The following is a 56,422-nucleotide window of genomic DNA, read 5'->3' on the forward strand; positions in this document are numbered from 1 at the left end:
CAAGCCAGGCAAGGCGCGGAAATCAGCCAGGACCTCGAGCGCATGGCGGAGTACCTGCACAGCCTGGCTGAAAGGTTCAACCGCTGAAATCACGGGGCCCGCAAAGCGGGCCCCGGTTATGTGGCAAACTGTCCCCGCCAAGGAGACCGCCATGCCCAGACCCCGCTGCGAGCGCTGCCAGCGCCCGCTCGACCATTGCCTATGCCCATTGATTCCCGCGCTCGATAGCCGTACCCGTGTGGTCCTGCTGCAGCACCCCAGTGAAACTGCCCACGCCCTGAACACGGCGCGTCTGGCTGCCCTTGGCCTGAACAATGCCGAGCTGCGGATTGGGGAGGTATTCGATGACCTGCATGACCTGCTCGCCACCCCCGGATACCACCCGGTGCTGCTGTTCCCGGGCGATGACGCGCAGGAGCTGACAGCGTATGGCGAGGTGGGCGACAAACCTTTGTTGCTGATCGTACCCGACGGCACCTGGCGCAAGGCGCGCAAGCTGCTGTACCTGAACCCGTTGCTGGGGGGGCTGCCACGGGTGACGCTGGGGCAGGTGGCGGCTTCGCGCTATCGGTTGCGCAAAGCGCCGGAGGCGGGTGCAGTGTCGACGATCGAGGCGGTGGTCGGGGCGTTGAACACGTTGGAGCAACCGGCCTGCTTTGACGCACTGCTGGCGCCGTTCGAGGCGTTGATCGAGGGGCAGATCAGGGCCATGGGGGTAGAGACGTTTCAGCGTAATCATGGCCGCGAGTGAGGGTTGGGGCTGCTTTGCAGCCCATTCGCAGCACAAAGCGGCCCCGCTATCTCAAACCCGCTCAACGCATCTCAGGCAGACGCGCCTCTGTGCGTACTTCGGTAGTCGCCAGCGCCTCTGGCGGCAGCGAAATATGCTGTTTGCTCAGCAATTCACCCATGGTCGCCAGTACGCGGTAGCGTGAGAACTCTTCGGTATAACGCACCTCGGTGTAGCGGCGGTCGGCGTTGTACAGCTCGTTTTCACTGTCGAGTACGTCCAGCAGGGTGCGCTGGCCCAGGCCGAACTGGTCCTGGTAGGCCGCACGCACACGCTTGGTGGTCTCGGCGTATTCACGCGCAGTTGGCAGCTGCTTGCTGGCGTTGTTCATGGCGTTCCACGCCAGGCTCAGGTTCTCGGTCAACTCCCGCAGGGCGTTGTTGCGAATGTCCAGTGCCTGGTTGATCTTGTGCGCGTCGGACTGCAGGCGAGCCTTGTCGCTGCCGCCGCGGAACAGGTTGTAGTTCATCTCCACGCCAGCTTGCCAGTCGTTGTTGTTATGGCCTTTTTCGCCGCCGGTGTTGTTGTTGGCACCAGTTGCCAGAATGGCGTCGAAGCGTGGGTAGAAGGTCGACTTGCCCACTTCGTACTGCTTCTCGGCGGCGTTGACGTCAGCCTGGGCAGACTTGATATACGGGTTGTTCTGACGCATGCCATCGCGGGCTTCTTCGAGGGTGCCTGGCACCTCGCCCTTGATTGTCTGCGGGCTTTCCAGCTCGTCCGGGGCACGGCCGATCACACTGAAGAAGTTGGCCTCGGCATCGGCCAGGTCGACTTCCGCGGTGTCCAGGTTGTTTTCTGCCAGGGCGCGACGGGCGCGGGACTGGTCGAGGTCGGCGGTGCTGCCGACGCCGCGCTCGTTGCGCAGGCCAATCTGGTCGTTGACGCGCAGGTGAGCTTGCAGGTTGTTCTTGGCCAAGGTCACCAGTTCACGGCGTTTTAGCACTTCCAGGTAGACCTCGACTGCACGCAGGGCGACATCCTGGGCAACGGCCTGGGTGTAATAGGCGCGGGAAGTAGAGACCGCCTCGGTGCGGCCCACTTCATTCGCGGTGTTGAAGCCGTCGAAGATCATCTGCCGCAGGCGCAGCTCGGACTGGGTGTAGTTGAGGGTTTCCTTGTTGTGATTACCCGCTGCACGGGTAGTGGCGTTGTCCGAGCGCTGGCGGCCGTAACCGGCAACCAGGTCCACGGAAGGGTAGTAGCCACCACGCGCGAACTTCACGTCTTCATCGGCCGACAGCTTGCTGTTACGGTTGGAGCTGACTTGTGGGTGGTAGTCCACGGCGCTTTGGACAGCCTCGGTAATCGACATCGCCTGTACGTTGGCACTCGCCAGGGCCAACAGTAAAGCACTGGTGATGGGGTTCAAAACGCGCATGGTACATCTCCCTGATCCTGGAATTGATCCTGCTGCTCGCCAAAAAAATGACGATAAACTTATCGCATATAGTGTTGCAGGTTTTTAACAACACAGCTAAGTACATTCAACGCGATAGATAAGAAGATTTATTCATATCAAATTGACATATAAGACTTTTATTGTCTAATAATTTTGCTTTAAGGGGCAGGGAATGACGGTGCTGAATGCTATGAAAGCCAATGAGCACAAGGGTTGTGCGCGGTTCCAGAACTAATTCAGATAAAGAGGGCGCCCATTAGGCGAAAGCGATATTTGGCGACAAAATATTGTCACTTTGGCCTGTGCAGCGTTTTCAGGCTGAGAATGTACAGGGTGACCAGTACGGCACTGGTCAGCATGAAGGTACGTGCCCAGAATAGCGGGACCAGGTAGCACGACAGGCCAATGCTGGCCCACATCAGGCCGATGGCGTAGACCTTGCCCTTGAGGGGGATGCCTTCACCACTGAGGTAGTCACGGATCCATGGCCCCAGCTTGGGATGATGGACCAGCCAATGGTGAAAGCGCGGCGAGCTGCGGGCAAAGCAGGCCGCCGCCAAAAGCAGGAAGGGGGTGGTGGGCAATACCGGCAGGAATATCCCCAGCACCCCCAGCGCGACGCTGAGCCAGCCGGTAGCCAGCAGCAGGTAGCGCACAGGTTGCTCAGTGGTGGCGTGGCTTGAGCAGCGCTGGTTTTTCGTCAGGGGCGTGCAGCAGCAGGAATAGAGCGCTCAGTGCTTCGGGGATCTGCACGATCATGTCATCCTGCAGGTTGGCGTTGCTGGCGATGTCGGCGAACTCTGGTTGCTCGTCGAACAAGCCCGAACCCACCATGATCGGCAGCAGCATCTCGCTGACTTCTTCTTCGGCGTTTTCGAACCACGCCTCTTCCCGCAGGAACACGCCTTCCATGAAGCCGATGCACCAGCCGCGCAGGTCTGAATCGTCCGGCTCATCGGTCAGGTCGAGGTCGCATGGCAGGTCGAATTCTTCGTCGCTGGCCAACTGGCGGGCAATGTGCGCCTTGAGCGCTACCAGGGTGGCCTCGATCTCGGTGCGCTGGGCTTCGCTGGCGTAGTGCGGCTCTTCGGCGAACAGGGCGTCGATCCACTCGCGCTCGGGCACGTCCTCGGCGTTGATCGAAAGTGCGGTGAGGTAGCCGTGTGCGGCGACATAGTCCAGCGCTTCTTCGTGCAGCTCGTCGGCGTCGAGGAAGGCTTGCAGGCGGGTCAGTTGCTCGGCGAAGGACATTACAGGGCTACCTTGGGGAATAAACGATAACGAATTCTAGCACCTTGCAGCGGCAGCGGGGCAAAGGGAACGTCTATCGCCATGGTGCCTGTGCATCGCTGTGCTGCGGTATACTCCGCGATTTTTCATCCAGGGGCAGGTTTTGCCGGCTGCCTGGCAAAAACCGCTTACGCATTTGGCGTGTGCGGGGCGGGTTTTTCGTCCAGCCTTTATCCAGGATGGTACGGCGATTTGGAGTTGCACATGCTCGAACAGGCTCAGCGCGTTCTCAAGGACATCTTCGGCTACGACAGTTTCCGTGGGCGCCAGGCAGCGATCATCGAATGCGTGGCCAATGGCGGCGATGCCTTGGTGCTGATGCCCACCGGTGGCGGCAAATCGCTGTGTTTCCAGGTGCCGGGGCTGCTGCGCCCGGGCCTGACGGTGGTGGTATCGCCACTGATCGCGCTGATGGACGACCAGGTCGCCACCCTTGACGAGCTGGGTGTGTCTGCGGCCGCCCTGAACTCTACCCTGACGGCGGAGCAGCAGCGTGAACTGGCCGGGCGCCTGCGCCGTGGTGAAGTCAAGATGCTGTATCTGGCACCGGAACGCTTGGTGCAGCCGCGCATGCTCGACTTCCTGCGCGATCTGGACATCTCGCTGTTCGCCATTGACGAGGCCCACTGCGTATCGCAATGGGGTCACGATTTCCGCCCAGAGTACCTGCAGCTGGGCCAGCTGGCCGAGCTGTTCCCGCATGTTCCGCGCATTGCGCTTACCGCTACCGCCGACATGCGGACCCGCGAGGAGATTGTCCAGCGCCTGCACCTGCAAGGCGCCGAGCGCTTCCTGTCGAGTTTCGACCGGCCCAACATCTTCTACCGCATCGTGCCCAAGGAGGCACCGCGCAAGCAACTGATGGCCTTTCTCGGCGAGCGCCGTGGCAACGCTGGCATCGTCTACTGCCTGTCGCGCAAGAAGGTCGACGAAACCGCCGCCTTCCTCTGTAGTCAGGGTTTCCCAGCGCTGCCTTACCACGCCGGCCTGGCCGCCGAGACGCGGGCGGCCAACCAGCATCGCTTCCTGAACGAGGAAGGGCTGATCATGGTTGCTACCATTGCTTTCGGCATGGGTATCGACAAGCCCAACGTGCGCTTCGTTGCCCACCTCGACCTGCCCAAATCGCTTGAGGCCTACTACCAGGAAACCGGCCGTGCCGGCCGTGACGGCCTGCCCTCCGATGCCTGGATGGCCTACGGGCTGCAGGACATGGTGATGCTCAAGCAGATGCTGCAGAACTCCGAAGGCGACGAGCGCCACAAACGTATAGAGCAGCACAAGCTGGATGCCATGCTGGCGCTGTGCGAAGAAACCCGCTGCCGCCGCCAGTCGCTGCTGGCCTACTTCGACGAGACCCTCGAACAACCGTGCGGGCATTGCGACAACTGTGTCGACAACATCCAGACCTGGGACGCTACCGAGCCGGCCCGCCAGGCGCTGTCGGCGGTGTTCCGCACCGGCCAGCGTTATGGTGTTGGCCACCTGGTCGATGTGCTGTTAGGCAAGGACACCGAGAAGGTGCGCAATTTCGGCCACGAGAAGTTGTCGGTATTTGGTGTTGGCAAAGGTCTGGCCGAGGTCGAGTGGCGCTCGCTGTTCCGGCAGCTGGTGGCGCGCGGGCTGGTCGATATCGACCTCGAAGGCTACGGCGGCCTGCGCCTGTCCGACAGCTGCCGGCCGCTGCTGCGCGGCGAGGTGACCTTGCAACTGCGCCGTGATCTCAAACCCCAGACCACAGCCAAAACCTCGTCGTCCGGTGGCGGCAGCCCGGCCAGCCAGCTGGTGCGTGCCGAAGAGCGCGATCTGTGGGAAGCGCTGCGTACCCTGCGTCGCAAGCTGGCCGAAGAACACAGTGTGCCACCCTACGTCATCTTCCCCGACTCGACACTGCTGGAGATGCTGCGCAGCCAGCCGGTCAGCCTCAGCGACATGGCCCAGGTCAGCGGTGTGGGGGCGCGCAAGCTGGAGCGCTACGGCCAGGCGTTCCTCGAAGTGCTGAACAACAGTGGTGGCACCGACGAGGCACCGAAAGTGGTGCTCGACCTGCGCCACGAACTGGTCAGCCTGGCCCGTGCCGGCATGACCCCGGCGCAGATCGCCGGGCAGCTCAACTGCAGCGAGAAGAACGTGTATAGCCTGCTGGCCGAGGCGCTGGGGCGCCAGGAGCTGAGTCTTGATCAGGCCATCGACCTGCCGGAAGACCTGATGCTGGAGGTGCAGGACGCCTTTCTTGATGGTGAGGGTGAACTGCCACCGGTGTCGGCCATAGCCCCCCAGTTCGGGGCGCGGGTACCGGAGGGCGTACTCTATTGCGTGCGGGCAGCACTGGCGGCGGAATTCGAATTGTAAACACCGGCAGGATCGAAGGCGGAAGCGCCATCTGCTGACCTTTGTCATGCTTTTTGACGATTATCGAACGCGTAGACCAGGCCGAGCCTTGCCTCATGGGGCAGGGCATGGTTAGCTGCCTAATAATTAGATCTACTCAATGAGTTCCTTATGCCCCTGAACGACAACCAACACCGCTTTGGCATGCAACTGGCCCAGATGTCCCGAGGTTGGCGTGCCGAGCTGGACCGCCGCCTGGCCGGGCTCAACCTGTCCCAGGCGCGCTGGCTGGTGTTGCTGCACCTGGCCCGCTTCGAAGAAGCCCCGACCCAGCGTGAGCTGGCCCAGAGCGTAGGCGTCGAAGGCCCGACCCTGGCGCGTCTGCTTGACAGCCTGGAAGCGCAAGGACTGGTGCGGCGGCAGGCGGTACTGGAGGATCGGCGGGCGAAGAAGATTGTGCTGTGCCCGCCGGCCAAGCCGTTGATCGATCAGATCGAGACCATTGCCAACCAGCTGCGGGTAGAGCTGTTTACCGGCGTGGACGAGGCCGACTTGCAGACCTGTATGCGCGTGCATGCCAAGATCCTGGCCAACCTCGAAAAGTCCTGAGCTCACCCATCCATTCAGGTGCAGTGCAAACCCAAGCCTCAGAAGGTGTGCCCAAGGTTCAGGTACACCGCTTGTTCATGTGCAGTGTTGGCGCCATAGCTGAAATTCAGCGGCCCTAAAGGCGTCTCCAGCCCCAGGAAGATGCTCGCCGCATTGATGTACCCACTGTCGAACTCGTTGTCGTTGTTCCATGCCCGCCCACGCTCCAGCGAACCGCCAATGTATAACGGGAAGTCCAGCGGCACATAGGCCCGCGGCGTCAGCCGGCGGTAATAGACCATGCGCAACAGGCTTACGTTCTGCCCCGATACCGAGTCCTGGCGGAAGCCTGACAGCTGTCGCGCCCCGCCTATCACAAAGCTCGACGTCACCACTTCGGTATCGTCCAGCGTGCGCCCGTAGCCCCCACCCAGCACGAACGTGTTCGGCCCGATGCTGATGGCCTTGTCCAGGTTAAACAGCCACTGCCGGTAATCCTGGTCGGAGTCCAGCGACTTGTCGTATTTGCGCAAGGTCAGGCCGATGTCCTCGCCATGGTGCGGGAAATACACGTTATCGAGGGTGTCGAACGAGTACTTCAGTTCGTAGAAACCTTCGTTGAAACTGACTTTGGGCAAGTCCTGGTCGCCGATGCGCACTTCGGCTTCGCCCCATGCCTTGCCCGCGCCCAGGCGCACTTCACCGCTGTTGCCGATCTGCCGGCCTACATTCAGGCCAAAGCCGTAGCGCTCCAGGCGATACTCGGCGACGGGGTCGTTGTCCAGGGTCGCTTCGATGTTCTGCGAGCCCAGGTCCAGGTACGGCGCGATGAAGTAGCGTGAGCCCACATCCAGGGGTTGGTAGAACTCACTGTACAGCTCTTGCTTATCGCCGATCTGGCCGCGGGTCAGCCATTCGGCGCCAAGGCTGTTGATGCCGTTGACCCGGTAGCTGGCGCCCAGGTTGAAAGCGCTGTCGCCACGCAGGTCATCGGACAGGTTCAGGCCCAGGCGCAGGTAGTCGGTGCCGCCGCGTCGTCCGCGGGCGTTGATCACCAGGGTGTTGTCGTTGCCCTTGTGCACCACGCGGTACTGCACCCTGTCGAAGTAGTCCAGGCCATACAGCGTACCCATGTCGGTCTGCAGGCGGTCCAGTTCCAGCGGTGCGTCGATCGGCTGGCGGATGTACGAGCGGATCACATCATCACTGACCTTGGAGTCGTTTTCGATCCGGATTGCGGTAATTACCGGCGTGCGCTGGCGCGGCGAGCGGGCCACGGCCAGGCTGGCGTCGCCCTCGAGCTGGCGCAGGGCGGCCAGGCGTGGGTCAAGCAGGCGAGTGGCGCGGTAACCGGCGTCGATCATGTCGCGGGCACGGCCGAAATCTGTCACGCCGAAGGCAGTCAGCGATGGCTGGATGAGAATGTCGTCGCGGTGCAGGCTGGCCAGTTGTTCTTCGGAGTTGCGGCGGGTCATCAAAGTGATCGACTGATTCAGCACGTCGACCACCGTCAGTAATTGTTTGCGATCGCGCAGCGGGGTGCCGATGTCGACCACGATGGCCAGGTCCACGCCCATTTCGCGGGCCACATCCACCGGAATGTTGTCGACCATACCGCCGTCCACCAGCAGGCGGCCGTCCAGTTCGACCGGGGCGAACACGGCGGGGATCGACATGCTGGCGCGGATTACCTGGGGCAGGTGACCACGGCGGAATACGACTTTTTCGCCACTGGCGATGTCGGTGGCCACGGCGCGGAAGGGAATGGGCAGCTTGTCGAAGTCGCGGGTGTCGGCGGTATGCGCCAGTTTGCTTTCCAGCAGCAGTGACAGGTTCTGGCCCTGGATCACACCCAGCGGCAGGCCCAGGCTGCCGTCGTCGCGAAAGCTGAGCTTCTGCTTGACCAGAAAGTCGCGGTCATCCTGCTTGCGCCGGAACGGCACATCCTCGCGCGGCGGTGCATCGGAGAGCGCCTGTTGCCAGTCAAGGGTGGTAGCGAGTTTTTCCAGCTCTTCGACACTGTAGCCCGAGGCGTACAGGCCGCCGACCACCGCGCCCATGCTGGTGCCGGCGATGGCGTCGATGCGCACACCCTGTTCCTCCAGCGCCTTGAGTACGCCGATGTGGGCCAGGCCACGGGCTGCACCGCCAGATAACACCAGGCCGACCTTGGGCCTGGCGGGTTCCGCAGCGATTGCCGTAAGCGAGGTAAGGGCGAGCAGAAAACAGAACAGCAAACGGCGCATCGTGAGTCTCAAACCGTGGGCGAAAGACCGCTAGTATAAGCGGCCCCTCACCTGGAGATGTTTCACCATGGCTGACAACAAGCCGGAAATCGTAATCACCTATTGCACCCAGTGCCAGTGGCTGTTGCGCGCTGCCTGGCTGGCCCAGGAACTGCTCAGCACCTTTGCCGACGACCTTGGCCGGGTAGCGCTGGAGCCGGGTACGGGGGGTATCTTCCGCATCACCTGCAATGGTGTGCAGATCTGGGAGCGCAAGGCCGACGGTGGTTTCCCCGAAGCGAAGGTGCTGAAGCAGCGGGTGCGCGACCTGGTCGACCCGCAGCGTGACCTTGGTCACAACGACCGCTGATCAGGCGCCCTCGGTGAGTGGTCGCTGCCTGGGCGGTTGCTCGGCCGCCAGACGGCTGGACAGCACGATGGCGAAGATGATCAGCGCGCCGCCCAGCAGCATGCGCACGGTGGGGGTTTCGGCGAAAACTGCCCAGGCCACGGCAATGCCGTAGACCGGCTCCATGCCGAACACGACGGCGGCGGTGCGCGCCTTGATCACCGCCAGGCTGGCAACGAACAGGCTGTGCGCCACTCCCGTGCAGAAGATGCCGAGCAGGGCGATCCACAGCCAGTCCAGGGTCGCAACGCTGGCCAGGCCGGGGGCGGCGAACGGCAGCAGGCACAGGCCTACCACCAGGTTCTGCCACAGGGCTGCCTGTACCGCAGGCAAACGGCCGGAGCCAGCCCGGTTGGTCAGTGACAGCAGCGAGAACAGCAGGCCCGAGAGCAGCGCCCAGAGCAGGCCGCCGGTGGCTTCGCTGGCCAGGTCGAATGCCGGCGTGACCAGTATCAGGCCGATGCTGACCAGCACGACCAATACGGCTTCGTTACGGCGGATACGCTCGCGGAACAGCAGGCTTTCGAGGATCACCGTAAAGGCCGGGAAGCTGGCGAAGCCGAGGGTGGCGATGGCTACGCCGCCCACTTTGACGGCGATGAAGAAGCTGACCCAGTGGCCGGCCAGCAGCACGCCGCCGAGCAGCAGGCGGCGCGCGTCCTGGCTGCTCAGGCGTTGCCAGCCCGGGCCTGCCAGGCTGACGAACAGGGCCAGGGCGAGTACGGCGAAGGCAGCCCGACCGAAGACGATGATCGCCGGGCTGGCGCTGGCGGCCAGTTTGCCGAAAACGCCGGTAAGGCCGAAGAACAGCGCGCCAATGTGCAGGGCGCCGAGGGCGGTGCGGTGGTTCATGGTGGTCCTTGATGAAGATCTCTACAGGCAGTGCCGGCCCTTTCGCGGGTAAACCCGCTCCTACAGGTTGTGCACAACCTTCAGGGCCGCGCAAATCCTGTAGGAGCGGGTTAACCGCGAAAGGGCCGGTAAAGGCAAAGTGTAAAGCCTCAGGCAAACACATTCTGTCGCAAGACTGTTGTCAGTTATCGCCAGACTCTCGCCGCAAAGCCAAAGGTGTACACCCGAACGCCCGCAGCATCGCCGCTGAAAAGGCACTTTGCGAGCTATACCCGACCTGCGCCGCTATCTCGCCCATCGGCAGCACGGTCTGCACGATTAGCCGCCGCGCCTTGAGCAAACGCCGCTGGCGAATGTAGTCCATCGGAGTCATCCCGCACTCAGTGGTAAAGCGCGCATGCAGCCGGGCACTGGACAGCCCGGCGATGCGCGCCAGGTCGGCAACCTGCAGCGGGTAGGCAGCATGCTGTTCGATATGCACATCGAAGGACGCATAGGGCAGGCGCTGGCTGGCGTGCACGCTGGCTGCCGCCGTGACGTTGAGGCTGGCCAGCAGCAGTGCCGCGCCTTGCCTGGCGATCAATGGGTCGTGTACAGGGCTGCTCGCCAGCCAGTCCACCAGTTGCTGCTGGCGTTCATCCAGGCCCAGGGCGATGGGGCGGTCGAGCAGGCGGCGGCTGGCATCGGCATGCTCACCCAAGTGCTCGTGCAGCCAAGGCTCCCCAGGCACATCAAGCACCAGGCAATCACTGCCGGCATCGCTGGCGCACGTGTGATGAGCACCCGCCGGGACCACCACCAGCCCCTGCCGATCGATCCCGGCACCATGCCCCTGGACCTCGAACTCCAGGCGGCCGCGCAGGCCGAACACCAATTGCGGGTGTTCGTGGCTGTGGGCGATCAGGCTGTCGCGGTAATGGCGCAGCGAGAGGATCGGGCCGGCGGTCATGGGGGCTTCCTCGCAGGGCGGGCGCCCATTGTGCCTCAATCCCTGCACGCCATCACTCGTCACTGTTTTGCCATGGCGCTGTCATGTACGCCTGCCAGTCTCCAGCAAACTGCGCCGGAGCCTGCCCATGACCCATGCCGAACTGTCCCGCCCCTCGCGCAAGCAACGCGTGCGTACCCTGTGGATCTCCGACGTGCACCTGGGTACCCGCGACTGCCAGGCCGAACACCTGTCGCAATTCCTCAAGGGCTACCAGGCTGACCGCGTCTACCTGGTGGGCGATATCATCGATGGCTGGAAACTGCGCGGCGGGATCTACTGGCCGCAAGCTCACACCAACGTGATCCGCCGGCTACTGACCATGAGCAAGCGCGGCACCGAGGTGATCTACGTCACCGGCAATCATGATGAATTCCTGCGCCGCTACTCAAAGCTGATTCTGGGCAACATTCAGCTGGTAGACGAGGCCGAGCACCTGACAGCCGATGGCCGCCGTCTGCTGGTGGTCCATGGCGATCAGTTCGATGTGATTACCCGTTACCACCGCTGGCTGGCGTTTCTGGGTGACCGCGCCTACGAATTCACCTTGGTGCTCAACCGCTGGCTCAACCACTGGCGTGCGCGGTATGGCTATGGTTACTGGTCGCTGTCTGCGTACCTCAAGCACAAGGTGAAAGGGGCGGTGAACTTCATCAGTGACTTCGAGAATGCCATTGCCCACGAGTGCACCCGTCGTGGTTTTCATGGGGTAGTGTGCGGGCATATTCATCATGCCGAGATCCGCAAGGTGGGTGAAGTGGACTACCTCAATTGCGGGGACTGGGTGGAGTCGTGCACGGCCCTGATCGAGCATTGGGATGGCAGCGTCGAACTGTATCGGCTGGCGGAAGCGCAGGCCGTGGCGGCGTTGCGCGAGCCGGCTTAGGGGCCTCAGATGCTTACAGCCTGAGCTTGCCCAGCAGGATATCCCGGAACATCACGAAATCCCCGGCCAGGCTGTACAGCGGATAGGTAAAGGTCGCTGGCCGATTCTTCTCGAAAAAGAAGTGCCCGACCCAGGCAAAGCCATAGCCGAACACCGGCACGGCCAGCAGCAGCAACCATTTACCACTGCCAATGGTGTAGGCCAGCAGCGCTATCACCAGGCTGGTGCCGACGAAGTGCAGGCGGCGGCAGGTGGGGTTGCTGTGCTCCCCCAGATAGTACGGATAGAACTCGGCAAAACTGCGAAACTGCGCTGTGCTGTTCATGGCAGTGCTCCGGAATTAATACTTCTGGACAAGATACACGGCGTGGAGCCTGATTCGAGTCTAGAGTGACTGACGGGGCCTACCAGTGACAATAGGCGCCAAATGAGTATCCTTGGGGTTCACCGCTGGAGCGGTTGGTAAAAGAAGCCTGTCATGAGCGAAAGAACAACGTCAGCCAGTTGGGCATCAGGGATCGTGAAGGCACTTGAACTGGAAGGGCTGGATTGCAGAGCCATGTTCAAGCAGTTGGGGCTGGACTTTGCCGCCCTCGATGACCCTGATGCACGTTTCCCTCAAGATTCCATGACCCGCCTCTGGCAACTGGCGGTGGAGCTGTCGGGCAATGAGGCCATCGGCCTGAACATGGCACGGGTGGTCCGCCCGGCGTCGTTTCATGTGGTGGGCTATGCGTTGATGTCCAGCCGCACCCTGGCCGAGGGCTTCGAGCGTCTGGTGCGTTACCAGCGCATCATCGCCGAAAGCTCCGATCTCAGTTTCGTCCTCGGCGCCGAGGGCTATTCGCTGATTCTGACCGTGCACGGCGACCACCTGCCGCCGACCCGGCACAGCGCCGAAGCGTCGCTGGCCTGTGCGCTGGCGCTGTGCAAATGGCTCAGTGGCCGGCCGGTCCAGCCGCGGCGGGTACTGGTGCAGGGGCCGCAGCCGAAGAATGTCGAGCCTTACAAGGTGGCGTTCCATTCACCGCTGGTGTTCGGCGCCCCACATGATGCGCTGGTGTTCGAGCGGGCCGACATGGAAGCGCCGCTGCCGACCGCCAACGAGGCCATGGCGGTGCTGCACGACCGGTTTGCCGGGGAGTACCTGGCACGCTTCTCCGAAAGCCGGGTCAGCCACCGCGTGCGCCAGGTGTTGTGCCGCATCCTGCCGCAGGGTGAGCCCAAGCGCGAAACCCTGGCCCAGGCCCTGCACCTGTCGCAGCGCACCTTGCAACGGCGGCTGCAGGAGGAAGGCACCAGCTTCCAGACCTTGCTTGACGACACCCGCCGTGAACTGGCCGAACAATACCTGGCCCAGCCGGGCATGACCTTGCTGGAAACCGCCTATCTGCTGGGCTTTGCCGACCCCAGCAACTTCTATCGTGCGTTCCGCCGCTGGTTCGATGCCACGCCCAGCGAGTACCGCGCCCGTCTGGGCGCGGAGGGCGAAGTGCTCAGTGACGCCAGAACGCCGGCATGCACAACACCAGCACCGTGATGATTTCCAGGCGACCCAGCAGCATGCCGGTCGCCAGAATCCATTTGGCTGCGTCAGGCAGCGTGGCGTAGTTGCCCGACGGGCCGATCACTTCACCCAGGCCCGGGCCTACACCCGAAACCGTGCCAGCCGCACCGGTCAGCGCGGTCATCCAGTCCACGCCCAGCAGCGACAGCAGCAGCGCCATGACACAGATGGTGATGGCGAAGAAGAACGAGAACGTCAGGATCGAACGCACGATGTCTTCGTCGAGGCGATGGCCGTTGTATTTCTGCTTGATCACCGCGCGCGGGTGAATCAGCTGGTTGAGGCTGGCCTTGAGCAGGATGTAGGCCACCTGGAAGCGGAAAATCTTGATACCGCCTGCGGTCGAGCCGGAACAGCCGCCAACGAAGCCCAGGTAGAAGAAAAGCATCAGCGAGAAGTTGCCCCACAGGCTGTAGTCACCCAGAGAGAAGCCGGTGGTGGTGACCACCGAGGTCACGTTCAGCGCTACGTGGCGCAAGGCATCGAGCCAGTGCAGGTCGGTGCTGTACCAATACCAGGTCCCCAACACCAGCCAGGTGGCGACCAGCATGCCCAGCAAGCCTTGCACCTGCTGGTCGCGGATCAGCGCCTTGCGGTTGCCGCGCAGGGTGGCTACGTAAAGGGTGAACGGCAGGCTGCCCATGATCATCACCACCACTGCAACCCAGTGCACGGCCGGGATATCCCATTTCGCCAATGACTGGTCGGAGGTGGAGAAACCGCCGGTAGAGATTGCCGACATGGCGTGGTTTATTGCATCGAACGGGCTCATGCCCGCCCACCAGAAGGCCAGCGCGCCCAGTATCGAGAAGCCGACGTAAACCCCGACGATCGACTTGGCGACCATGTGCGAGCGCGGCATGACCTTTTCCGAGCGGTCGGACGATTCGGTCTGGAACAGGCGCATGCCGCCGATGCGCAGCAGCGGAAGGATCGCCACCGCCATGGCGATGAAGCCGATACCGCCGAGCCAGTGCAGCATCGAGCGCCACATGAGGATGCCCGGCGACATGTTGTCGAGCCCGCTGAGCACGGTGGCGCCGGTCGCGGTGATGCCTGACATGCTTTCGAAGAAGGCGTCGGTGTAGCTGATGTGCTGGGTCAGCAGGAACGGTAGCGCGGCGAACACGCACACCACCAGCCAGCTGCTGACGGTCAGCAGGTACATGTCGCGCGGGCGCAGGTGCACATGCTCGGGGCGCCCCTGCACCACCAGGGCCAGGCCGGCGATGAAGGTGATCAGGCTCGACCAGAGAAACGACGGCATGTCGCCGGTGCGCTCGAAGATCACCAGGGTCGCCATGGGCACGGCCATGCTCACGGCCAGCGTAATCAGGAAGATGCCGATGATGAAACCAATGATCCTTAAGGTCGGCAACGCCATGTGATCTGCTCAGACTCGAAACGGAAGGGCGCCATTCTACCTATGGGTCTGGTGATGTAAACGCTAGAATGGCCGCACATTCAACTGCCAGGAGGGTAGCCGATGGAGGCTCTCGACGCATTGCTCAACCGTGTTTCCGTGCCACGCCTGACCGACCCAGCGCCCAATGCCGCCCAGCGCGAGGCGCTGTTCCAGGCTGCCCTGCGCGCCCCGGACCACGGCCAGCTGCGGCCGTGGCGTTTTCTTACCATCGAAGGCCAGGGTCGCGAGAAGCTGGGCGAGTTGTTCGCCGAAGCCTTGCAGCACAAGGGCGATGCCAGCCAGGCAGCCTTGGACAAGGCCCGTGCCATGCCGCTGCGGGCGCCATTGTTGATCGTGGTGGTGGCCAGGTTGCAGGACCACTTCAAGGTGCCCAAGTCCGAGCAACGCCTGGCGGCGGGCTGTGCGGCGCACGGTATTCTGATTGCTGCGCACGCGCAGGGGATCGGCGCGGTGTGGCGTACCGGTGACATGGCTTTCGACGCCCATGTGCACAAGGGGTTGGGGTTGGCCGAGAACGAGGAGCTGATTGGCTACCTGTATGTCGGCACGCCGCTGACCGAGCCGCGTACGGCGCCGGTGCTGGCAACTGCCGATTTCGTCAGTGGCTGGGGTGAGTAGGGCTGCCTTGGGCTGATTCATGTATCAAGGCTTCTGGCCTCTTCGCAGGTATACCCGCTCCTGCAACAGCATCCACATCCCCTGTAGGAGCGGGTTTACCCGCGAAGAGGCCAGGCGCCGTTACACCCATCAACTGCCTGCCGCTTCAGCCAAGGGCAACTCCAGCCTGGCCACAAACCCACCCTGTGGATGATTCTCCAGCACCAGGCTACCGCCGTGGCGCTCCGCTGCCTTGCGCGCAATCGCCAGCCCCAGGCCATGCCCCGGCGCTGCCTGCCCCGGCGCGCGGAAGAACGGCTCGCCCAGTTGCGTCAGGTGCTCCGCTGCCGCCCCAGGCCCATGGTCACGTACGCTGATCACGATGCGGTCCTGCTCGCGTGCGGCGCTGACCTCGATCGGCTGGCCGACCGGGTTGAAGCGCAGGGCATTGCGCAGCAGGTTGTCCACGGCCCGCTCTATCAGCGTTGGCCAACCCTGCAAGCTCAACCCCGGCTGCGCCTCCAGGCGCACGTCCTGCTCCGGCGCGCTCAGCAGGGCGTCCTTGCGCACGCTGCCGAGCAAGGCATTGATGTCGACCGGTTCGGCATGAGCCTGTTCGGCATCCACTCGGGCCAGGGCGAGGATTTCGCTGATCAGGTCTTCGAGGCGGTCGCACTCGCGGGTCAGGCGTGGCCACAGCGCTTGTCGCTGCTCAGGCTCGGCGCGTTCGGCCAGGGCCAGGGCGATACGCAGCCTGGCCAGCGGCGAGCGCAGTTCGTGGGACACATCGCGTAGCAGTTGGCGCTGGCTGCCAATGGTGCTTTGCAGGCGTGCGCCCATCTTGTTGAAGTCCTTGGCCAGCACGCCAAACTCGTCGCGCCGCGCAGCCAGCCGTGCCAGGCTGTTCTGCTGATAGGTGGTCTGGCCCAGGTCGTGTACGGCGCTGCGCAGGCGGCTTAACGGACGGGTTATGGACAGCGTCACCAGCAGGCTGAACAGGGTCAGCACGACCAAGGCAATGCCCAGTGCGCTGAGAGGCCACAGCAGGCTTTCACGGTGCCAGGCATCCAGCGCCGGGTGGGGAATGCGATAGATCAGCAAGTAGGTTTCGCCGGTGTCGGGGCTGGTGTATTCCTCGGTCAGCCGGCGCCATGGCAAGCGCCGCTGGTCATTGTGCTGGCGCGCTTCGAAGGCTGCCGCACGGCGTGGGAAGGTACCCGGCACCACGGCCTCACCGCTATCGTCGAGCACCTGCACGTCGATCTTGTAGCGGTCCTTGCGTCGTTCCAGAAAGTGCTGGGCCGCCTCCAGGCCTTCCTGCTCATAGTGCTTGGTCCACTTGCTGGCCAGGGTATTCAGGCCCGGGTGGCGGCTGAGGATCCAGGCGTCCTGGTTGAGCATGTGCCCCAGCAGGATCGACAGGCCTGCGACCAGGGTGATGGCCAGCCAGAAACTGGCCAGGATGCGCCAGAACAGAGAACGCAAGTGCACCTCCTAAACGGGAAAAGCCCGGCCCGCAGTGATGCGGACCGGGCAGGGGGCGAACAGCTTACTGGGCCTTGGCGCCTTTTTCAGCTTTCCAGGCCTGGAACTCCTGCCACTCGGCTTTCTTGGCGGCGCGTTCCTTTTGCAGTTCATCGAACTTCTTCTGCTGGTCAGGCTTGAGCAGGTTGCGCACCGCGCTGTCGGTCTTGTCGCGGCTGGCTTTCAGCTCGTCCTTCATGGCCTTCTGGTCGGCGGCCGGCAGCTTGGACAGGTAGCGCTCGGTGATGTCGCGGCGTTGCTGCATCTGCTCGCCCATCAGCTTGCCAATCTGCTGGCGCTGCTCGCGGCTCAGGTCCAGTTGGTGGAAAGGCGCATCACCGCGATGATGCGGGCCGTCGTGGCGCGGGCCGCCGTCAGGCATGGCCATGGCCACGGTCGGCAGAGCGGCAGCGAACATCAGGGCGATAAGGGTCTTGCGCATGGTGTCTCTCCTTTCATAGGCCGGTGATTACCGGATGAGCACAGTCTAGGGAGATCACCGTCAAGCGCAGTCAGGGGAGGGTAAAGGCAACGTAAAGATGATTGGCCCGAGCAGGTAGGGCCTTGTGCCGCGAATGGAGCGCGCAGCGGCACCGGTGTTTTACAGGCAGTAGTAATAGCCACGGCTACGCAATGCCACGATGCGTGGCCGGCCATCGGCGTGTGGGCCGATCTTCTTGCGCAGGTTGCTGACATGCATGTCCAGGCTGCGGTCGTACAGGGTCAGTTTGCGGCCCAGGCCGATCTGCGCCAGCTCCTGTTTGTCCAGCGGCTCGCCGGGCTGACGCAGCAGCGCCTCAAGAACACGGCTTTCGGACAGGGTCAGGGTCATTTCGCGGCCATCGATGCTGACCACGCCGCGCGCAGGGCTGTAGACGAGGTCACCCAGCTCCATCTGGCTGGTCGTGGCGGTGGGGTGGCTGCGGCGCAGCACCGCGCGCAGGCGGGCAGTGAGCTCACGCGGGTCGCAGGGTTTGGCCAGGTAATCGTCGGCGCCCAGTTCCAGGCCGAGAATGCGGTCCAGCGGCTCGCCGCGGGCTGACAGCATCAGCACTGGCAGCTCGGCATGCTCGCTGCGCAGCTGCTTGAGAAGCTCCAGGCCACTGCCGTCGGGCAACATCACATCCAGTACCACGGCAGCAGGGGCATGCTCAGCCAGGGCCTGGCGTGCGCTCTGGCCATCGTGGCAGGCACGCACGGAAAACCCTTCCTGGGTCAGCCAGCTGCCGAGCAGCTCGCACAGTTCCTGGTCATCATCAATCAGTAACAGCTCGCTCATGACTCACTCAATTCAACCAATGACGGCGGTGATTCGGCCCGCCAGTGGCAAAGATACCGCAGACTGATGACCTGAGTATAACTGCTGGTACCGCGCGGCCCTCTTCGCGTGTTTACCCGCGAAGAGGGCCGTGCCGTCTCAGGTCAGGGCAGTACTTGCTTGAACGGCTTGACCACAACCTTGTCGTATACGCCGGCAGCGATGTACGGGTCGGCATCGGCCCAGGTCTGCGCCGCCGCCAGCGACTCGAACTCGGCAACGATCAGGCTACCGCTGAAACCCGCTTCGCCCGGGTCGTTGCTGTCGATTGCCGGGTGCGGGCCGGCCAGCACCACGCGGCCTTCGGCCTTGAGCTGCTGCAGGCGGTCGATGTGCGCCGGGCGGGCAGCCAGGCGCTTTTCCAGGGAGTTTGCGACGTCGCTGGCGATAATGGCGTAGAGCATGTCAATCCTTGGGTTTGGAGGTAGAAGGGTCATCGTGCAGGTGGCGCGACAGGTACACGCCTTGCGCCACCAGGAAGATCACGGTCATGCCCAGGCTGCCGAACACCTTGAAGTCCACCCAGAAGTCCTGGAAGGTGAAGGCGACGAACAGGTTGGCCGCGCCGCAGAACAGGAAGAAAGCGATCCAGGCCAGGTTCAGGCGCGCCCAGATGGCGTCAGGCAGGGTCAGGGCGTGGCCCATGATGCGCTTGATCAACACCCGGTCGCCGATGAAGTGGCTGCCGGCAAAACCCAGGGCGAACAGCCAGTTCACGACGGGGGCCTTCCACTTGAGGAAGGTTTCGCTGTGGAAGGTCAGGGTCAGGCCACCGAACACCAGGCAGGCGATCAACGTCAGCCACTGGCCTTTTTCCAGCTTGCGCTGGCGCAGGAACAGAGCACCGTACACGACCAGCGAGCTGACGATCAGCATGGCTGTGGCGCTGTAGATGCCGCCAAAATCGAAGTGATGGCCGGCGACTTCCATGGGGCGCGGGTCGAGCTTGTAGACGATGAAGAACAGCAGCAGCGGGATGAAATCGATGAATTGTTTCACAATGGCAGCCAGAATCGGGATGTGACGGCATAATAACAAACATCGATTCCAGCGAAAGCGCTCCTCTATGAATGTTGATCTGCACTGTCACAGCACGGCCTCCGACGGCGCCCTGTCGCCTTCGGTACTGGTTGCCCGGGCTCATGAGCACGGGGTGCAAGCGCTGGCACTGACCGACCATGACACCCTCGAAGGCCTGGCCGAAGCGCGCCAGGCCTGCGCTGACCTGGGGATGCGCTGGGTCAGCGGGGTGGAGCTGTCTTGCACGTGGGGCGGCGCGACCATCCATGTGCTGGGCTATGACTTCCCGCTCGACGCACCGCCGTTGCTGGCGGCGATTCAAGCGTTGCACAACGGCCGCTGGCTGCGCGCCGAAGAAATCGACAAACGGCTGGCGGCCAAGGGCATGCCCGGCACGCTTGAAGGCGCGCGCGCCGTGCAACACGAACTGGGTGACAGCGGCAACGCCCCGGCGCGACCGCATTTTGCCGAGTATCTGGTGCGTGCCGGGCACGTCAAGGACCGTGGCGAAGCGTTTCGCAAGTGGCTGGGCGCCGGCAAGCTGGGCGACGTCAAGCAGCACTGGCCGACGCTCGACGAAACCGTTGCCACGCTGAGGCAGTCCAACGCTTGGGTGAGCCTGGCGCATCCCATGCACTACGACCTGACACGCAGCAAGCGCAGGCGGCTGATTGCCGACTATATTCAGGCAGGAGGGCAGGCGCTTGAAGTGGTCAACGGGATGATGCCTGCCGAGCAAGTGGGCACCATGTCCATCCTTGCCCGTGAGTTCGGCCTGCTGGCAAGCGCTGGCAGTGACTTCCACGGCCCCGGCACCTGGGGCGAGATCGGTGCCTATCGGCCTTTGCCCGAGGATCTGCCACCTTTGTGGCGTCGATTCAGCCATGAACAGCCTTTGGCGCTATGAACAGGAAGACTACGTGAGCCAATTTTTCCAGATTCATCCGGAGAACCCACAAGCGCGCCTGATAAAACAGGCCGTCGAGATCATCCGCAAGGGTGGCGTGGTGGTGTATCCGACGGATTCGGCCTATGCGCTGGGTTGCCAGATCGGCGACAAGTCGGCAATCGAGCGGGTACGGCGCCTGCGCGGGCTGGACAAGTCGCACAACTTCACCCTGATGTGCTGCGACATGTCGCAACTGGGGTTGTATGCCAAGGTCGACACCGGCACCTTCCGCTTGCTGAAGGCGCATGTGCCGGGGCCTTACACTTTCATCCTCAACGGTACGCGTGAAGTGCCGCGCCTGCTGTTGCACGATAAGCGTCGCACCATCGGGCTGCGTGTGCCGGACCACGCCATCACCCTTGCATTGCTGGCCGAGTTGGGCGAGCCACTGATGAGCGTAAGCCTGATCCTGCCGGGCGACAGCGAGCCGATGACCGACCCTTACGAGATTCGTGAACGGCTGGAGCACCATGTCGACCTGGTGATCGATGGCGGGTTCGGCGACCTCAAGGCGTCGACCATCATCGACCTCTCCGGTGAGGAACCGGAACTGATCCGCGAAGGTTGTGGCGACCCCACGCCATTTCTGGTCAACGCGTGAGCCAGCTGGAAGCGCTTGAGGCGCCGGCCGAACGGGCCGAGGAGCCTCGGCAACTGCAGCTGGCGCTAGTCTATGGCGAAGCCCTGACCGAGCTGCCGCTGGACCTGTACATTCCGCCGGACGCCCTTGAAGTCATCCTCGAAGCTTTCGAAGGCCCGCTGGACTTGCTGCTGTACCTGATCCGCAAACAGAACATCGACATCCTCGACATCCCTGTCGCCGAAATCACCCGGCAGTACATGGGCTATGTAGAACTGATGAAAAGCGTGCGCCTTGAGCTGGCCGCTGAATACCTGGTGATGGCTGCCATGCTGGCCGAGATCAAGTCGCGCATGCTGCTGCCGCGCTCCGCCGACGTCGAGGAGGAGGAGGGTGACCCACGCGCCGAGCTGATCCGCCGCCTGCAGGAGTACGAGCGTTTCAAGGCCGCCGCCGAGGGCATCGACGAATTGCCACGGGTCGGACGCGAGGTGGTGGTACCGCGCCTGGAAGCGCCGCAGGCCAAGGTACGCAAGCTGTTGCCTCAGGTCAGCCTGGAAGAGCTGCTGGTGTCCATGGCCGAGGTGATGCGCCGCAACGACCTGTTCGAAAGCCATCAGATCACCCGTGAGACCTTGTCCACCCGCGAGCGCATGAGCCAGGTGCTGGAGCGCCTCAAGGGCGGTGCCTTTGTGCCGTTTATCGCGCTGTTTGCTGCCGAGGAGGGCAAGCTCGGTGTGGTGGTGACCTTCATGGCCATTCTCGAGCTAGTGAAGGAATCGCTGATCGAACTTGTGCAGAATGAACCTTTCGCCGCCATTCACGTGCGGCTTCGCCCGGCGCCAGTTGAAGAACCCGATGAACCTGAATGAACCCCGCGACCTGGCGTCGCTGATCGAAGCCTTCTTGCTCGCTTCGGGCAAGCCGCAATCCCTGGAGCGCCTGTACGAGCTGTTCGAGGAGGCCGAGCGCCCTGAGCCCAAGGTGTTCAAGCGGGCCCTGGAGGTGCTGGGCAAGTCGTGCGATGGCCGTGCCTTCGAGCTCAAGGAGGTGGCCAGCGGCTATCGCCTGCAGATTCGCGAGGATTATGCCCCTTGGGTCGGGCGCCTGTGGGAGGAGCGCCCGCAGCGCTATTCGCGAGCGCTGCTTGAGACACTAGCCCTGATTGCCTACCGCCAGCCGATCACCCGTGGTGAAATCGAGGACGTGCGGGGCGTTGCGGTGAACAGCAATATCATCAAGACCATGATGGAGCGCGAGTGGATTCGCGTGGTCGGCTACCGCGAAGTGCCCGGGCGGCCGGCGATGTTCGCCACCACCAAGGCGTTTCTCGATCATTTCAACCTCAAGAGCCTTGAGGACCTGCCGGCCTTGGCCGAGCTGCGCGAAATGGAACCAGAGCCGCAACTCGACCCGGATGATGCACCGGTGCCTGCGCACCTTCAGGCGTTGGCGGATGCCAGCCTTGGGGAGGAGGAGGTTGGTGAGCCGAGAGAGGAGACCAGCTTCCGTAGCCTGTTGGTGGAGCTGGATGCCATGGAAGACGGCTTGAAAACCGATTTTGATGATTTGCGGGGAGAAGAGCCTGAGCCTCCGGCGGAGGAGGAGATCAAGGCGCAGCCCTGATTGATCTGTTGCCTGTGCTGGCCTCTTCGCGGGCACGCCCGCTCCCACAGGGGTATCACAGGTCCCGAAGGTTGCGCGTACCTGTAGGGGCGGGCGTGCCCGCGAAGTGGCCAGCACAAAGCCCATTGGGCAGAAAATCATACCCGGCCCCACAAAACCCTCTACCCTCCAGTGCGTTCCCCTGATGAACCGCGTATGATGCGCGGCCTTTTGGCGCGTTCGTCGCCAGAACCCTGTTTTCATTCCTACACCGGGAGGTGCCCAGATGAGTGAGCAAGACCTGAAAGAAACCGAAATCACCCCGCCATCCGGCGAAAAGCTGCAGAAAGTGCTGGCGCGCATTGGCGTGGGCTCGCGGCGTGATGTCGAGGCCTGGATCAGCCAGGGTCGCATCAAGGTCAACGGCGTCGAGGCTACCCTTGGCCAGCGCGTCGACCTGCACGACGCCATCGCCGTGGACGGCAAGCTGATCAAGCGCGAGGAGGCCGCCGAGGCCACCCGCCGGGTGATCATGTACAACAAACCCGACGGCGAAATCTGCACCCGTGACGACCCGGAAGGGCGCCCGACTGTGTTCGACCGTTTGCCACGGCCAAAAGAAGGCCGCTGGATCAACATCGGCCGCCTCGACATCAACACCACTGGCTTGCTGTTGTTCACCACTGACGGTGAGTTGGCCAACCGCCTGATGCACCCGTCCTACGAGATGGACCGTGAGTACGCGGTACGTGTGCGTGGTGAGGTCGATGACGAGATGATCGAGCGCCTGAAAGCCGGCGTAATGCTGGAAGACGGCCCGGCCAAGTTCACCGATATCCAGAAGGCACCGGGTGGCGAAGGCTTCAACCACTGGTACCACTGCGTGGTGATGGAAGGTCGTAACCGTGAGGTGCGCCGCCTGTGGGAATCCCAGGGCATGGTGGTCAGCCGCCTGAAGCGTGTGCGTTTCGGCCCGGTGTTCCTCAATTCCGACCTGCCGATGGGCCGCTGGCGCGAAATGACCCAGGGCGAAATCGACATCCTCGCCGCCGAAGTAGGCCTGCAGCCGGTTGCGCTGCCAGCCATGAAGCTCAAGGCCAAGGACAAGATGGAGCGCCTGCAGCGCAAGTCGACCCGCCCGCTGGGCCGTGGTGAGCGCGTGCGCAACCTGCGCCCGGCCCACGAAGGTGCCGCGACTGGCGAACGTCCGGCGCGTCAGCCGCGTGAAGAAGCCCCGCGTAAACCCACCCGTGGCAGCACGGTGGCTGAGCGCCCAAGCGAGATGCGCAAGCGTGCGGGCAAGCCTGAGGGTGACAAGCCGGCAGGCCGTGGTCGCGGCAAGCCGCGTGGCTGATAAGCCAGCGTGGTGATCAAGGAACCAGCCTTCGGGCTGGTTTTTTTATGCCTGCGGGAATGTGGCCAAACGGCCCAAGATATTGAACAAAAAGAATTTTCGGACGACTGGCAAGTTCTTGATCCGCCCTGTAAAGAAATCTGTACGAGCCTGGCCGTTTTCAGTCCATGTTTCAGATCAAGCCCGTTCGTGTAAACAAACCTTGCCGGCGCCTCTGTGCCAAAGCCGCCGTCATGGCGCCAGCCACCCTTGCCCAAACCCCCGTCCCCACGGTGTTATAGCCGCCATTGCCTTGTGCACGAGCCCGCCCACAGAGCCGGGCTGACAAAACAACAAATGGAGGCGCCATGTACGCCGATCACTCCGCCTTTGAAGGCCTGTACCACAGGAACGCTGCGTTTTTCCCCGAGGAAACGATGCAACGCGTTGACGCCTGCGCGTTTGCAGGGGTATACAGTGCGCCGCGTTTTACCTGTGACTCTCTTGCGTACCGCGCACTCTTGATCACGCCTGGTTGACTTGCTCCGGCGGCACCTGAGGTCAAGAAACCCAAGGTAACCACCTTGCCCATTCCGCTGCGCCACGAGCGCGGTGGGTCCGATTCCGTCACAGATAAAAACAATGCAGGTGACTTCGTTCATGAGTGGACAAAACATGCATTCAGGCGAGCTAAAGCGGGGCCTGAAGAACCGCCATATCCAGTTGATCGCCCTCGGCGGTGCGATTGGTACCGGCCTGTTCCTCGGCTCGGCAGGCGTGATGAAATCCGCCGGCCCGTCGATGATCCTTGGCTACGCCATCTGCGGCTTCATCGCCTTCATGATCATGCGCCAGCTGGGTGAAATGATCGTCGAAGAGCCGGTGGCCGGCTCGTTCAGCCATTTCGCCCACACCTACTGGGGTGGTTTCGCCGGCTTCCTGTCGGGCTGGAACTGCTGGGTGCTGTATATCCTGGTGGGTATGTCGGAGCTTTCGGCGGTCGGCAAGTATGTCCACTACTGGTGGCCGGAGATCCCCACCTGGGTCACGGCGGCAGCCTTCTTCGTGCTGATCAACGCCATCAACCTGATGAACGTGAAGTTCTTCGGTGAAGCCGAATTCTGGTTCGCCATCATCAAGGTGGTCGCCATCGTCAGCATGATCGGCCTGGGTGCCTACCTGCTGACCAGTGGCAGCGGCGGCCCTGAAGCCACCGTGGCCAACCTGTGGTCACACGGCGGCTTCTTCCCCAATGGTGTCAGCGGGCTGGTAATGGCCTTGGCTTTCATCATGTTTTCCTTTGGTGGCCTGGAAATGCTCGGCTTCACCGCCGCCGAGGCCGACAAGCCAAAGACCGTGATCCCCAAAGCGATCAACCAGGTCATCTACCGCATCCTGATCTTCTATGTCGGTGCCCTGGTGGTACTGCTGTCGCTGACCCCGTGGGACACCCTGGTCGCCAGCATCGACGCCTCGGGTGGCAGCTATGGCAGCAGCCCGTTCGTGCAAGTGTTCTCGCTGCTGGGCAGTGACGTGGCTGCCAACCTGCTGAACTTCGTGGTGCTGACTGCTGCGCTGTCGGTGTACAACAGCGGCACCTACTGCAACGCCCGCATGCTGCTGGGTATGGCCGAGCAGGGCGATGCCCCGGCGGCGCTGGCCAAGGTCGACAAGCGTGGTGTGCCAGTGCGTTCGATCCTGGTGTCGGCAGCCGTGACCCTCGTTGCCGTGCTGCTGAACTACCTGATGCCGCAAAACGCGCTGGAACTGCTGATGTCGCTGGTCGTGGCCACCCTGGTCATCAACTGGGCGATGATCAGCTACTCGCACCTGAAGTTCCGTCAGCACCTTGACCGTACCGGCCAGAAGCCCCTGTTCAAGGCGCTGTGGTACCCGTACGGCAACTATGTGGTGCTGGCCTTCGTGGTGCTGATTCTCGGCATCATGCTGATGATCCCGGGCATCCAGGTGTCGGTGTATGCGATCCCGGTGTGGCTGCTTGCGATGTTCGTGGTGTACATGGTCAAGTCGCGTCGCCGGGTTGATGCGGGCGGTGCTGTTGAGACTGTGGCCAAGTAAGGCGCCATAGGCGGTATGTGAAAACCCGGAGTCAGGTGACTGGCTTCGGGTTTTTTGTTATCTGTGTGGGCCCTTTTGCGGGTGAACCCGCTCCTACAGGTACAGCGTTGCCCTCAAGTCAGGTGATCCCGCCAAAAATCAGATCTGCTCCAGCAACCAGCCTCTGAATGCCCGCAACGACGGCAGCGCCTCATTCCTCGGCGGGTAGATCAGGTAGTAACTGCGCTGGCTGGCAAACGCCACGCCCGGGCTGTACAGCTCTCCCTTGGCCAGTTCCTCCTCCACCAATATGCGCGGCACCAGCCCGATCCCGATCCCGGCACGTACCGCCTGGATCAGGTGCGAGGTCAGCTCGAAGCTAGGCCCCAGCCGCATCGCACGATGCGGCAAGCCATGATGGGAAAACCACTCGCCCCACGCATGCGGGTTGTTGGCCACATTCAGCAGCACCTCTTCGCTGATCCTGGCCGGGCTCCAGCCCTGGCTGTCGGCGCCGGCCTCTGGCGGCAAGATCACTACCAGTTCTTCGGCATGCAGGCGATGGCAGACAAGCCCCGGCAGGTCGTGGCTGGCCACACCGATGGCGGCATCGATTTCGCTGGTGTCGAAGTTGATGGTTTCAATGCGTGAATGAATGTGCACCAGCATGCCCGGGTGAGCGCTGTAGAACGCATGCAGCCTCGGCAACAGCCATTTCGAGCCGAATGTTGGCAGGGTAGCCAGGCGCAAGGTGCCCACCCCCGATTGATAGGCCAGTGCCTGCAAGGTAGCGCTGCGGATGCGCCCCAGTGCCTCGCTGAGCTCGCGCTGGTACAGGCGGCCGACATCGGTCAGTTGCACCTGGCGCCCCTCGCGACGGAACAGTGTCAGGCCCAACTGCTGCTCCAGGGCCTGTACCTGGCGGCTGACCGCGCTTTGGGTCAGCGACAGTTCGGCGGCGGCGCGGGTGTAGCTTTCATGCCGGGCGGCGGCCTCGAAAGCCAGCAGCAGTGACATGGATGGGGTCAGGTGGCGGTAATTCATTCATAAAAGTCATTGATAGCGGCAGGATTATCCGTTTGCCCCTGACGCGAAACTACAGGAACATTGGCCTATACGTCATCCCTGCATGCTTGAACCCATGCTGGAGCGACAGGTATCCCGTGATCTAGCCAATATCAAGAGGCCATCCTTCGATGATCGCCCAGCTGTCCACCGTTGCACCGAGCGCCAATTACCCCGAATTCCTCGAAGCCCTGCGCAACAGCGGCTTCCGTGGTCAGATCAGTGCCGACTACGCAACCCGCACGGTATTGGCCACCGACAACTCGATCTACCAGCGTTTGCCGCAGGCGGCGGTATTCCCGCTGGATGCCGACGATGTGGCACGGGTCGCCACGCTGATGGGCGAGCCGCGCTTCCAGCAGGTCAAGCTGACCCCGCGCGGTGGTGGCACCGGCACCAACGGCCAGTCGCTGACCGACGGTATCGTCGTCGACCTGTCGCGGCACATGAACAACATTCTCGAAATCAACGTGCAAGAGCGCTGGGTGCGGGTACAGGCCGGTACGGTCAAGGACCAGCTCAATGCTGCGCTCAAGCCGCACGGGCTGTTCTTCGCCCCTGAGCTGTCCACCTCCAACCGCGCCACGGTCGGCGGCATGATCAACACGGATGCCAGTGGCCAGGGCAGCTGCACCTACGGCAAAACCCGCGACCACGTGCTGGAGCTGCACAGCGTGCTGCTCGGTGGCGAACGCCTGCACAGCCTGCCGATCGACGATGCCGCGCTGGAGCAGGCCTGCGCCGCGCCGGGCCGGGTCGGTGAGGTGTACCGCATGGCCCGGGAAATTCAGGAAACCCAGGCCGAACTGATTGAAACCACCTTCCCCAAGCTCAACCGTTGCCTGACCGGCTACGACCTGGCGCACCTGCGCGACGAGCAGGGCCGCTTCAACCTCAACAGCGTGCTGTGCGGCGCCGAGGGCTCGCTGGGCTACGTGGTCGAAGCCAAACTCAACGTGCTGCCGATTCCCAAGTATGCGGTGCTGGTCAACGTACGCTACACCAGCTTCATGGATGCGCTGCGCGATGCCAATGCGCTGATGGCGCACAAGCCGCTGTCGATCGAGACGGTCGACTCCAAGGTGCTGATGCTGGCGATGAAAGACATCGTCTGGCACAGCGTTGCCGAGTACTTCCCGGCGGACCCCGAGCGCCCCACGCTGGGCATCAACCTGGTGGAGTTCTGCGGCGACGAACCGGCCGAGGTCAACGCCAAGGTGCAGGCGTTCATCCAGCATCTGCAAAGCGACACCAGCGTCGAGCGCCTGGGCCACACCTTGGCCGAAGGCGCCGAGGCAGTCACCCGCGTCTATACCATGCGCAAGCGCTCGGTGGGCCTGCTGGGTAACGTCGAAGGCGAAGTGCGCCCGCAGCCGTTCGTGGAAGACACCGCGGTACCGCCAGAGCAATTGGCCGACTACATCGCCGATTTCCGCGCACTGCTCGATGGCTACGGCCTGGCCTATGGCATGTTTGGCCACGTCGATGCCGGCGTGCTGCATGTGCGCCCGGCACTGGACATGAAGGACCCGGCGCAGGCTGCGCTGGTCAAGCCGATTTCCGACGCCGTTGCCGCGCTGACCAAGCGTTATGGCGGCCTGTTGTGGGGTGAGCACGGCAAAGGCCTGCGCTCGGAATACGTGCCCGAGTACTTCGGCGAGCTGTATCCGGCCTTGCAGCGCCTGAAGGGCGCCTTTGACCCGCACAACCAGCTCAACCCGGGCAAGATCTGCACACCGCCGGGCAGCGCCGAGGGCCTGACCCCAGTCGATGGTGTGACCCTGCGCGGCGACCTTGACCGTACCATTGACGAGCGCGTTTGGCAGGACTTCCCCAGCGCCGTGCACTGCAACGGCAATGGCGCCTGTTACAACTATGACCCCAACGACGTCATGTGCCCGTCGTGGAAGGCTACCCGCGAACGCAAGCATTCGCCCAAGGGCCGCGCCTCGCTAATGCGCGAGTGGCTGCGCCTGCAGGGCGAGGCGAACATTGATGTGCTGGCTGCGGCGCGCAACAAGGTGTCGTGGCTCAAGGGCCTGCCGGCGCGTCTGCGCAACAACCGCGCGCGCAACCAGGGCCAGGAAGATTTCTCCCATGAAGTGTACGACGCCATGGCCGGCTGCCTGGCGTGCAAGTCGTGCGCCGGGCAGTGCCCGATCAAGGTCAATGTGCCGGACTTCCGCTCGCGCTTCCTCGAGCTGTACCACGGCCGCTACCAGCGCCCGCTGCGTGACTACCTGATCGGCTCGCTCGAGTTCACCATCCCCTACCTGGCGCACGCACCGGGGCTGTACAACGCGGTGATGGGCTCGAAGTGGGTGAGCCAACTGCTGGCCGACAAGGTGGGCATGGTCGACAGCCCGCTGATCAGCCGCTTCAACTTCCAGGCTACCCTGACCCGTTGCCGCGTTGGCATGGCCACGGTGCCGGCCCTGCGCGAGCTGACCCCGGCCCAGCGCGAGCGCAGCATCGTGCTGGTGCAGGACGCCTTCACCCGCTACTTCGAAACGCCGCTGCTGTCGGCCTTCATCGACCTTGCCCACCGCCTGGGCCACCGGGTATTCCTGGCGCCGTACAGCGCCAACGGCAAGCCGTTGCACGTACAGGGTTTCCTTGGCGCGTTTGCCAAGGCAGCGATCCGCAACGCCACGCAGCTCAAGGCCCTGGCCGACTGCGGCGTGCCGCTGGTGGGGCTGGACCCGGCGATGACGCTGGTGTATCGCCAGGAGTATCAGAAAGTGCCAGGCCTGGAGGGTTGCCCGAAGGTGCTGCTGCCGCAGGAATGGCTGATGGATGTGCTGCCCGAGCAGGCGCCTGCCGCACCAGGCAGCTTCCGCCTGATGGCGCACTGCACCGAGAAGACCAACGTGCCGGCCAGCACCCGGCAGTGGGAGCAGGTGTTCGCCCGTCTAGGGCTGAAGCTGGTGACCGAGGCCACGGGTTGCTGCGGTATGTCCGGTACCTATGGGCACGAAGCTCGCAACCAGGAAACCTCTCGGGTCATATTCGAGCAGAGCTGGGCGACCAAACTGGACAAGGAAGGGGAGCCGCTGGCGACCGGTTACTCGTGCCGTAGCCAGGTCAAGCGCATGACCGAGCGGAAGATGCGTCACCCGCTTGAGGTGGTGTTGCAGTACGCTCAGCGCTAAGTTTCAGGGCCTTGGGGGCTGCTTTGCAGCCCTTCGCGGTACGGGGATCGTGCAAACCAGGCGGGCGGGGTTGCCCGCGAAGAGGCCGTCAGCGGCTTTCAGGCTTCTGTTGTACGGTCCCTGCCACGGCGCGCCTGGCGGTACAGATAGAGGCTCAACACCAACCCGCACGCTGCCGCAGCCGCCGCGAACAGAAACATCGAAGCAAAGCCGAACCCCGCCGCCACCGCACCGACCAATGGCCCGGTCACCCCCAGTGACAAGTCGATGAACAGCGAATAAGCCCCCACCGCCGCCCCGCGGTTAGCTGCCGACACTTGGTTCACTGCCTCCACGCCCAACGCCGGAAACACCAGCGAAAAACCAAACCCGCTCAGTGCAGCCCCCGCCAAGGCCAGTTCGGCGTTGGGTGCCAGCCACAGCATCAACAGCCCGAGCATTTCCACCGAAAGGCAGGCGATCGCCACCCTGAAGCCACCGATGCGATTGATCAGGTTGCCAAAGAGCAGTCGTGCGCTGATGAAACTGGCGCCGAACAGGCTCAGGGTCAGTGCCGCATTGGCCCAGCCACGGCTTGCGTAGTACAGGGTGATGAAGGTGGCGATGGTGCCAAAGCCAATCGAACCCAGGGCAAGCCCCGAGCCATGCGGAAATACCTTGCCCAGCACCCGCAGGAACGGCAGGCGTATACCGCTGACGATGGGGGCGGCTTGCTTGGGCCAGGCCAGCAGCAAACCGAGTACGCACAGCAGGATGATGCTCACACCCATGCTCCACAGCCCGAGGCCTTTGACCATCAGCACACCCAGTGGGGCGCCGATGGCCAGCGCACCATAGCTGGCGATGCCGTTCCAGGAGATGACCTTGGCCGTGTTTGCGGCACCCACCCGGCCAATGCCCCAGCCGATCGCACCCGAGCCTACCAGGCTTTCGGCGCTGCCCAGCACCAGGCGGCCGATCAGCAGGCAAGCCAGGCTCAGCCAAGGCAGATGGGTGAGAAAGGCGCAGGCCAGCATGAATACCCCGCTGAGCCCGCAGCCGGCCAGGCCATACATGACCGCCTTCTTGCTGCCGTGGTTATCGATGATGCGGCTGGCGCCAGGGCGGCTGAGCAGGGTGGCCAGGTACTGCACGCTGATCACCAGGCCGGCGACCACGGCACTGAACCCCAGGTCGTTGTGCACATAGCCGGGCAACACGGCCAGAGGGATGCCGATGTTCAGGTAGCCGATGAAGGTGAACAGGACGATGGAGACGACTTGCCCAGTGACGGCAAGGGGCGTGGGACTGCGTGCTGGCATTGGGGATCCGTTGCTGCGGTAAGAATGGCGGTGTGTGCCGCCATCTTAACCACAGCAAGGGTGTTTGCGGGCGCAGCTGTCAGCCTGTAGTCAGTTGGTGTAATCGAGCATCCAGGTCACACTGAACTCGGCTTGCGAGTAATCCAGCCGCAAGCGCGGCAGGACGAAGCCGGCCCATCGGGTGAACATGGACGAATGCAGCAGGGCGTCGAGCGCTTGAGCGGCTGGCGCATTTCTGCCTCTTTGCGGTAGGAGGCGCGAGTCTGTGTGGGGTAGGGGCGGGGCAGGTGGTAGTGGGTTGTTACGACGTTGATTTTAGACGGTGTGAAAACGTGATGACGGGGGTAGCCCGCAGGTCAGCCGTTTTCACACAGCCGGGGATGCGCAGTTATTCCTGGTCAGCGCTGGATTGATCGTCACCATCCTGCTCGGCGGCAGGTGCCGGTTCGGCGTGAACGGTCACGGATGGCTCTTCTGGGTTCAGGCTTGGGAAGGGAAGATTCGGGATTTCATGCATCTCGTCGTTCCTCGCAAGTGTGAGTGAAAAGTCTGCGCCAGGCGCGTTTGGAGCTTCAAAAAGCTGGGGCAGGATACACAAGTCTGGATGACAGTTTGGTTTTTTTCCTGGTCGCTTGTCGGTTTTGCGGGCGAACAACGCACAAATGCCCGATGAAAAAAGGGGCCGCTGGCCCCTTTCGGTTGATTACTTCCGGCCTTCAGCCGTTTCCGCCACCTTGTCAGTGCGTGCGCACATGATGAAGTCGTTGCGGTGCAGGCCTTTGATCGAGTGGCTCCACCAGGTCACGGTGACTTTGCCCCATTCAGTCAGCAGCCCTGGGTGGTGGCCTTCGGCCTCGGCGATTTCGCCCACGGCATTGGTGAACGCCAGGGCGTGCTTGAAGTTCTTGAACAGGAACACGCGCTCCAGCTCCATGTGGCCGTCACGTACTTCGATGTTCCAGTCCGGGATTTCGCGGATCAGCTCGGCCAGCTCTTCGTCGGTGACTTTCGGGGCATCGGCGCGGCAGGCTTCGCAATGGGCTTGGTTCAAGGCATTCATGAGGTGTTTTCCGGTTCGAGTTGTTATCGGCAAAGTCGCTCAGGCAGCGACTTTGGGTGGAAACTTCGGTGCATGCAGACCCAGCTGCATGGCTTTGTGGACCATGCCCATGATGTCTTCGTGGGCCAGGTCGAACAGGCGCTTCATGTTCGGCAGCACGAAATACACCGGTTGCAGAATGTCGATGCGGTAGGGCGTACGCATGGCCTCAATCGGGTCGAAGGCCTGGTGCTCAGGCTCGTCGGACAGACTGTAGACGGTCTCTTTCGGGGACGAGAGGATGCCACCACCATAGATTTTGCGGCCTTGCGCGGTTTCCATCAGGCCAAACTCGATGGTCATCCAGTACAAGCGCGCCAGGTACACACGTTGTTCCTTGGTCGCGGCCAGGCCGAGCTTGCCGTAGGTGTGGGTAAACTCGGCGAACCAAGGATTGGTCAGCAGCGGGCAGTGGCCGAATATCTCGTGGAAGATATCCGGCTCTTGCAGGTAGTCCAGCTCTTCCGGGGTGCGGATGAAGGTGGCGACCGGAAAGCGCTTGCTGGCCAGCAGCTCGAAGAAGGTCTGGAAGGGGATCAGCGCCGGTACCCGGGCAACCTGCCAGCCGGTGGTGGCGCCCAGCACCTTGTTGATCTCGCCCAGTTGCGGAATGCGGTCATGCGGCAACTTCAGCTGGTCGATGCCGTCCAGGTATTCCTGGCACGCACGGCCTTCGATCACTTTCAGCTGTCGGGTGATCAGGGTGTTCCACACCGCATGCTCTTGCTGCGGGTAATCGATAAAACCATGCGCATCGGGCTCGCGTGCCACGTATTGCGTCTGTTTCATGAGGCTCTCCTGGTGAGGGCTTTTCTTGTTATGTGCAGGACATGCCTAAAGGAATATCCCTTCACCAGCGGTTTTGCACGGGGGCGGGCTTCGGCCGCGAAGGGTGCTGATGTGGGTTTTCGTAACGATAATTTTACAAAACCCGGCAAGTGTCGGAAAATTCGAGGCATCTGGCTGGTGGAAACCTTGTTTTTGTCAGCTTATCTTTACGACTTTTCTGCGCGGTGTTGAAAAACATTGGCGCTTCGAGAGCCCTCATGCGTATCAAAGTCCATTGCCAGAACCGCATTGGCATCCTGCGCGACATCCTCAACCTGCTGGTGGAGTACGGCATCAACGTGCTGCGCGGCGAGGTGGGCGGTGACCATGGCAACGCCATCTACCTGCATTGCCCGAACCTGATCAACCTGCAATTTCAGGCCCTGCGGCCGAAGTTCGAGGCGATTGCCGGGGTATTCGGCGTCAAGCGCGTGGGCCTGATGCCCAGCGAACGCCGGCACATGGAGCTGAATGCGTTGCTGGGGGCGCTGGACTTCCCGGTGTTGTCGATCGACATGGGCGGCAGCATCGTTGCCGCCAACCGTGCAGCCGCGCAGTTGCTTGGCGTGCGTGTTGATGAAGTGCCGGGCATGCCGCTGGCGCGCTATGTAGAAGACTTCGACTTACCGGAACTGGTTCGGGCCAACAAGTCGCGCATCAATGGCTTGCGCATCAAAGTCAAAGGTGATGTGTTCCTGGCCGATATCGCACCGCTGCAGTCCGAGCACGATGACAGCGAGGCGCTGGCCGGCGCGGTGCTTACCCTGCACCGCGCCGACCGGATCGGCGAGCGTATCTACAATGTGCGCAAGCAAGAGCTGCGCGGCTTCGACAGCATCTTCCAGAGCTCGCGGGTGATGGCTGCGGTGGTGCGTGAAGCGCGGCGCATGGCGCCGCTGGATGCACCGTTGTTGATCGAGGGCGAAACCGGTACCGGCAAAGAGTTGCTGGCGCGTGCCTGCCACCTGGCCAGCCCGCGTGGCCAGTCGCCGCTGATGGCCCTCAACTGCGCCGGGCTGCCCGAATCGATGGCCGAGACCGAGCTGTTCGGTTACGGCCCTGGGGCATTTGAAGGGGCACGCGCCGAAGGCAAGCTGGGGCTGCTGGAGTTGACCGCTGGCGGCACGCTGTTCCTTGACGGTGTGGGGGAGATGAGCCCGCGCCTGCAGGTAAAGCTGCTGCGCTTTTTGCAGGACGGCTGCTTCCGTCGGGTAGGTAGCGATGAAGAGGTCTACCTGGATGTACGGGTGATTTGTGCAACCCAGGTGGATTTGTCCGAGTTATGTGCCCGTGGCGAGTTTCGCCAGGACCTGTATCACCGCCTCAACGTACTGTCGCTGCACATTCCGCCTTTGCGCGAGTGCATGGATGGCCTGGAGGGGTTGGTGCAGCATTTTCTTGATCAGGCCAGTCGGCAGATTGGTTGCGCCATGCCGCGCCTGGCGCCGGCGGCAATGGACAAACTTGGGCAGTATCACTGGCCAGGTAATGTAAGGCAGTTGGAAAACGTCTTGTTCCAGGCCGTTTCGTTGTGTGACGGCGGCGTGGTTAAAAGCGAGCATATTCGTTTGCCGGATTATGGCGCGCGGCAACCGTTGGGCGAGTTTTCGCTGGAAGGGGACCTTTCGCAAATTGTAGGGCGTTTTGAAAAGGCGGTGCTGGAAAGTTTGATGGGAGAGTTTCCCAGTAGTCGGGCTTTGGGAAAAAGACTGGGTGTTTCGCACACGACGATTGCCAACAAGTTAAGGGATTATTCCTTGGGCAAGTCGACTGATTAAATGGCTGTAAGTTAATAGCCTGTTAATCGGGTGGTGAATGCTTCGCGGGTTCACCCGCGAAGGGGCCCACAGGGCCCCCAATTCACAAGGTGTCAGCCGTTAGAGCAGCCGTTCCCCATCACACGGTATTCGAGAATGTGTCTCTGGCCCTTGGAGTCTTCATAGGTCATGCGGGCTGGCACGACTTCGCACACATTGGGCACTTCGCTCATGGAGATGACGCGGGCGATGTCCAGGTGCTGCGAGTAACTGTACTGTTCAACCGGAATCTGCTCGGCATCTTTTGCTTCACCGGCCATCGCCGCGCCGCAAAGACTGCCAAGTACCAATACCAGTAAAGCTTTCATTTTCTATTTACCTGTCTAAGGTCGTGAGGGGGCACGCGGCGCTTATGGCGCCGCGAGTACAGCGAGTTTTAACTATCGGGATTAGAGGGAGATTAACGCTTGCCTTCGTGGGGGCTGTTACCAGTTGTTAATCGCCTAGCCGTTGCTGGCGAGATGAATTTTATGGCGGTGGCCAATGCTGAAACAGTGGGTGTTTTGATAAAGTGTTTTGACAGAATCTGTAACAATCCTGTGCCAAAGCCCCTCGTTTTTCTCCGAAGGGGCTGTAATGCCCGCGCCAGAGCGCTTTGCCGGAACGGGAGTACCAAATTACTACCAACGTCGAATGGCTTTTGTCGCTCTGGTACAGTTACAAACGGTTCCATACAAAAACAACTATTACACCGAGGTAACACAGATGAGTGCGGCTCCACTGTATCCCGTTCGTCCCGAGGTTGCGGCCACTACCCTGACCGACGAGGCCACCTACAAGGCCATGTACCAGCAATCGGTGATCAACCCGGACGGCTTCTGGCGCGAGCAGGCCCAGCGTATCGACTGGATCAAGCCGTTCACCAAGGTCAAGCAGACCTCCTTCGACGACCACCATGTCGATATCAAATGGTTCGCCGACGGCACTCTGAACGTTTCCTCCAACTGCCTGGACCGCCACCTTGAAGAGCGCGGTGATCAGGTGGCCATCATCTGGGAAGGTGACGACCCTTCCGAGCACCGCAACATCACCTACCGCGAGTTGCACGAGCAGGTCTGCAAGTTCGCCAACGCCCTGCGTGGCCAGGATGTGCACCGCGGTGACGTGGTCACCATCTATATGCCGATGATCCCTGAAGCTGTGGTCGCCATGCTGGCCTGTGCCCGTATTGGTGCGATTCACTCGGTGGTGTTTGGTGGCTTCTCGCCCGAGGCGCTGGCTGGTCGCATCATCGACTGCGAGTCCAAGGTGGTGATCACTGCCGATGAAGGCGTGCGTGGTGGTCGTCGTACCCCGCTCAAGGCCAACGTCGACCTGGCGCTGACCAACCCTGAAACCAGCAGCGTGCAGAAAATCATCGTGTGCAAGCGCACCGGTGGCGACATTGCCTGGCACCAGCATCGCGACATCTGGTACGAAGACCTGATGAAAGTGGCTTCCAGCCACTGCGCACCCAAAGAAATGGGTGCTGAAGAGGCGCTGTTCATCCTTTATACCTCCGGCTCCACCGGCAAGCCGAAGGGCGTGCTGCACACCACAGGCGGTTACCTGGTTTACGCCGCGCTGACCCATGAGCGCGTATTCGATTACCGCCCGGGCGAGGTGTACTGGTGCACCGCCGACGTCGGTTGGGTCACCGGCCACAGCTATATCGTCTACGGCCCGCTGGCCAACGGCGCCACCACCTTGCTGTTCGAGGGCGTGCCGAACTACCCGGACATTACCCGCGTATCGAAGATCGTCGACAAGCACAAGGTCAACATCCTCTACACAGCGCCAACTGCCATTCGCGCCATGATGGCTGAAGGGCAGGCAGCTGTTGAGGGCGCCGACGGTTCCAGCCTGCGCCTGCTGGGGTCGGTGGGTGAGCCGATCAACCCTGAGGCCTGGAACTGGTACTACAAGACCGTAGGCAAGGAACGTTGCCCGATCGTCGACACCTGGTGGCAGACCGAGACCGGCGGCATCCTGATCAGTCCGTTGCCTGGCGCCACGGGTCTCAAGCCGGGGTCGGCAACCCGTCCGTTCTTCGGGGTGGTGCCGGCACTGGTCGACAACCTGGGCAACTTGATCGACGGTGCTGCCGAAGGCAACCTGGTGATCCTTGATTCCTGGCCGGGTCAGTCGCGTTCGCTGTACGGCGACCACGATCGCTTCGTCGACACCTACTTCAAGACCTTCCGCGGCATGTACTTCACCGGCGACGGTGCGCGCCGTGACGAGGATGGTTACTACTGGATCACCGGCCGTGTGGATGACGTGCTCAACGTGTCCGGCCACCGCATGGGGACTGCCGAGATCGAAAGCGCCATGGTCGCGCACTCGAAGGTTGCCGAGGCTGCAGTGGTTGGCGTGCCGCATGACATCAAAGGGCAGGGCATCTATGTGTATGTCACCCTCAATGCTGGCATCGAGGCCAGTGAGCAATTGCGCTTGGAACTGAAGAACTGGGTGCGCAAGGAGATTGGACCGATTGCTTCGCCGGATGTGATCCAGTGGGCGCCGGGGCTGCCGAAGACCCGCTCGGGCAAGATCATGCGCCGCATCCTGCGCAAGATTGCCACCGGTGAATACGACGCGCTGGGCGATATCTCGACCTTGGCCGACCCGAGTGTGGTGCAGCACCTGATCGACACACACAAGGCGATGAGCCTGGCTTCGGCCTAACCCCTCCCCGGCAATACCCCCTGTAGGAGCGGGCTTGCCCGCGAATGCGTCAGTTCAGGCTAAGCTGTACCCTGACCTCACGCATTCGCGGGCAAGCCCGCTTTTTCATTGTTACCCGACAATCATCGGTAACTGTTCTGTCACCGGCCCCGCACAGGTTCGGGGCGCGAGGAAACAATTCCGGCCCGTTTCGGTGCGTCGGGGTCGCCATTTTGTGCATCGCGGCACGCTACACTTGCCGTCGTACAAGGCTTTGCCAATAATAGGCCCAGGAATTGCTAGGTCTATAGGTTCTATTTCTTGCGCCATTGCATATTCTGCACTGGCTGTCAACATCGCCCGCGGCGGTTTCAGGCGCTTCTATAAGTAGTTGTCGCTTTGAAGAAATATCGACTACCGGGCTGTCGTTAAAATGCCACTCACTCGCTCGTGGTATGCGGCCTTGGTCGAACCCTGCGCGGCTCGCGTTGTACTCATTCGCATATCGGGCAGCCGTTACCTGCCTTGTATTGCCCCGTACCGATGGAGTTACCTGATGAAGAAGCTCGCACTGCTTGGCGCCCTGGCGCTGTCTGTGTTTTCCCTGGTGTCGCAGGCTGATGAAAAACCGCTGAAAATCGGTATCGAAGCTGCTTACCCACCCTTCGCCTTCAAGCAACCTGACGGCAGCATTGCCGGCTTTGACTACGATATCGGCAACGCCCTGTGCGAAGAGATGAAAACCAAGTGCACCTGGGTTGAACAGGAATTCGACGGCCTGATCCCGGCGCTGAAAGTGCGCAAGATCGACGCCATCCTGTCGTCCATGTCGATCACCGATGACCGCAAGAAGTCGGTCGACTTCACCAAGCGCTACTACCTGACTCCGGCGCGCCTGGTCATGAAGGACGGCACCACTGTCAGCGATAGCCTTGACGAACTGAAAGGCAAGAAGATCGGCGTGCAGCGCGGCTCCATTCACGACCGCTTCGCCAAGGAAGTGCTGGGTGCCAAAGGTGCCACCGTGGTGCCTTACGGTACCCAGAACGAAATCTACCTGGACGTCGCAGCTGGCCGCCTCGACGGCACCGTGGCTGATGCCACCCTGCTGGAAGACGGCTTCCTCAAGACGGACGCTGGCAAGGGGTTCGCGTTCGTAGGCCCTGCCTTCACCGACGCCAAGTACTTCGGTGACGGTATCGGTATCGCCGTACGCAAGGGTGACAAGGCCAATGTCGACCGCATCAACGCGGCTATCGACGCCATCCGTGCCAACGGCAAGTACAAAGAAATCGAGAGCAAGTACTTCAATTTCGACATCTACGGTCCAGACTCGAAGTAAGACGTCGGGTTTCACCTGTGCAATGGTGCAAACAGCAGAGGCTCTGGGGTTTGCACCATTTTTCATTCTCTAGGTCGAGGACCTCATCATGTTGAAAGGCTACGGGGCAGTCATCCTCGACGGGGCGTGGCTGACGCTACAGCTCGCCCTGTCGTCGATGGCCCTGGCCATCGTACTCGGCCTGATCGGTGTGGCGCTGCGTTTGTCGCCAGTGCGCTGGCTGGCCTGGCTGGGCGATCTGTATTCCACGGTGATCCGTGGTATTCCGGACCTGGTCCTGATCCTGCTGATCTTCTACGGCGGGCAGGACATCATCAACCGGGTGGCGCCGCTGGTCGGTTACGAAGACTACATCGACCTGAACCCGCTGGTTGCGGGTATCGGTACCCTGGGCTTCATTTTTGGCGCCTACCTCTCGGAGACCTTCCGCGGGGCCTTCCTGGGCATTCCCAAAGGCCAGGCCGAGGCGGGCGTGGCGTATGGCATGAGCCCTCGCCAAGTGTTCTTCCGCATCCAGGTGCCGCAAATGATTCGCCTGGCCATTCCGGGCTTCACCAACAACTGGCTGGTGCTGACCAAGGCGACTGCGCTGATTTCGGTCGTCGGCCTGCAGGACATGATGTTCAAGGCCAAGCAGGCGGCTGACGCCACCCGCGAACCCTTCACCTTCTTCCTGGCAGTGGCGGCGCTGTACCTGGTGTTGACCAGTGTCTCGCTGCTGGCTTTGAAGTATCTGGAGCGCCGCTACTCGGTGGGCGTCAAGGTGGCTGAACTATGATCTTCGACTACAACGTCGTCTGGGAAGCGCTGCCGATGTACTTCGGCGGCCTGCTGACCACCCTGAAGCTGCTGGCAATTTCGCTTTTCTTCGGCCTGCTGGCAGCCATTCCGCTGGGCCTGATGCGGGTATCCAGGCAGCCGGTGGTCAACCTTGCTGCATGGCTGTACACCTACGTCATCCGTGGCACGCCGATGCTGGTGCAGTTGTTCCTGATCTACTACGGCCTGGCCCAGTTCGAGGCGGTGCGCGAGAGTATCTTCTGGCCGTTGCTGTCCAGTGCCACCTTCTGCGCCTGCCTGGCGTTCGGCATCAATACCAGTGCCTATACCGCCGAAATCATTGCCGGCAGCCTCAAGGCCACGCCGCATGGCGAGATCGAGGCCGCCAAGGCCATGGGCATGTCGCGCATGAAAATGTACCGCCGCATCCTGCTGCCCTCGGCACTGCGTCGGGCGCTGCCGCAATACAGCAATGAAGTGATCATGATGCTGCAGACCACCAGCCTGGCGTCGATCGTTACCCTGATCGACATCACCGGTGCTGCGCGCACGGTCAATGCCCAGTATTACCTGCCTTTCGAGGCCTACATCACGGCGGGCGTGTTCTACCTGTGCCTGACCTTCATCCTGGTGCGCCTGTTCAAGATGGCCGAACGCCGCTGGCTCGGCTACCTGGCGCCGCGCAAGCACTGACCGCTCTGTGAGAATCGACAGCATGTACAAACTCGAAGTCCAAGACCTGCACAAGCGCTACGGCAGCCACGAAGTGCTCAAGGGTGTGTCGCTGGCGGCCAAGGCCGGCGACGTCATCAGCATCATCGGCTCCAGCGGTTCGGGCAAGTCGACCTTCCTGCGCTGCATCAACCTGCTGGAGCAGCCGCACGCCGGCAAGATCCTGCTCAACAACGAAGAGCTGAAACTGGTCGCCGGCAAGGATGGCGCGTTGAAGGCTGCCGACCCGCGTCAATTGCAGCGGATGCGCTCGCGCCTGTCGATGGTGTTCCAGCACTTCAACCTGTGGTCGCACATGACAGCGCTTGAGAACATCATCGAAGCGCCGGTGCACGTGCTGGGCGTGAACAAGAAGGACGCCCTGGAAAAGGCCGAGCACTACCTGGCCAAAGTCGGCGTCGCCCACCGCAAGGATGCCTTCCCCGGGCATATGTCGGGTGGTGAGCAACAACGTGTGGCAATTGCCCGCGCGCTGGCCATGGAGCCGGAGGTCATGCTGTTCGACGAGCCAACCTCGGCGCTCGACCCTGAGCTGGTGGGTGATGTGCTCAAGGTAATGCAGGCGCTGGCCCAGGAGGGGCGGACCATGGTGGTGGTGACCCATGAAATGGGCTTTGCCCGCGAGGTGTCCAACCAGTTGGTGTTCCTGCACAAGGGCCTGGTGGAAGAAACCGGCTGCCCGCGTGAAGTGCTGGCCAACCCGCAGTCGGAGCGCCTGAAGCAGTTCCTCTCCGGCAGCCTGAAGTAAAAGCTGCATTTTTGCACCAGAATAGGGCATGCTGCGCGGCGAGCGCAGCCTGACCCGGCGCACAGACTCGAACGACCTCAGGTTTCGGACCGTACCCTATGACCACCCAGCGAATCGGTTTTCTCATCTGGCCCAGCACCAGGCCCTTGACCCTGGCATTGGCCGAGGAAGTGTTGCTGGTGGCGCAGCGGGTGCATCCGGATGTGGTCTACGAGTTGGTCTTCCTGCAGGCCGAGCCTGCGCAGGAAGGCGCCTGGCGTCTGCCGGGCGAGCCGTGGCTCGGCCGTCTGGAGGGTTGCCACAAGCTATTTCTGCTGGCCGACGAGCCGCCAGCGGCAATGGGGGCTGCCTTCTCAACGGCGCTCAAGCAGCTGGCGCGCAGTGGCTGCCTGATCGGTGGCCTGTCGGCGGGGGTATATCCGCTGGCAATGTTGGGCCTGCTCGATGGTTACCGGGCAGCCGTGCACTGGCGCTGGCAGGATGACTTTGCCGAGCGCTTCCCCAAGGTCATCGCCACCAGCCACCTGTTCGACTGGGATCGCGACCGTCTGACTGCCTGCGGCGGTATGGCTGTGACCGACCTGCTGCTGGCGGTGCTGGCGCGCGATCACGGGGCTGAGCTGGCTGGGGCAGTGTCGGAAGAGCTGGTGGTGGAGCGCATCCGCGAGGGTGGCGAGCGTCAGCGTATCCCGCTGCAGAACCGCCTGGGTTCGAGTCATCCCAAGCTGACTCAGGCTGTGTTGCTGATGGAAGCCAACATCGAAGAGCCGCTGACCACCGACGAAATTGCCCAGCATGTGTGCGTATCGCGTCGGCAGTTGGAGCGTATCTTCAAGCAGTATCTGAACCGCGTTCCCAGCCAGTACTATCTGGAGTTGCGGTTGAACAAGGCGCGGCAGATGCTGATGCAGACCAGCAAGTCGATCATTCAGATCGGGCTGTCCTGTGGCTTCTCCTCGGGGCCGCATTTTTCCAGTGCCTACCGTAACTTCTTTGGCGCCACGCCGCGGGAAGACCGTAACCAGCGACGCAGCAGCAGCCCGTTCGAGTTGAGTTCGGCGCCGGCTGAAAAAGGCTGACATTTTGGGTGGGTTCGGGGTGTAGGCCTTGAGGTTGGTGGTGGGGCGCAAATCGAGCGCCGCCCGCGCGGCGCATCGCGAGCGAAGCTCGCTCCTACATTTGTTGCAACGTGGCCAGGCCTGTGAGGCCATGGTTGTCAGCCTTGTTTGTAAGGCTCAAGCCATGCACAAAGGCTGGCAACCATGGCGTAACAGGCTCGGCACTGAGTTGAGTTCGGCGCCGGCTGAAAAAGGCTGACATTTTGGGTGGGTTCGGGGTGTAGGTCTTGAGGTTGGTGGTGGGGCGCAAATCGAGCGCCGCCCGCGCGGCGCATCGCGAGCGAAGCTCGCTCCTACATTTGTTGCAACGTGGCCAGGCCTGTGAGGCCATGGTTGTCAGCCTTGTTTGTAAGGCTCAAGCCATGCACAAAGGCTGGCAACCATGGCGTAACAGGCTCGGCACTGAGTTGAGTTCGGCGCCGGCTGAAAAAGGCTGAGATTTTGGGTGGGTTCGGGGTGTAGGCCTTGAGGTTGGTGGTGGGGCGCAAATCGAGCGCCGCCCGCGCGGCGCATCGCGAGCGAAGCTCGCTCCTACATTTGTTGCAACGTGGCCAGGCCTGTGAGGCCATGGTTGTCAGCCTTGTTTGTAAGGCTCAAGCCATGCACAAAGGCTGGCAACCATGGCGTAACAGGCTCGGCACGTTGCAACAAATGTAGGAGCGAGCTTCGCTCGCGATGCGCCGCGCGGGCGGCGCTCGATCTCCCCGTCAACACATCAACATCGCCAAACATCCCGCCTCCCTCAATCCTGTGTGAACACCCGTTCACCCAGCCCCCTCTCTCCCGTACACTGCGCGATTGCGACAGTGTTTGTCGCATTGCCGAAAGCCTTGTCAAAACTGGGTTTTGCGCTGTAACAAGTTGTCGCTTGGCCGCAAGGACAGGCGCGGATCAGTCCTTACAATCCCCCCATCGCTCGCCACTTCCAGGCCAGCGTTCCTCTTCAGGAGACTCAGATGTCCGTTGAGCAAGCCCCGGTGCAACGTGCCGATTTCGACCAGGTGATGGTCCCCAACTATTCTCCGGCGGCCTTCATTCCTGTGCGAGGCGAGGGTTCCCGCGTCTGGGACCAGTCGGGTCGCGAGTTGATCGACTTTGCCGGCGGCATCGCGGTCAATGCCCTGGGCCACTGCCACCCGGCACTGGTCAAGGCCCTGACTGAACAGGCCAACACCCTCTGGCACGTTTCCAACGTGTTCACCAACGAGCCGGCCCTGCGCCTGGCCCACAAGCTGGTGGACGCCACCTTTGCCGACCGCGCGTTCTTCTGCAACTCCGGCGCCGAGGCCAACGAGGCCGCTTTCAAGCTGGCCCGTCGTGTGGCGCATGACCGCTTCGGTCCGCAAAAGCACGAAATCATCGCCACCGTGAACAGCTTCCACGGCCGCACCCTGTTTACCGTCAGCGTGGGTGGCCAGCCAAAGTACTCCGATGGCTTTGGCCCGAAGATCACCGGTATCAGCCATGTGCCGTACAACGACCTGGAAGCGTTGAAGGCACAGATTTCCGACAAGACCTGCGCCGTGGTGATCGAGCCGATCCAAGGCGAGAGCGGCGTGGTGCCGGCCGACAAGGCCTACCTGGAAGGCGCGCGCAAACTGTGTGACGAGCACAACGCTCTGCTGATCTTTGACGAAGTGCAGACTGGCGTGGGCCGTACCGGCTCGCTGTATGCCTACCAGCACTACGGCGTGACCCCGGACATTCTGACCAGTGCCAAGAGCCTGGGCGGCGGCTTCCCGATTGGTGCCATGCTGACCACCACCGAGCTGGCCAAGCACCTGGCCGTTGGCACCCACGGCACCACCTATGGCGGCAACCCGCTGGGCTGCGCCGTTGCCTGCGCGGTGCTGGATGTGGTCAACACCCCGGAAACCCTGGCCGGTATCAAGGCTAAGCACGAGCGCTTCAAAACCCGCCTGGAGCAGATCGGCCAGAAGTACAACCTGTTCAGCCAGGTGCGTGGCGTCGGCCTGCTGCTGGGCTGCGTCTTGACCGAGGCCTGGAAAGGCAAGGCCAAGGACGTGCTCAACGCTGCCGAGAAAGAAGGCGTGATGGTGCTGCAGGCCGGCCCGGACGTTGTCCGCTTCGCCCCAAGCCTGGTGGTTGAAGACGCCGATATCGACGCAGGCCTGGACCGCTTCGAGCGCGCTGTGGCCACACTGACCAAAGGCTGATCCGCCAACGGTCCTTTCGCCGGCCTCAGCCCAGCCTCGGCACGAGGCCGATCCGGGCCGGCGATACCCGATTCCAGTGCAGGTGCCTGGGTGCCTGCCGTTTTTTCGTGCCGCTGTGAACGGCCCGTATTCCAAAGGAGTGACACCATGCTGGTGATGCGCCCCGCGCAAATGGCTGATCTGAACGACGTGCAGCGCATGGCTGCAGACAGCCCCATTGGTGTCACCTCGCTGCCGGACGACACCGCTCGTCTCGGCGACAAGATTGCCGCCTCCGAGACATCCTTCGCCGCCGAGGTCAGCTTCAACGGCGAAGAGAGTTATTTTTTCGTGCTCGAAGACAGCGAAACAGGCAAGTTGGCCGGTTGCTCAGCCATCGTCGCTTCGGCCGGCTACTCCGAGCCGTTCTACAGTTTTCGTAACGAAACATTCGTGCACGCCTCGCGCGAGCTGAAGATACACAACAAGATCCATGTGCTGTCGCTGTGTCACGATCTGACTGGCAACAGCCTGCTGACCAGTTTCTATGTAGCACCGGAACTGGTGAACAGTGGCTGGGCCGAGCTCAATTCGCGTGGTCGACTGCTGTTCATGGCTGCGCACCCGGAGCGCTTCGCCGATTCGGTGGTAACCGAGATCGTCGGCTTCAGCGACGAGCAGGGTGAATCGCCGTTCTGGGATGCTATCGGCCGCAACTTCTTCGACCTCAACTATGCCGACGCCGAGCGCCTGTGCGGCCTGAAGAGCCGTACCTTCCTCGCCGAGCTGATGCCGCATTACCCGATCTACGTGCCGTTGCTGCCAGACCTGGCGCAGGAAGCCATGGGCCAGGTACATCCGCGGGCACAGATCACCTTCGACATACTCATGCGCGAAGGCTTCGAGACCGAGCACTACATCGACATCTTCGACGGCGGCCCGACCCTGCATGCGCGCACCTCTGGCATCCGCTCGATCGCTCAGAGCCGGGTGGTCCCGGTGAAGATCGAAGAGGCCCCGGTCAAGGGTGGGCGCCCGTACCTGGTGTGCAACGGCCTGTTGCAGGACTACCGCGCGGTGTTGCTGGACCTGGACTGGGTGCCTGGCAAACCGGTCAGCCTGAGCGTGGCTGCAGCCGACGCGCTGGGCGTGGGCGAGGGCGCCAGCGTGCGCCTGGTCGCGGTTTGAGGTCTGGCAACAGACGTTTCGGGATTGATGCGTTAGCAGTGTTTTGCGCCGGCCGATGCCGCCGCACAAGGAGATAGCATGATCGTTCGTCCTGTACGCAGCAGCGATTTGCCTGCGTTGATCGAATTGGCACGCAGCACCGGCACCACCGGGCTGACCACGCTGCCGGCCAACGAAGAGCGCCTCGGGCACCGTGTTGGTTGGGCGGAAAAAAGCTTCCGTGGCGAAGCCGAGCGTGGTGACACCGATTACCTGTTCGTGCTGGAAAACGACGAAGGTCTGGTGGTGGGCATCAGTGCCATCGCCGGCGCCGTCGGCCTGCGTGAGCCTTGGTACAACTATCGGGTCGGCCTGACGGTCAGCGCCTCGCAGGAGCTGAAGATCTACCGCGAAATCCCGACGCTGTTCCTGGCCAACGACCTGACCGGAAACTCCGAGCTGTGCTCGCTGTTCCTGCGCAGCGACCACCGCTCGGGTCTCAATGGCCGTCTGCTGTCGCGCGCGCGCATGCTGTTCATTGCCGAGTTCCCGGAGCTGTTTGGCAAGAAGATCATTGCCGAAATGCGCGGCATGTCTGACGAGCAGGGCCGTTCGCCGTTCTGGGAAAGCCTGGGCCGGCATTTCTTCAAGATGGAGTTCAGCCAGGCCGACTACCTCACCGGCGTGGGCAACAAGTCGTTCATCGCTGAGCTGATGCCCAAGTTCCCGCTGTACACCTGCTTCCTGTCCGAGGCTGCGCGCAACGTGATCGGCCGTGTGCACAAAGACACCGAGCCGGCGCTGGCCATGCTTAAGCAGGAGGGCTTCAACTATCAGGGCTACGTCGACATCTTTGACGCCGGCCCGGCCATCGAGTGTGACACTGCCAAGATCCGCGCGGTGCGCGAGAGCCAGACCCTGGTGCTGGCGGTAGGTACGCCAGGCGACGACGCGACCCCTTTCATCATCCACAACCGCAAGCGCGACGACTGCCGTATCACTGCTGCACCTGCACGGTTGGCCGCCGGTACCCTGGTGGTCGACCCGTTGACCGCCAAGCGCCTGCGCATGGGCGTCGGCGACAATGTGCGCGCGGTGCCGCTGTCGGCCAGCCGGGAGGCCCAGTAAATGACCACGCATTACATCGCAGGCAATTGGCAGGCTGGCCAGGGTGAAACCCTGCAGTCGCTCAACCCGGTGACCCAGGCCGTGATCTGGCAAGGGCAGGGCGCTGACGCCAGCCAGGTCAGCGCTGCTGTGCAGGCGGCGCGGCAGGCCTTCCCGGCCTGGGCGCAGTTGAGCCTGGAGGCACGTATCGATGTGCTGGAGAAGTTTGCCGCGCAGTTGAAAGTGCATGCCGAAGCCATGGCCCAATGCATTGGCGAGGAAACCGGGAAGCCGCTGTGGGAATCTGCGACTGAAGTCACCAGCATGGTCAACAAGGTGGCGATTTCGGTACAGAGCTACCGCGAGCGTACCGGCGAAAAGAGTGGTCCGCTGGCCGATGCCACGGCTGTTTTGCGGCACAAGCCCCACGGTGTGGTGGCGGTGTTCGGCCCCTACAACTTCCCCGGGCACCTGCCCAATGGCCATATCGTGCCGGCGCTGCTGGCAGGCAACTGCGTGGTGTTCAAGCCCAGCGAGCTGACCCCCAAGGTTGCTGAGCTTACCGTCAACTGCTGGATTGCTGCCGGCCTGCCGGCGGGTGTGCTGAACCTGGTGCAGGGGGCACGCGAAACCGGTGTGGCGCTGGCCGCCAACCCAGGTATCGATGGCCTGTTCTTCACCGGCTCCAGCCGCACCGGCAACCTGCTGCATCAGCAGTTCGCAGGGCGTCCAGACAAGATCCTGGCCCTGGAAATGGGGGGTAACAACCCGCTCGTGGTGGACGAGGTCAAGGACCTCGACGCGGCGGTGTATACCATTATCCAGTCGGCGTTCATTTCCGCTGGCCAGCGCTGCACCTGCGCGCGGCGCCTGCTGGTACCGCAAGGCGCCTGGGGCGATGCGCTGATCGCGCGCTTGGTCGAGGTGTGCAAAACCATCACGGTGGGGGCGTTCGATGAGCAGCCGGCGCCTTTCATGGGCTCGGTGATTTCGCTGCAGGCGGCTCGGGCGCTGCTTGCGGCCCAGGCCGAACTGGCCGCCAAAGGTGGCGTGAAACTGCTGGAAATGACCCAGCCACAGGCCGATGCCGCACTGCTGACCCCGGGCATTGTCGATGTCACCGCCGTGGCTGACCGCCCGGACGAAGAGTTTTTCGGCCCGCTGCTGCAGGTGATCCGCTACGCCGACTTCGATGCTGCCATCGATGAAGCCAACAACACTCAGTATGGCCTGGCTGCCGGTTTGTTGTCCGATTCGCGCGCACGCTACCAGTACTTCTGGCTGCGCAGCCGCGCCGGCATCGTCAACTGGAACAAACAGCTGACGGGGGCTGCCAGCAGCGCACCGTTCGGCGGCGTGGGTGCCAGTGGCAACCATCGCGCCAGTGCCTATTACGCGGCCGACTACTGCGCTTACCCCGTGGCTTCGCTGGAGACCGCCAGCCTTGCCTTGCCGGCGACCCTGACGCCGGGCGTCACCCTATAACAACAGTCACGGAGCCTAGCCGATGAAATCCTATGAAGTGAATTTTGATGGCCTGGTGGGGCCTACCCACAACTATGGCGGCCTGTCTTACGGTAACGTGGCTTCGCAGAGCAACAGCCAGCAGGGGTCCAACCCGCGTGAGGCGGCGCGCCAGGGCCTGGCGAAGATGAAAGCGCTGGCCGACATGGGCTTCAAGCAGGGTGTTCTGGCGCCACAGGAACGCCCGGACGTGGCCGCGCTGCGCCGCCTGGGGTTCAGTGGCAGCGATGCCGAAGTCATCCAGCGCGCCGCCCGCGAGGCCATGCCGTTGCTAGTGGCCAGTTGCTCGGCCTCAAGCATGTGGGTGGCCAACGCCGCGACAGTCAGCCCGAGTGCCGACACGGCTGACGGTCGTGTGCACTTCACCGCCGCCAACCTCAACTGCAAATATCACCGCAGCATCGAGCACCCGACCACCAGCCGCGTGCTGGGCGCCATGTTCAACAACGAGAAGCACTTTGCCCATCACGCCGCGCTGCCTGCCGTGGCACAGTTCGGTGACGAGGGCGCGGCCAACCACACGCGCTTCTGCCGCGCCTATGGTGAGGCCGGTGTGGAGTTCTTTGTCTATGGTCGCAGCGCCTTCGACAGCCGTTACCCGGCGCCACAGAAGTATCCGGCCCGACAAACCCTGGAGGCCTCGCAGGCTGTGGCCCGGCTGCACGGCCTGAGCGATGACGGTGTGGTCTACGCTCAACAGAACCCGGCGGTGATCGACCAGGGTGTGTTCCACAATGATGTGATTTCGGTGGGTAACGGCGAAGTGCTGTTCTACCACGAGGACGCGTTTCTCGATACCGACGCGGTGCTTGGGCAGCTGCGAGCTAAACTGGCCAGCAAGGGTGGCAACTTCCAGGCCATCTGCGTGCCCAGAGCCGCGGTGGCGGTGGAGGACGCGGTGCGTTCCTACCTGTTCAACAGCCAGCTGCTGAGCCGCGACGATGGTTCCATGCTGTTGGTCGTGCCGGAAGAGTGCCGCAACAACGAGCGGGTCTGGGCTTATCTTGGCCAGTTGACCAGTCAGGGAGGCCCGGTGAAGGAGGTCAAGGTGTTCGACCTCAAGCAGAGCATGCAAAACGGCGGCGGCCCAGCCTGCCTGCGTTTGCGCGTAGCCTTGAAGGAATCGGAACTGGCGGCGGTCAACCAAGGCGTTATCATGACGGCCTCGCTGTATGACACGCTGCTGCAGTGGGTCGACAGGCACTACCGCGATCGTCTTGGCGAAGCAGACCTGGCTGACCCGCAACTGCTGGTGGAATGCCGTACGGCACTGGACGAATTGACCCAGATCCTGAAGTTGGGCTCGGTGTATCCGTTCCAACGCCAACCTTGAAGAGAGACTCTGTAATGACCGACGCCTTGCGCCTGATCCTCGAAGATGAAGACGGCACCCAGCTGGAAACTTCCTGCACCCGCTTTGCTGTGGTCTGGCAAGGCAAGGAAGTGTGGATTCAGCAGGATGGCCGTGGCCAGCTGCTGATCGGTGTGGATGTCGAGGAAGACGACACCGAGTATGCCAACTTGCTGCTGCGCCCGATGGCCACCAACCTGGTCAGCCTGCAGCTGGAAATGGAACCGGCAGAGCTTGGCGAAGACGACGATCACGTTCATGGCCCTGACTGCGGTCACCACCACTAAGGAAGTCCCTATGCTCGCCCTTGGCAAATTGCTTGAGCTGACCCTCACCGATCACGAACCGGCCGAGAAGACCCAAGTGACACCCAAGGGCGCGCGTTTGCGGTGGCTGGGGGAGGGCGCGCTCGAAGTGCGTCCGGCCGAAAGCGAAGATTGCGGGCTGGACTTGCTGTTGTCCGCCGGCATTCATGGCAACGAAACAGCGCCGATCGAATTGCTCGAGCGGCTGCTGCACGGCGTGGCCAACGGCAAGATCAAACCCAGGGCACGGGTGCTGTTCCTGTTCGGCAACCCGGCGGCGATCCGCAAGGGCGAGCGCTTTATCGAGCAGGACATCAACCGTTTGTTCAATGGCCGCCATGAGCTTTCCAGCGGTTTCGAAGCATTGCGTGCTGCCGAGCTGGAGCAGTTCGCCCGGGTGTTCTTCAGCAAGCCGGAGCGCAGCCGCCTGCATTACGACCTGCATACCGCCATCCGCGGTTCGAAGATCGAGCAATTCGCCTTGTACCCTTATAAAGAAGGGCGCAAGCACTCCCGTCGCGAACTGGTGCGCCTGGCGGCGGCAGGTATGGAAGCGGTATTACTGCAAAGCAAGTCGTCCATCACCTTCAGTGCTTTCACCTATGAACAGCTCGAAGCTGAAGCCTTTACCTTGGAGTTGGGCAAGGCCCGTCCGTTCGGCCAGAACGAGCAGGTCAATCTCGACAAGCTCGAAGAGCGGCTGATTCGCATTATCGAAGCTACCGAGCCAGAGGAAGAAAGTTCGCTGGATGGCCTGCAATTGTTCAGGGTTTCCCGCGAAATCATCAAGCACAGTGACAGCTTCCACCTGCACTTGCCGGCGGACATCGAAAACTTCTCCGAGCTGAGCAAGGGTTACCTGCTGGCTGAAGACCTGGCCGAGATGCGCTGGGTGGTCGAGGAGGAGGGCGCACGCATCATCTTCCCTAACCCCAAAGTCAAGAATGGCTTGCGCGCCGGCATTCTGATCGTGCCGGATTCGGGGCAGCGGCTGGGCTGAGAGCGCTGTCGCCTGCAGGCGACAGGGTTTCGGATCCTATCCATGATGAAAACCTTTTAATTCACCGCCTGTTCCATTTTCCCTTCCCTTGAGCGGTAATTGGCTTGCCAGTGGCGAAACACAGGATTTAGCATCCGGTCATGTCGTTTTCGTTTGCATAGCCCGAAAAACCGTCCAAACGATGGCTTCTATCGTATAAACACACTGCATCGAGACTGCAGGACCGATATAATGCGGCCCTTTGCCGTCGTTTCGTCGACGCGTTTGCCCAACAGGGCCGCCGTTTCCGTGGAAGAACCTATGAAAAGCGCAGAAATCCGTGAAGCCTTCCTTCGCTTCTTCGAAGAGCAGGGACATACCCGAGTCGCCTCCAGTTCGCTGATCCCGAACAACGATCCGACCCTGCTGTTCACCAACGCAGGCATGAACCAGTTCAAGGACTGCTTCCTCGGTGCGGAGAAGCGCGCCTACACGCGTGCTGTCAGCAGCCAGAAGTGCGTGCGTGCCGGTGGCAAGCACAACGACCTGGAAAACGTCGGTTACACCGCGCGTCACCACACCTTCTTCGAAATGCTGGGCAACTTCAGCTTCGGCGATTATTTCAAGCGCGACGCCATTACCTTCGCCTGGACCTTCCTGACGTCCGAGCAGTGGCTGAACCTGCCCAAGGAAAAGCTCTGGGTCACCGTCTACGCCACTGACGACGAAGCCTACGACATTTGGACCAAGGAAGTCGGCGTGCCGGCCGAGCGCATGGTGCGCATCGGCGACAACAAGGGCGCCCCGTACGCCTCCGACAACTTCTGGACCATGGGCGATACCGGCCCGTGCGGCCCGTGCACCGAGATTTTCTACGATCACGGCGCGGATATCTGGGGCGGCCCACCCGGCTCGCCAGAAGAAGACGGTGACCGTTACATCGAGATCTGGAACAACGTTTTCATGCAGTTCAACCGCACCGCCGACGGCGTGTTGCACCCGCTGCCAGCGCCGTCGGTGGACACCGGCATGGGCCTGGAGCGCATCAGCGCCGTGCTGCAGCACGTGCATTCGAACTACGAGATCGACCTGTTCCAGAACCTGCTGGCTGCCGCAGCCAAGGCCATCGGTTGCAGCAATGATGGCCAGGCCTCGCTGAAAGTGGTCGCAGACCACATCCGTTCGTGCGGTTTCCTGATTGCCGACGGCGTGCTGCCGTCCAACGAAGGCCGTGGCTACGTGCTGCGCCGCATCATTCGCCGCGCTTGCCGTCACGGCAACAAGCTGGGCGCCAAGGGCAGCTTCTTCTACCAGATCGTTGCCGCACTGGCCGCTGAAATGGGCGAAGCCTTCCCGGAGCTGAAGAGCCAGCAAGCGCACATCGAGCGCGTGCTCAAGGCCGAAGAGGAGCAGTTCGCCAAAACCCTGGAGCAGGGCCTGCGCATCCTCGAGCAAGACCTGGCCCAGCTGAAAGGCGACGTGGTACCGGGCGACGTGGTGTTCAAGCTGTACGACACCTATGGCTTCCCGATGGACCTGACCGCCGACATCGCTCGTGAGCGTGAGCTGACTATCGACGAAGCCGGCTTCGAGCGTGAAATGGACGCCCAGCGTGAGCGTGCCCGTTCCGCCAGCGCCTTCGGCATGGATTACAACAGCCTGGTAAAAGTCGACAGCGCCACCGAGTTCCTCGGTTACGATGCCACTGAAGGCCAAGGCAAGATCATCGCCTTGTACAAGGACGGCCTGTCCGTCGACCAGCTGGGTGAAGGCGAGCAGGGCGTGGTCGTGCTCGACCGCACGCCGTTCTACGCCGAATCCGGCGGCCAGATTGGCGATACCGGCTTCCTGCAGGCTGGCGCTGCACGCTTTGACGTGCGCGACACCACCAAGACCGGCGGTGCCTTCCTGCACCACGGCGTGGTTGCCAGCGGCGCGCTGGTGATCGGTTCGCCAGTCGAGGCCAAGGTCGATGCAGAGGTGCAACACGCCACCTCGTTGAACCACTCCGCCACTCACCTGCTGCACGAAGCGCTGCGCCAGGTGCTGGGTGAGCATGTACAGCAGAAGGGCTCGCTGGTCGACAGCCAGCGCCTGCGTTTCGATTTCAGCCACTTCGAGGCGGTGAAACCAGAGCAGATCAAGGCGCTGGAAGACATCGTCAACCGTGAAGTGCGCAAGAACACTGCCGTTGAAACCGAACTGACCGACATCGAAACGGCCAAGGCCAAAGGCGCAATGGCGCTGTTCGGTGAGAAGTACGGCGACACCGTGCGTGTGTTGAGCATGGGCGGCGATTTTTCGGTGGAATTGTGCGGCGGTATTCACGCCAAGCGCACCGGTGACATCAGCCTGTTCAAGATCATCAGCGAAAGCGGCGTGGCCTCTGGCGTGCGCCGTATCGAAGCCGTAACCGGTGCCGCTGCGCTGGCCTACCTGAACGCTGCCGAGGAGCAGGTCAAGGAAGCCGCGCAACTGGTGAAAGGTAACCGCGACAACCTGATCGACAAGCTGTCGGCTGTGCTTGAGCGCAACCGCCAGCTGGAGAAGCAGCTGGAACAGCTGCAGGCCAAGGCCGCCAGCGCCGCCGGGGACGATCTCTCCAACGCGGCTGTTGAGGTCAAGGGTGCCAAGGTCCTCGCCGCCCGCCTGGATGGGCAGGACGGCAAGGCCCTGCTGGCGCTGGTCGATCAGTTGAAGAACAAGCTCGGCCACGCAGTGATCCTGCTGGGCAGCGAGCATGAGGGCAAGGTTGTGCTGGTGGCCGGCGTGACCAAGGACCTCTCCAGCCAACTCAAGGCTGGCGATCTGATGAAACAAGCCGCTGCGGCGGTGGGTGGCAAGGGCGGTGGCCGTCCGGACATGGCCCAGGGCGGTGGCGTCGACGTCGCAGCTCTGGACCAGGCCCTGGCGCTGGCCGTGCCATTCGCAGAGCAGGGACTTTGAGATGAAGGGGTGGATGGTCTAGTAGCCACACAGGCCACTCCCGTCCACTCCTTCATGTTGGATTGTTATTTGGGGCCCTGTATGGGCTGAGGCACCATTGAAATGGCGTTGATCGTACAGAAATTTGGCGGCACCTCTGTCGGTTCCATCGAGCGGATCGAGCAGGTAGCCGAAAAGGTCAAGAAACACCGTGAAGCGGGCGACGACCTGGTGGTTGTGCTGTCGGCCATGAGCGGTGAAACCAATCGTCTGATCGACCTGGCCAAGCAGATTACCGATCACCCGGTTCCTCGTGAGCTGGACGTGATCGTGTCGACCGGTGAGCAGGTCACCATTGCCCTACTGACCATGGCCTTGATCAAGCGTGGTGTGCCAGCGGTGTCCTACACCGGCAACCAGGTGCGTATTCTCACCGACAGCTCGCACAACAAGGCGCGCATTCTGCAAATCGACGACCAGAAGATTCGTGCCGACCTCAAGGAAGGCCGCGTGGTCGTGGTTGCAGGCTTCCAGGGCGTCGATGAGCACGGCAGCATCACTACCCTGGGGCGTGGTGGCTCTGATACCACTGGCGTGGCCCTGGCGGCGGCGCTGAAGGCTGATGAGTGCCAGATCTACACTGATGTCGATGGTGTCTACACCACCGACCCGCGTGTCGTGCCACAGGCTCGTCGCCTGGAGAAGATCACCTTCGAAGAAATGCTGGAAATGGCCAGCCTCGGCTCCAAGGTGCTGCAGATCCGTTCGGTGGAGTTCGCCGGCAAGTACAACGTTCCGCTGCGCGTGCTGCACAGCTTCAAGGAGGGTCCGGGTACCCTCATTACCATTGATGAAGAGGAATCCATGGAACAGCCGATCATTTCCGGTATCGCCTTCAACCGTGATGAAGCAAAGCTGACCATTCGCGGCGTGCCGGATACCCCGGGCGTGGCCTTCAAGATCCTCGGCCCGATCAGCGCTGCGAACATCGAAGTCGACATGATCGTGCAGAACGTTGCGCACGATAACACCACCGACTTCACCTTCACCGTGCACCGCAACGAGTACGAGAAGGCGCATAGCGTGCTGGAAAACACTGCACGCGAAATCGGTGCCCGTGAAGTGATCGGCGACACCAAGATCGCCAAGGTCTCGATCGTTGGCGTCGGCATGCGTTCACACGCCGGTGTTGCCAGCCGCATGTTCGAAGCCCTGGCCAAGGAGAGCATCAACATCCAGATGATCTCCACTTCCGAGATCAAGGTTTCGGTGGTGCTCGAAGAGAAGTATCTGGAGCTGGCCGTACGCGCGCTGCATACCGCGTTCGATCTGGATGCTCCTGCCCGACAGGGCGAGTAAGGCGCTGCCTGGAAGGGCGCGGCTTGCCGCGCCCTTCGCGTTTCTGCTCGCCGCGCAGGCCCTGTCCTGCCCTGTGCGGCGAGTAACCAGGGCCTTGGTCGTCGTCCGCGACCTTGTCCCGAAATCCAAGACTGTTACCCCTGAATGTTTTGCGTAAGGAGAAAGCTATGTTGATTCTGACTCGTCGGTGCGCCGAGAGCCTGATCATTGGAGACGGCGAGATCACCGTGACGGTGCTTGGCGTCAAAGGCAACCAGGTGCGTATTGGCGTGAGCGCCCCGAAAGAAGTGGCAGTTCACCGCGAGGAAATCTACCTGCGGATCAAGAAGGAGAAGGATGAAGAGCCAAGCCTTTAATTTTTTTGAAGTTTTTTTCAAAAAAAGGGTTGCAAAGGTGAAAGAGGTTCTTTAATATTCGCCTCGTGTTGCGGTGAGGTGGCCGAGTGGCCGAAGGCGCTCCCCTGCTAAGGGAGTATACCTCATAAGGGTATCGGGGGTTCGAATCCCCCCTTCACCGCCATTATTCGCTTAGGGCGCTGTAAACGGCAAGAACGCTAAGTAGTTGATTTTAAACGAAAAAGTTCTTGCAAAAATGTTTCAGCGACCTATAATGCGCGGCAAGACACGGACTCATAGCTCAGCTGGATAGAGTACTCGGCTACGAACCGAGCGGTCGGAGGTTCGAATCCTCCTGAGTCCGCCACTTTTGAAGTGGCTTTGCTTAAAAGCTGCTTCAAACAACCAGTGGTAATCTGGTCTAAAACTACCAATTGCGGACTCATAGCTCAGCTGGATAGAGTACTCGGCTACGAACCGAGCGGTCGCAGGTTCGAATCCTGCTGAGTCCGCCACTTTTTGAAGTGGTTCTGCTTGCAAAGCTACTTCAGTAAACCAGTGGTAATCTGGTCTAAAACTACCACCACGGACTCATAGCTCAGCTGGATAGAGTACTCGGCTACGAACCGAGCGGTCGCAGGTTCGAATCCTGCTGAGTCCGCCACACCCCATCAAAAAGCCCGCTCAATAGAGCGGGCTTTTTGTTTGTGCGCCAATGAATTCTTGATCATGTCGATCTACGCTCTTCTGTAATGATTGCGGTGTAGCTTGGAGCCGCTGTGCGGCCTCAAAAATCAAATGTGCTTTCTCATCCACAACAACCGTCGCACTGATAGCTTCGAGCGTTG

Annotated in this window: 51 protein-coding genes and 4 tRNA genes (1 of these 55 only partly in view); 36 read left to right on the forward strand and 19 right to left on the reverse strand. The window is 62.0% G+C overall.

From position 1 onward, the window contains the following. Both AC3B5Q_RS06915 and AC3B5Q_RS06920 read left to right on the forward strand, forming a co-directional pair. Nucleotides 1-87: the end of a methyl-accepting chemotaxis protein gene (locus tag AC3B5Q_RS06915; RefSeq protein ID WP_488392951.1), read on the forward strand. Its footprint begins 1,479 nt before the window's first position; 87 of the gene's 1,566 nt are visible here — the last part of the coding sequence; the start codon falls outside the window, past its left edge; it ends in the stop codon at nt 85-87. A 64-nt stretch (nt 88-151) separates the two neighbouring features. Next, the gene (locus AC3B5Q_RS06920; RefSeq protein WP_274118608.1) at nt 152-751 is read left to right on the forward strand and encodes a tRNA-uridine aminocarboxypropyltransferase; all 600 of its coding nucleotides are present in this window, start codon (nt 152-154) and stop codon (nt 749-751) included. 61 nt (nt 752-812) lie between these two features. Here the strand turns inward: AC3B5Q_RS06920 and AC3B5Q_RS06925 are convergent, their stop codons facing one another. The 3 genes from AC3B5Q_RS06925 to AC3B5Q_RS06935 form a co-directional block, all read right to left on the reverse strand. Next, entirely contained in the window at nt 813-2,171 is a 1,359-nt protein-coding gene (locus AC3B5Q_RS06925) for a TolC family outer membrane protein (protein WP_021783426.1), read from the reverse strand. A 311-nt stretch (nt 2,172-2,482) separates the two neighbouring features. Beyond that, nucleotides 2,483-2,848, reverse strand: coding sequence for a YbaN family protein (locus AC3B5Q_RS06930; RefSeq protein ID WP_021783427.1), 366 nt, complete (start codon nt 2,846-2,848; stop codon nt 2,483-2,485). Between the two features lie 7 nt (nt 2,849-2,855). Next, on the reverse strand, nt 2,856-3,443 hold the full coding sequence (locus tag AC3B5Q_RS06935) for a YecA/YgfB family protein (protein ID WP_010955200.1): 588 nt from the start codon (nt 3,441-3,443) through the stop codon (nt 2,856-2,858). A gap of 243 nt (nt 3,444-3,686) precedes the next feature. On the opposite strand from AC3B5Q_RS06935, the gene recQ reads away from it, so the two are divergent. Both recQ and AC3B5Q_RS06945 read left to right on the forward strand, forming a co-directional pair. Beyond that, nucleotides 3,687-5,834, forward strand: a complete 2,148-nt coding sequence (gene recQ, locus AC3B5Q_RS06940; RefSeq protein ID WP_021783428.1) for a DNA helicase RecQ — start codon at nt 3,687-3,689, stop codon at nt 5,832-5,834. Between the two features lie 150 nt (nt 5,835-5,984). Continuing rightward, nucleotides 5,985-6,422, forward strand: a complete 438-nt coding sequence (locus AC3B5Q_RS06945) for a MarR family transcriptional regulator (RefSeq protein ID WP_021783429.1) — start codon at nt 5,985-5,987, stop codon at nt 6,420-6,422. A 38-nt stretch (nt 6,423-6,460) separates the two neighbouring features. Here AC3B5Q_RS06945 and AC3B5Q_RS06950 read toward each other — a convergent pair whose 3' ends face one another. Next, entirely contained in the window at nt 6,461-8,647 is a 2,187-nt protein-coding gene (locus tag AC3B5Q_RS06950) for a patatin-like phospholipase family protein (RefSeq protein ID WP_021783430.1), read from the reverse strand. A 67-nt stretch (nt 8,648-8,714) separates the two neighbouring features. Here AC3B5Q_RS06950 and AC3B5Q_RS06955 point away from each other — a divergent pair, with 67 nt between their 5' ends. After that, a complete protein-coding gene (locus AC3B5Q_RS06955) occupies nt 8,715-8,996 on the forward strand; it encodes an Rdx family protein (RefSeq protein ID WP_021783431.1) in 282 nt (93 codons plus the stop codon). Here the strand turns inward: AC3B5Q_RS06955 and AC3B5Q_RS06960 are convergent, their stop codons facing one another. Continuing rightward, the gene (locus tag AC3B5Q_RS06960; RefSeq protein ID WP_021783432.1) at nt 8,997-9,887 is read right to left on the reverse strand and encodes a DMT family transporter; all 891 of its coding nucleotides are present in this window, start codon (nt 9,885-9,887) and stop codon (nt 8,997-8,999) included. A 181-nt stretch (nt 9,888-10,068) separates the two neighbouring features. Beyond that, nucleotides 10,069-10,836, reverse strand: coding sequence for a helix-turn-helix transcriptional regulator (locus AC3B5Q_RS06965; RefSeq protein WP_021783433.1), 768 nt, complete (start codon nt 10,834-10,836; stop codon nt 10,069-10,071). Between the two features lie 127 nt (nt 10,837-10,963). Here AC3B5Q_RS06965 and AC3B5Q_RS06970 point away from each other — a divergent pair, with 127 nt between their 5' ends. Beyond that, a complete protein-coding gene (locus tag AC3B5Q_RS06970) occupies nt 10,964-11,761 on the forward strand; it encodes a UDP-2,3-diacylglucosamine diphosphatase (RefSeq protein ID WP_021783434.1) in 798 nt (265 codons plus the stop codon). Between the two features lie 13 nt (nt 11,762-11,774). On the opposite strand, the gene AC3B5Q_RS06975 is transcribed toward AC3B5Q_RS06970, so the two are convergent. After that, nucleotides 11,775-12,086, reverse strand: coding sequence for an Mpo1-like protein (locus AC3B5Q_RS06975; protein ID WP_003254563.1), 312 nt, complete (start codon nt 12,084-12,086; stop codon nt 11,775-11,777). A 153-nt stretch (nt 12,087-12,239) separates the two neighbouring features. Between AC3B5Q_RS06975 and AC3B5Q_RS06980 the strand changes: the two genes are divergently transcribed. Further along, complete coding sequence (locus AC3B5Q_RS06980) at nt 12,240-13,301, forward strand: AraC family transcriptional regulator (RefSeq protein ID WP_028697761.1); 1,062 nt, start codon at nt 12,240-12,242, stop codon at nt 13,299-13,301. On the opposite strand, the gene AC3B5Q_RS06985 is transcribed toward AC3B5Q_RS06980, so the two are convergent. Further along, on the reverse strand, nt 13,258-14,712 hold the full coding sequence (locus AC3B5Q_RS06985; protein WP_021783436.1) for a TrkH family potassium uptake protein: 1,455 nt from the start codon (nt 14,710-14,712) through the stop codon (nt 13,258-13,260). The genes AC3B5Q_RS06980 and AC3B5Q_RS06985 overlap by 44 nt on opposite strands. A gap of 102 nt (nt 14,713-14,814) precedes the next feature. On the opposite strand from AC3B5Q_RS06985, the gene AC3B5Q_RS06990 reads away from it, so the two are divergent. Next, on the forward strand, nt 14,815-15,372 hold the full coding sequence (locus tag AC3B5Q_RS06990) for a nitroreductase family protein (protein ID WP_021783437.1): 558 nt from the start codon (nt 14,815-14,817) through the stop codon (nt 15,370-15,372). Nucleotides 15,373-15,501: 129 nt separating this feature from the next. Here the strand turns inward: AC3B5Q_RS06990 and AC3B5Q_RS06995 are convergent, their stop codons facing one another. The 5 genes from AC3B5Q_RS06995 to AC3B5Q_RS07015 all read right to left on the reverse strand — a co-directional run bounded on the left by AC3B5Q_RS06995 (nt 15,502) and on the right by AC3B5Q_RS07015 (nt 19,192). After that, nucleotides 15,502-16,842 carry a sensor histidine kinase gene (locus AC3B5Q_RS06995; RefSeq protein WP_101196523.1) on the reverse strand — a complete coding sequence of 447 codons (1,341 nt, stop codon included), beginning with the start codon at nt 16,840-16,842 and terminating at the stop codon, nt 15,502-15,504. Between the two features lie 58 nt (nt 16,843-16,900). Next, nucleotides 16,901-17,317 carry a Spy/CpxP family protein refolding chaperone gene (locus AC3B5Q_RS07000; protein ID WP_021783439.1) on the reverse strand — a complete coding sequence of 139 codons (417 nt, stop codon included), beginning with the start codon at nt 17,315-17,317 and terminating at the stop codon, nt 16,901-16,903. Nucleotides 17,318-17,476: 159 nt separating this feature from the next. Continuing rightward, nucleotides 17,477-18,154, reverse strand: a complete 678-nt coding sequence (locus AC3B5Q_RS07005) for a response regulator transcription factor (RefSeq protein WP_021783440.1) — start codon at nt 18,152-18,154, stop codon at nt 17,477-17,479. Nucleotides 18,155-18,297: 143 nt separating this feature from the next. Then, complete coding sequence (locus tag AC3B5Q_RS07010) at nt 18,298-18,597, reverse strand: YciI family protein (protein ID WP_021783441.1); 300 nt, start codon at nt 18,595-18,597, stop codon at nt 18,298-18,300. Nucleotide 18,598: 1 nt separating this feature from the next. Next, nucleotides 18,599-19,192, reverse strand: coding sequence for a septation protein A (locus tag AC3B5Q_RS07015; RefSeq protein ID WP_021783442.1), 594 nt, complete (start codon nt 19,190-19,192; stop codon nt 18,599-18,601). Between the two features lie 67 nt (nt 19,193-19,259). Between AC3B5Q_RS07015 and AC3B5Q_RS07020 the strand changes: the two genes are divergently transcribed. The 6 genes from AC3B5Q_RS07020 (at nt 19,260) to AC3B5Q_RS07045 (ending at nt 25,759) form a co-directional block, all read left to right on the forward strand. Then, nucleotides 19,260-20,120, forward strand: a complete 861-nt coding sequence (locus AC3B5Q_RS07020; protein ID WP_021783443.1) for a PHP domain-containing protein — start codon at nt 19,260-19,262, stop codon at nt 20,118-20,120. Between the two features lie 13 nt (nt 20,121-20,133). Further along, complete coding sequence (locus AC3B5Q_RS07025) at nt 20,134-20,763, forward strand: L-threonylcarbamoyladenylate synthase (protein ID WP_033730170.1); 630 nt, start codon at nt 20,134-20,136, stop codon at nt 20,761-20,763. Beyond that, a complete protein-coding gene (locus tag AC3B5Q_RS07030; RefSeq protein WP_103444749.1) occupies nt 20,760-21,614 on the forward strand; it encodes a segregation and condensation protein A in 855 nt (284 codons plus the stop codon). Before AC3B5Q_RS07025 ends, AC3B5Q_RS07030 begins: the two co-directional genes overlap by 4 nt. Then, entirely contained in the window at nt 21,601-22,368 is a 768-nt protein-coding gene (gene scpB, locus AC3B5Q_RS07035) for an SMC-Scp complex subunit ScpB (protein ID WP_103444748.1), read from the forward strand. Before AC3B5Q_RS07030 ends, scpB begins: the two co-directional genes overlap by 14 nt. A 265-nt stretch (nt 22,369-22,633) precedes the next feature. Further along, nucleotides 22,634-23,701: a 23S rRNA pseudouridine(2605) synthase RluB gene (gene rluB / locus AC3B5Q_RS07040; protein WP_103469921.1), complete on the forward strand. Its 1,068-nt coding sequence runs from the start codon at nt 22,634-22,636 to the stop codon at nt 23,699-23,701. 639 nt (nt 23,702-24,340) lie between these two features. Next, nucleotides 24,341-25,759, forward strand: a complete 1,419-nt coding sequence (locus tag AC3B5Q_RS07045; RefSeq protein ID WP_162149594.1) for an amino acid permease — start codon at nt 24,341-24,343, stop codon at nt 25,757-25,759. 138 nt (nt 25,760-25,897) lie between these two features. Here AC3B5Q_RS07045 and AC3B5Q_RS07050 read toward each other — a convergent pair whose 3' ends face one another. Continuing rightward, nucleotides 25,898-26,782 carry a LysR substrate-binding domain-containing protein gene (locus AC3B5Q_RS07050; protein ID WP_021783450.1) on the reverse strand — a complete coding sequence of 295 codons (885 nt, stop codon included), beginning with the start codon at nt 26,780-26,782 and terminating at the stop codon, nt 25,898-25,900. A gap of 152 nt (nt 26,783-26,934) precedes the next feature. Here AC3B5Q_RS07050 and ydiJ point away from each other — a divergent pair, with 152 nt between their 5' ends. Then, a complete protein-coding gene (gene ydiJ / locus AC3B5Q_RS07055; RefSeq protein WP_488392952.1) occupies nt 26,935-29,955 on the forward strand; it encodes a D-2-hydroxyglutarate dehydrogenase YdiJ in 3,021 nt (1,006 codons plus the stop codon). Between the two features lie 98 nt (nt 29,956-30,053). On the opposite strand, the gene AC3B5Q_RS07060 is transcribed toward ydiJ, so the two are convergent. The 4 genes from AC3B5Q_RS07060 to phhA all read right to left on the reverse strand — a co-directional run bounded on the left by AC3B5Q_RS07060 (nt 30,054) and on the right by phhA (nt 33,144). Continuing rightward, nucleotides 30,054-31,256 (reverse strand): MFS transporter, encoded by a 1,203-nt coding sequence (locus AC3B5Q_RS07060; protein WP_279934570.1) that lies wholly within the window; start codon nt 31,254-31,256, stop codon nt 30,054-30,056. A 388-nt stretch (nt 31,257-31,644) separates the two neighbouring features. Further along, on the reverse strand, nt 31,645-31,773 hold the full coding sequence (locus AC3B5Q_RS07065; protein WP_021783454.1) for a hypothetical protein: 129 nt from the start codon (nt 31,771-31,773) through the stop codon (nt 31,645-31,647). A gap of 186 nt (nt 31,774-31,959) precedes the next feature. After that, nucleotides 31,960-32,316, reverse strand: a complete 357-nt coding sequence (locus tag AC3B5Q_RS07070) for a 4a-hydroxytetrahydrobiopterin dehydratase (RefSeq protein WP_003254532.1) — start codon at nt 32,314-32,316, stop codon at nt 31,960-31,962. Nucleotides 32,317-32,355: 39 nt separating this feature from the next. Next, on the reverse strand, nt 32,356-33,144 hold the full coding sequence (phhA, locus tag AC3B5Q_RS07075) for a phenylalanine 4-monooxygenase (RefSeq protein WP_003254528.1): 789 nt from the start codon (nt 33,142-33,144) through the stop codon (nt 32,356-32,358). A gap of 257 nt (nt 33,145-33,401) precedes the next feature. Here phhA and AC3B5Q_RS07080 point away from each other — a divergent pair, with 257 nt between their 5' ends. Next, nucleotides 33,402-34,961: a sigma-54-dependent phenylalanine hydroxylase transcriptional regulator PhhR gene (locus AC3B5Q_RS07080; protein ID WP_021783456.1), complete on the forward strand. Its 1,560-nt coding sequence runs from the start codon at nt 33,402-33,404 to the stop codon at nt 34,959-34,961. 92 nt (nt 34,962-35,053) lie between these two features. Here the strand turns inward: AC3B5Q_RS07080 and AC3B5Q_RS07085 are convergent, their stop codons facing one another. Then, nucleotides 35,054-35,308, reverse strand: coding sequence for a DUF2790 domain-containing protein (locus AC3B5Q_RS07085; protein WP_021783457.1), 255 nt, complete (start codon nt 35,306-35,308; stop codon nt 35,054-35,056). A gap of 397 nt (nt 35,309-35,705) precedes the next feature. Between AC3B5Q_RS07085 and acs the strand changes: the two genes are divergently transcribed. The 20 genes from acs (at nt 35,706) to AC3B5Q_RS07185 (ending at nt 56,238) form a co-directional block, all read left to right on the forward strand. After that, nucleotides 35,706-37,667 carry an acetate--CoA ligase gene (gene acs / locus AC3B5Q_RS07090; RefSeq protein ID WP_021783458.1) on the forward strand — a complete coding sequence of 654 codons (1,962 nt, stop codon included), beginning with the start codon at nt 35,706-35,708 and terminating at the stop codon, nt 37,665-37,667. A gap of 535 nt (nt 37,668-38,202) precedes the next feature. Further along, nucleotides 38,203-38,988, forward strand: coding sequence for an L-arginine-binding protein AotJ (aotJ, locus tag AC3B5Q_RS07095; RefSeq protein ID WP_012051577.1), 786 nt, complete (start codon nt 38,203-38,205; stop codon nt 38,986-38,988). A gap of 88 nt (nt 38,989-39,076) precedes the next feature. Next, nucleotides 39,077-39,766, forward strand: a complete 690-nt coding sequence (locus AC3B5Q_RS07100; RefSeq protein ID WP_021783459.1) for an ABC transporter permease — start codon at nt 39,077-39,079, stop codon at nt 39,764-39,766. After that, a complete protein-coding gene (locus AC3B5Q_RS07105) occupies nt 39,763-40,461 on the forward strand; it encodes an ABC transporter permease (protein ID WP_003254520.1) in 699 nt (232 codons plus the stop codon). Before AC3B5Q_RS07100 ends, AC3B5Q_RS07105 begins: the two co-directional genes overlap by 4 nt. Nucleotides 40,462-40,483: 22 nt before the next feature. Beyond that, entirely contained in the window at nt 40,484-41,248 is a 765-nt protein-coding gene (locus AC3B5Q_RS07110; protein WP_021783460.1) for an ABC transporter ATP-binding protein, read from the forward strand. Between the two features lie 98 nt (nt 41,249-41,346). Then, a complete protein-coding gene (gene argR, locus AC3B5Q_RS07115; protein WP_021783461.1) occupies nt 41,347-42,327 on the forward strand; it encodes a transcriptional regulator ArgR in 981 nt (326 codons plus the stop codon). Between the two features lie 995 nt (nt 42,328-43,322). After that, nucleotides 43,323-44,543, forward strand: coding sequence for an aspartate aminotransferase family protein (locus tag AC3B5Q_RS07120; RefSeq protein ID WP_021785132.1), 1,221 nt, complete (start codon nt 43,323-43,325; stop codon nt 44,541-44,543). A gap of 147 nt (nt 44,544-44,690) precedes the next feature. Then, complete coding sequence (aruF, locus tag AC3B5Q_RS07125; protein ID WP_010955177.1) at nt 44,691-45,710, forward strand: arginine/ornithine succinyltransferase subunit alpha; 1,020 nt, start codon at nt 44,691-44,693, stop codon at nt 45,708-45,710. A 78-nt stretch (nt 45,711-45,788) separates the two neighbouring features. Beyond that, complete coding sequence (gene aruG / locus AC3B5Q_RS07130; protein ID WP_014590103.1) at nt 45,789-46,817, forward strand: arginine N-succinyltransferase subunit beta; 1,029 nt, start codon at nt 45,789-45,791, stop codon at nt 46,815-46,817. Further along, nucleotides 46,818-48,281, forward strand: coding sequence for a succinylglutamate-semialdehyde dehydrogenase (astD, locus tag AC3B5Q_RS07135; RefSeq protein WP_021785133.1), 1,464 nt, complete (start codon nt 46,818-46,820; stop codon nt 48,279-48,281). Between the two features lie 22 nt (nt 48,282-48,303). After that, nucleotides 48,304-49,653, forward strand: coding sequence for an N-succinylarginine dihydrolase (astB, locus tag AC3B5Q_RS07140; RefSeq protein ID WP_103444745.1), 1,350 nt, complete (start codon nt 48,304-48,306; stop codon nt 49,651-49,653). A 14-nt stretch (nt 49,654-49,667) separates the two neighbouring features. Further along, entirely contained in the window at nt 49,668-49,958 is a 291-nt protein-coding gene (locus AC3B5Q_RS07145) for a topoisomerase II (protein ID WP_003254508.1), read from the forward strand. Nucleotides 49,959-49,968: 10 nt separating this feature from the next. Further along, complete coding sequence (astE, locus tag AC3B5Q_RS07150) at nt 49,969-50,976, forward strand: succinylglutamate desuccinylase (protein WP_021785135.1); 1,008 nt, start codon at nt 49,969-49,971, stop codon at nt 50,974-50,976. A 300-nt stretch (nt 50,977-51,276) separates the two neighbouring features. After that, on the forward strand, nt 51,277-53,901 hold the full coding sequence (alaS, locus tag AC3B5Q_RS07155) for an alanine--tRNA ligase (protein WP_028696950.1): 2,625 nt from the start codon (nt 51,277-51,279) through the stop codon (nt 53,899-53,901). Nucleotides 53,902-54,003: 102 nt separating this feature from the next. Continuing rightward, a complete protein-coding gene (locus AC3B5Q_RS07160) occupies nt 54,004-55,239 on the forward strand; it encodes an aspartate kinase (RefSeq protein ID WP_021785137.1) in 1,236 nt (411 codons plus the stop codon). A 167-nt stretch (nt 55,240-55,406) separates the two neighbouring features. After that, nucleotides 55,407-55,595: a carbon storage regulator CsrA gene (csrA, locus tag AC3B5Q_RS07165; protein ID WP_003254503.1), complete on the forward strand. Its 189-nt coding sequence runs from the start codon at nt 55,407-55,409 to the stop codon at nt 55,593-55,595. Nucleotides 55,596-55,667: 72 nt separating this feature from the next. Further along, nucleotides 55,668-55,758, forward strand: a tRNA-Ser gene (locus AC3B5Q_RS07170). Nucleotides 55,759-55,864: 106 nt separating this feature from the next. Beyond that, a tRNA-Arg gene (locus AC3B5Q_RS07175) sits at nt 55,865-55,941 on the forward strand. 71 nt (nt 55,942-56,012) lie between these two features. Further along, a tRNA-Arg gene (locus AC3B5Q_RS07180) sits at nt 56,013-56,089 on the forward strand. A gap of 72 nt (nt 56,090-56,161) precedes the next feature. After that, nucleotides 56,162-56,238, forward strand: a tRNA-Arg gene (locus AC3B5Q_RS07185). The last annotated feature ends 184 nt before the right edge of the window (nt 56,239-56,422 follow it).

It is taken from the genome of Pseudomonas sp. D5(2026) (assembly GCF_057766845.1).

Excerpts from the sequence above, each read along its gene's own strand:
- AC3B5Q_RS06920 (WP_274118608.1), top strand. The coding sequence starts at position 152 with ATGCCCAGACCCCGCTGCGAGCGCTGCCAGCGCCCGCTCGACCATTGC.
- AC3B5Q_RS06925 (WP_021783426.1), bottom strand. The coding sequence starts at position 2,171 with ATGCGCGTTTTGAACCCCATCACCAGTGCTTTACTGTTGGCCCTGGCG.
- AC3B5Q_RS06935 (WP_010955200.1), bottom strand. The coding sequence starts at position 3,443 with ATGTCCTTCGCCGAGCAACTGACCCGCCTGCAAGCCTTCCTCGACGCC.
- recQ (WP_021783428.1), top strand. The coding sequence starts at position 3,687 with ATGCTCGAACAGGCTCAGCGCGTTCTCAAGGACATCTTCGGCTACGAC.
- AC3B5Q_RS06945 (WP_021783429.1), top strand. The coding sequence starts at position 5,985 with ATGCCCCTGAACGACAACCAACACCGCTTTGGCATGCAACTGGCCCAG.
- AC3B5Q_RS06950 (WP_021783430.1), bottom strand. The coding sequence starts at position 8,647 with ATGCGCCGTTTGCTGTTCTGTTTTCTGCTCGCCCTTACCTCGCTTACG.
- AC3B5Q_RS06955 (WP_021783431.1), top strand. The coding sequence starts at position 8,715 with ATGGCTGACAACAAGCCGGAAATCGTAATCACCTATTGCACCCAGTGC.
- AC3B5Q_RS06960 (WP_021783432.1), bottom strand. The coding sequence starts at position 9,887 with ATGAACCACCGCACCGCCCTCGGCGCCCTGCACATTGGCGCGCTGTTC.
- AC3B5Q_RS06965 (WP_021783433.1), bottom strand. The coding sequence starts at position 10,836 with ATGACCGCCGGCCCGATCCTCTCGCTGCGCCATTACCGCGACAGCCTG.
- AC3B5Q_RS06970 (WP_021783434.1), top strand. The coding sequence starts at position 10,964 with ATGACCCATGCCGAACTGTCCCGCCCCTCGCGCAAGCAACGCGTGCGT.
- AC3B5Q_RS06975 (WP_003254563.1), bottom strand. The coding sequence starts at position 12,086 with ATGAACAGCACAGCGCAGTTTCGCAGTTTTGCCGAGTTCTATCCGTAC.
- AC3B5Q_RS06980 (WP_028697761.1), top strand. The coding sequence starts at position 12,240 with ATGAGCGAAAGAACAACGTCAGCCAGTTGGGCATCAGGGATCGTGAAG.
- AC3B5Q_RS06985 (WP_021783436.1), bottom strand. The coding sequence starts at position 14,712 with ATGGCGTTGCCGACCTTAAGGATCATTGGTTTCATCATCGGCATCTTC.
- AC3B5Q_RS06990 (WP_021783437.1), top strand. The coding sequence starts at position 14,815 with ATGGAGGCTCTCGACGCATTGCTCAACCGTGTTTCCGTGCCACGCCTG.
- AC3B5Q_RS07000 (WP_021783439.1), bottom strand. The coding sequence starts at position 17,317 with ATGCGCAAGACCCTTATCGCCCTGATGTTCGCTGCCGCTCTGCCGACC.
- AC3B5Q_RS07005 (WP_021783440.1), bottom strand. The coding sequence starts at position 18,154 with ATGAGCGAGCTGTTACTGATTGATGATGACCAGGAACTGTGCGAGCTG.
- AC3B5Q_RS07010 (WP_021783441.1), bottom strand. The coding sequence starts at position 18,597 with ATGCTCTACGCCATTATCGCCAGCGACGTCGCAAACTCCCTGGAAAAG.
- AC3B5Q_RS07020 (WP_021783443.1), top strand. The coding sequence starts at position 19,260 with ATGAATGTTGATCTGCACTGTCACAGCACGGCCTCCGACGGCGCCCTG.
- scpB (WP_103444748.1), top strand. The coding sequence starts at position 21,601 with ATGAACCTGAATGAACCCCGCGACCTGGCGTCGCTGATCGAAGCCTTC.
- rluB (WP_103469921.1), top strand. The coding sequence starts at position 22,634 with ATGAGTGAGCAAGACCTGAAAGAAACCGAAATCACCCCGCCATCCGGC.
- AC3B5Q_RS07045 (WP_162149594.1), top strand. The coding sequence starts at position 24,341 with ATGAGTGGACAAAACATGCATTCAGGCGAGCTAAAGCGGGGCCTGAAG.
- AC3B5Q_RS07050 (WP_021783450.1), bottom strand. The coding sequence starts at position 26,782 with ATGAATTACCGCCACCTGACCCCATCCATGTCACTGCTGCTGGCTTTC.
- ydiJ (WP_488392952.1), top strand. The coding sequence starts at position 26,935 with ATGATCGCCCAGCTGTCCACCGTTGCACCGAGCGCCAATTACCCCGAA.
- AC3B5Q_RS07060 (WP_279934570.1), bottom strand. The coding sequence starts at position 31,256 with ATGCCAGCACGCAGTCCCACGCCCCTTGCCGTCACTGGGCAAGTCGTC.
- AC3B5Q_RS07065 (WP_021783454.1), bottom strand. The coding sequence starts at position 31,773 with ATGCATGAAATCCCGAATCTTCCCTTCCCAAGCCTGAACCCAGAAGAG.
- AC3B5Q_RS07070 (WP_003254532.1), bottom strand. The coding sequence starts at position 32,316 with ATGAATGCCTTGAACCAAGCCCATTGCGAAGCCTGCCGCGCCGATGCC.
- phhA (WP_003254528.1), bottom strand. The coding sequence starts at position 33,144 with ATGAAACAGACGCAATACGTGGCACGCGAGCCCGATGCGCATGGTTTT.
- AC3B5Q_RS07080 (WP_021783456.1), top strand. The coding sequence starts at position 33,402 with ATGCGTATCAAAGTCCATTGCCAGAACCGCATTGGCATCCTGCGCGAC.
- AC3B5Q_RS07085 (WP_021783457.1), bottom strand. The coding sequence starts at position 35,308 with ATGAAAGCTTTACTGGTATTGGTACTTGGCAGTCTTTGCGGCGCGGCG.
- acs (WP_021783458.1), top strand. The coding sequence starts at position 35,706 with ATGAGTGCGGCTCCACTGTATCCCGTTCGTCCCGAGGTTGCGGCCACT.
- aotJ (WP_012051577.1), top strand. The coding sequence starts at position 38,203 with ATGAAGAAGCTCGCACTGCTTGGCGCCCTGGCGCTGTCTGTGTTTTCC.
- AC3B5Q_RS07100 (WP_021783459.1), top strand. The coding sequence starts at position 39,077 with ATGTTGAAAGGCTACGGGGCAGTCATCCTCGACGGGGCGTGGCTGACG.
- AC3B5Q_RS07105 (WP_003254520.1), top strand. The coding sequence starts at position 39,763 with ATGATCTTCGACTACAACGTCGTCTGGGAAGCGCTGCCGATGTACTTC.
- AC3B5Q_RS07110 (WP_021783460.1), top strand. The coding sequence starts at position 40,484 with ATGTACAAACTCGAAGTCCAAGACCTGCACAAGCGCTACGGCAGCCAC.
- argR (WP_021783461.1), top strand. The coding sequence starts at position 41,347 with ATGACCACCCAGCGAATCGGTTTTCTCATCTGGCCCAGCACCAGGCCC.
- AC3B5Q_RS07120 (WP_021785132.1), top strand. The coding sequence starts at position 43,323 with ATGTCCGTTGAGCAAGCCCCGGTGCAACGTGCCGATTTCGACCAGGTG.
- aruF (WP_010955177.1), top strand. The coding sequence starts at position 44,691 with ATGCTGGTGATGCGCCCCGCGCAAATGGCTGATCTGAACGACGTGCAG.
- aruG (WP_014590103.1), top strand. The coding sequence starts at position 45,789 with ATGATCGTTCGTCCTGTACGCAGCAGCGATTTGCCTGCGTTGATCGAA.
- astD (WP_021785133.1), top strand. The coding sequence starts at position 46,818 with ATGACCACGCATTACATCGCAGGCAATTGGCAGGCTGGCCAGGGTGAA.
- astB (WP_103444745.1), top strand. The coding sequence starts at position 48,304 with ATGAAATCCTATGAAGTGAATTTTGATGGCCTGGTGGGGCCTACCCAC.
- AC3B5Q_RS07145 (WP_003254508.1), top strand. The coding sequence starts at position 49,668 with ATGACCGACGCCTTGCGCCTGATCCTCGAAGATGAAGACGGCACCCAG.
- astE (WP_021785135.1), top strand. The coding sequence starts at position 49,969 with ATGCTCGCCCTTGGCAAATTGCTTGAGCTGACCCTCACCGATCACGAA.
- alaS (WP_028696950.1), top strand. The coding sequence starts at position 51,277 with ATGAAAAGCGCAGAAATCCGTGAAGCCTTCCTTCGCTTCTTCGAAGAG.
- AC3B5Q_RS07160 (WP_021785137.1), top strand. The coding sequence starts at position 54,004 with ATGGCGTTGATCGTACAGAAATTTGGCGGCACCTCTGTCGGTTCCATC.
- csrA (WP_003254503.1), top strand. The coding sequence starts at position 55,407 with ATGTTGATTCTGACTCGTCGGTGCGCCGAGAGCCTGATCATTGGAGAC.